Source organism: Kitasatospora sp. NPDC048298 (genome assembly GCF_043201465.1).
Classification (GTDB): Bacteria; Actinomycetota; Actinomycetes; order Streptomycetales; family Streptomycetaceae; genus Kitasatospora.
This window is the reverse complement of the sequence record NZ_JBICYZ010000007.1, coordinates 169376-225838: the sequence shown is the minus strand read 5'-3', so window position 1 is coordinate 225838 and position 56463 is coordinate 169376. Positions and strand designations below refer to the sequence as shown.

General features: G+C 72.7%; 52 protein-coding genes and 1 pseudogene (2 of these 53 only partly in view). 29 read left to right on the top strand and 24 right to left on the bottom strand.

Going from position 1 to position 56463, the window contains the following annotated elements; all coding sequences use genetic code 11:
* Positions 1 to 679, bottom strand: partial view of a histidine ammonia-lyase gene (gene hutH, locus ACGF0D_RS09155; protein WP_392867035.1) — the start only. 899 nt of this gene lie to the left of the window's left edge; the window shows 679 of its 1578 coding nt (coding positions 1–679); the start codon lies at positions 677 to 679; its stop codon lies off the left edge, out of view.
* Positions 680 to 793: 114 nt separating this feature from the next.
* Positions 794 to 1960 carry a macrolide family glycosyltransferase gene (locus ACGF0D_RS09150; protein ID WP_392914446.1) on the bottom strand — a complete coding sequence of 389 codons (1167 nt, stop codon included), beginning with the start codon at positions 1958 to 1960 and terminating at the stop codon, positions 794 to 796.
* A gap of 122 nt (positions 1961 to 2082) precedes the next feature.
* Here ACGF0D_RS09150 and ACGF0D_RS09145 point away from each other — a divergent pair, with 122 nt between their 5' ends.
* On the top strand, positions 2083 to 2703 hold the full coding sequence (locus ACGF0D_RS09145; protein ID WP_392914434.1) for a TetR/AcrR family transcriptional regulator: 621 nt from the start codon (positions 2083 to 2085) through the stop codon (positions 2701 to 2703).
* Here ACGF0D_RS09145 and ACGF0D_RS09140 read toward each other — a convergent pair.
* From ACGF0D_RS09140 to ACGF0D_RS09125, 4 genes and pseudogenes are all read right to left on the bottom strand, one after another.
* Complete coding sequence (locus ACGF0D_RS09140; protein ID WP_392914433.1) at positions 2666 to 3016, bottom strand: hypothetical protein; 351 nt, start codon at positions 3014 to 3016, stop codon at positions 2666 to 2668. The genes ACGF0D_RS09145 and ACGF0D_RS09140 overlap by 38 nt on opposite strands.
* Positions 3017 to 3778: 762 nt before the next feature.
* Positions 3779 to 4936, bottom strand: a pseudogene (locus ACGF0D_RS09135) (diguanylate cyclase domain-containing protein); the annotation flags it as partial.
* A 383-nt stretch (positions 4937 to 5319) separates the two neighbouring features.
* The gene (locus tag ACGF0D_RS09130; RefSeq protein ID WP_392914432.1) at positions 5320 to 6444 is read right to left on the bottom strand and encodes an adenylate/guanylate cyclase domain-containing protein; all 1125 of its coding nucleotides are present in this window, start codon (positions 6442 to 6444) and stop codon (positions 5320 to 5322) included.
* Positions 6445 to 6617: 173 nt separating this feature from the next.
* Complete coding sequence (locus tag ACGF0D_RS09125) at positions 6618 to 7511, bottom strand: biotin--[acetyl-CoA-carboxylase] ligase (RefSeq protein ID WP_392914431.1); 894 nt, start codon at positions 7509 to 7511, stop codon at positions 6618 to 6620.
* Between the two features lie 288 nt (positions 7512 to 7799).
* On the opposite strand from ACGF0D_RS09125, the gene ACGF0D_RS09120 reads away from it, so the two are divergent.
* From ACGF0D_RS09120 to ACGF0D_RS09095, 6 genes are all read left to right on the top strand, one after another.
* Positions 7800 to 9389 (top strand): acyl-CoA carboxylase subunit beta, encoded by a 1590-nt coding sequence (locus ACGF0D_RS09120; RefSeq protein WP_392867050.1) that lies wholly within the window; start codon positions 7800 to 7802, stop codon positions 9387 to 9389.
* A 29-nt stretch (positions 9390 to 9418) separates the two neighbouring features.
* Positions 9419 to 9640 (top strand): acyl-CoA carboxylase subunit epsilon, encoded by a 222-nt coding sequence (locus tag ACGF0D_RS09115; protein ID WP_392867052.1) that lies wholly within the window; start codon positions 9419 to 9421, stop codon positions 9638 to 9640.
* A 126-nt stretch (positions 9641 to 9766) separates the two neighbouring features.
* Positions 9767 to 9907, top strand: a complete 141-nt coding sequence (gene mmpB, locus ACGF0D_RS09110) for a morphogenic membrane protein MmpB (RefSeq protein ID WP_392867055.1) — start codon at positions 9767 to 9769, stop codon at positions 9905 to 9907.
* A gap of 47 nt (positions 9908 to 9954) precedes the next feature.
* Positions 9955 to 10566 carry a nucleoside triphosphate pyrophosphatase gene (locus ACGF0D_RS09105; RefSeq protein WP_392914430.1) on the top strand — a complete coding sequence of 204 codons (612 nt, stop codon included), beginning with the start codon at positions 9955 to 9957 and terminating at the stop codon, positions 10564 to 10566.
* Between the two features lie 117 nt (positions 10567 to 10683).
* The gene (locus tag ACGF0D_RS09100) at positions 10684 to 11418 is read left to right on the top strand and encodes a hypothetical protein (RefSeq protein WP_392867060.1); all 735 of its coding nucleotides are present in this window, start codon (positions 10684 to 10686) and stop codon (positions 11416 to 11418) included.
* 235 nt (positions 11419 to 11653) lie between these two features.
* Positions 11654 to 13429, top strand: coding sequence for an acetyl/propionyl/methylcrotonyl-CoA carboxylase subunit alpha (locus ACGF0D_RS09095; RefSeq protein ID WP_392867063.1), 1776 nt, complete (start codon positions 11654 to 11656; stop codon positions 13427 to 13429).
* A 94-nt stretch (positions 13430 to 13523) separates the two neighbouring features.
* On the opposite strand, the gene ACGF0D_RS09090 is transcribed toward ACGF0D_RS09095, so the two are convergent.
* Both ACGF0D_RS09090 and ACGF0D_RS09085 read right to left on the bottom strand, forming a co-directional pair.
* Complete coding sequence (locus ACGF0D_RS09090; protein WP_392868737.1) at positions 13524 to 14480, bottom strand: DeoR/GlpR family DNA-binding transcription regulator; 957 nt, start codon at positions 14478 to 14480, stop codon at positions 13524 to 13526.
* A gap of 237 nt (positions 14481 to 14717) precedes the next feature.
* A complete protein-coding gene (locus ACGF0D_RS09085; protein WP_392867066.1) occupies positions 14718 to 16172 on the bottom strand; it encodes an NAD(P)H-quinone dehydrogenase in 1455 nt (484 codons plus the stop codon).
* Between the two features lie 99 nt (positions 16173 to 16271).
* On the opposite strand from ACGF0D_RS09085, the gene ACGF0D_RS09080 reads away from it, so the two are divergent.
* The 3 genes from ACGF0D_RS09080 to ACGF0D_RS09070 all read left to right on the top strand — a co-directional run bounded on the left by ACGF0D_RS09080 (position 16272) and on the right by ACGF0D_RS09070 (position 19566).
* Positions 16272 to 16709 carry a gamma-glutamylcyclotransferase gene (locus ACGF0D_RS09080; protein ID WP_224284955.1) on the top strand — a complete coding sequence of 146 codons (438 nt, stop codon included), beginning with the start codon at positions 16272 to 16274 and terminating at the stop codon, positions 16707 to 16709.
* A 166-nt stretch (positions 16710 to 16875) separates the two neighbouring features.
* Positions 16876 to 17697, top strand: a complete 822-nt coding sequence (locus ACGF0D_RS09075) for a purine-nucleoside phosphorylase (protein WP_392867069.1) — start codon at positions 16876 to 16878, stop codon at positions 17695 to 17697.
* 144 nt (positions 17698 to 17841) lie between these two features.
* Positions 17842 to 19566, top strand: coding sequence for a phospho-sugar mutase (locus tag ACGF0D_RS09070; protein WP_392914429.1), 1725 nt, complete (start codon positions 17842 to 17844; stop codon positions 19564 to 19566).
* Positions 19567 to 19630: 64 nt separating this feature from the next.
* Here ACGF0D_RS09070 and ACGF0D_RS09065 read toward each other — a convergent pair whose 3' ends face one another.
* Positions 19631 to 20311: a PH domain-containing protein gene (locus ACGF0D_RS09065; protein WP_392867075.1), complete on the bottom strand. Its 681-nt coding sequence runs from the start codon at positions 20309 to 20311 to the stop codon at positions 19631 to 19633.
* Positions 20312 to 20417: 106 nt separating this feature from the next.
* Here ACGF0D_RS09065 and deoC point away from each other — a divergent pair, with 106 nt between their 5' ends.
* The 4 genes from deoC (at position 20418) to ACGF0D_RS09045 (ending at position 24623) form a co-directional block, all read left to right on the top strand.
* The gene (gene deoC / locus ACGF0D_RS09060; protein ID WP_392914428.1) at positions 20418 to 21404 is read left to right on the top strand and encodes a deoxyribose-phosphate aldolase; all 987 of its coding nucleotides are present in this window, start codon (positions 20418 to 20420) and stop codon (positions 21402 to 21404) included.
* A gap of 5 nt (positions 21405 to 21409) precedes the next feature.
* Positions 21410 to 22891, top strand: a complete 1482-nt coding sequence (locus tag ACGF0D_RS09055; RefSeq protein ID WP_392914427.1) for an aldehyde dehydrogenase family protein — start codon at positions 21410 to 21412, stop codon at positions 22889 to 22891.
* The gene (locus ACGF0D_RS09050) at positions 22884 to 23786 is read left to right on the top strand and encodes an aldehyde dehydrogenase family protein (RefSeq protein ID WP_392867084.1); all 903 of its coding nucleotides are present in this window, start codon (positions 22884 to 22886) and stop codon (positions 23784 to 23786) included. Before ACGF0D_RS09055 ends, ACGF0D_RS09050 begins: the two co-directional genes overlap by 8 nt.
* Positions 23787 to 23984: 198 nt before the next feature.
* Positions 23985 to 24623, top strand: coding sequence for an ATP-binding protein (locus ACGF0D_RS09045; protein ID WP_392867087.1), 639 nt, complete (start codon positions 23985 to 23987; stop codon positions 24621 to 24623).
* 168 nt (positions 24624 to 24791) lie between these two features.
* On the opposite strand, the gene ACGF0D_RS09040 is transcribed toward ACGF0D_RS09045, so the two are convergent.
* Positions 24792 to 25766, bottom strand: a complete 975-nt coding sequence (locus tag ACGF0D_RS09040) for a SigE family RNA polymerase sigma factor (protein ID WP_392914426.1) — start codon at positions 25764 to 25766, stop codon at positions 24792 to 24794.
* A 278-nt stretch (positions 25767 to 26044) separates the two neighbouring features.
* Here ACGF0D_RS09040 and ACGF0D_RS09035 point away from each other — a divergent pair, with 278 nt between their 5' ends.
* From ACGF0D_RS09035 to ACGF0D_RS09020, 4 genes are all read left to right on the top strand, one after another.
* Complete coding sequence (locus ACGF0D_RS09035) at positions 26045 to 26722, top strand: response regulator transcription factor (RefSeq protein WP_030257458.1); 678 nt, start codon at positions 26045 to 26047, stop codon at positions 26720 to 26722.
* A gap of 62 nt (positions 26723 to 26784) precedes the next feature.
* Entirely contained in the window at positions 26785 to 28329 is a 1545-nt protein-coding gene (locus tag ACGF0D_RS09030; protein WP_392914425.1) for an ATP-binding protein, read from the top strand.
* Positions 28326 to 28658: a hypothetical protein gene (locus ACGF0D_RS09025; protein WP_392867096.1), complete on the top strand. Its 333-nt coding sequence runs from the start codon at positions 28326 to 28328 to the stop codon at positions 28656 to 28658. Before ACGF0D_RS09030 ends, ACGF0D_RS09025 begins: the two co-directional genes overlap by 4 nt.
* A 108-nt stretch (positions 28659 to 28766) precedes the next feature.
* Positions 28767 to 29390: a VanZ family protein gene (locus ACGF0D_RS09020; protein WP_392867099.1), complete on the top strand. Its 624-nt coding sequence runs from the start codon at positions 28767 to 28769 to the stop codon at positions 29388 to 29390.
* Here ACGF0D_RS09020 and ACGF0D_RS09015 read toward each other — a convergent pair.
* A complete protein-coding gene (locus ACGF0D_RS09015; protein ID WP_392867102.1) occupies positions 29360 to 30040 on the bottom strand; it encodes a PhzF family phenazine biosynthesis protein in 681 nt (226 codons plus the stop codon). The genes ACGF0D_RS09020 and ACGF0D_RS09015 overlap by 31 nt on opposite strands.
* A gap of 148 nt (positions 30041 to 30188) precedes the next feature.
* Here ACGF0D_RS09015 and ACGF0D_RS09010 point away from each other — a divergent pair, with 148 nt between their 5' ends.
* Positions 30189 to 30788: a hypothetical protein gene (locus ACGF0D_RS09010; protein ID WP_392867105.1), complete on the top strand. Its 600-nt coding sequence runs from the start codon at positions 30189 to 30191 to the stop codon at positions 30786 to 30788.
* Positions 30789 to 30875: 87 nt separating this feature from the next.
* Here the strand turns inward: ACGF0D_RS09010 and ACGF0D_RS09005 are convergent, their stop codons facing one another.
* On the bottom strand, positions 30876 to 32252 hold the full coding sequence (locus ACGF0D_RS09005) for a hypothetical protein (protein ID WP_392914424.1): 1377 nt from the start codon (positions 32250 to 32252) through the stop codon (positions 30876 to 30878).
* 353 nt (positions 32253 to 32605) lie between these two features.
* Between ACGF0D_RS09005 and ACGF0D_RS09000 the strand changes: the two genes are divergently transcribed.
* Positions 32606 to 32791 carry a PspC domain-containing protein gene (locus ACGF0D_RS09000; protein ID WP_350735952.1) on the top strand — a complete coding sequence of 62 codons (186 nt, stop codon included), beginning with the start codon at positions 32606 to 32608 and terminating at the stop codon, positions 32789 to 32791.
* Between the two features lie 79 nt (positions 32792 to 32870).
* On the opposite strand, the gene ACGF0D_RS08995 is transcribed toward ACGF0D_RS09000, so the two are convergent.
* The 3 genes from ACGF0D_RS08995 to ACGF0D_RS08985 all read right to left on the bottom strand — a co-directional run bounded on the left by ACGF0D_RS08995 (position 32871) and on the right by ACGF0D_RS08985 (position 35728).
* The gene (locus ACGF0D_RS08995) at positions 32871 to 33242 is read right to left on the bottom strand and encodes a hypothetical protein (RefSeq protein ID WP_392867110.1); all 372 of its coding nucleotides are present in this window, start codon (positions 33240 to 33242) and stop codon (positions 32871 to 32873) included.
* A gap of 229 nt (positions 33243 to 33471) precedes the next feature.
* A complete protein-coding gene (locus ACGF0D_RS08990) occupies positions 33472 to 34629 on the bottom strand; it encodes an adenosine deaminase (RefSeq protein WP_392867113.1) in 1158 nt (385 codons plus the stop codon).
* Positions 34630 to 34759: 130 nt separating this feature from the next.
* Positions 34760 to 35728, bottom strand: coding sequence for a LysR family transcriptional regulator (locus ACGF0D_RS08985; protein WP_392867116.1), 969 nt, complete (start codon positions 35726 to 35728; stop codon positions 34760 to 34762).
* 92 nt (positions 35729 to 35820) lie between these two features.
* On the opposite strand from ACGF0D_RS08985, the gene ACGF0D_RS08980 reads away from it, so the two are divergent.
* Together ACGF0D_RS08980 and ACGF0D_RS08975 are read left to right on the top strand one after the other, a co-directional pair.
* Positions 35821 to 37107: an MFS transporter gene (locus ACGF0D_RS08980; RefSeq protein WP_392914423.1), complete on the top strand. Its 1287-nt coding sequence runs from the start codon at positions 35821 to 35823 to the stop codon at positions 37105 to 37107.
* A gap of 26 nt (positions 37108 to 37133) precedes the next feature.
* On the top strand, positions 37134 to 37688 hold the full coding sequence (locus ACGF0D_RS08975) for a Uma2 family endonuclease (RefSeq protein ID WP_392914422.1): 555 nt from the start codon (positions 37134 to 37136) through the stop codon (positions 37686 to 37688).
* A 30-nt stretch (positions 37689 to 37718) separates the two neighbouring features.
* Here ACGF0D_RS08975 and ACGF0D_RS08970 read toward each other — a convergent pair whose 3' ends face one another.
* The 8 genes from ACGF0D_RS08970 to ACGF0D_RS08935 all read right to left on the bottom strand — a co-directional run bounded on the left by ACGF0D_RS08970 (position 37719) and on the right by ACGF0D_RS08935 (position 48174).
* Positions 37719 to 38996 (bottom strand): thymidine phosphorylase, encoded by a 1278-nt coding sequence (locus ACGF0D_RS08970; protein ID WP_392914421.1) that lies wholly within the window; start codon positions 38994 to 38996, stop codon positions 37719 to 37721.
* Between the two features lie 96 nt (positions 38997 to 39092).
* Positions 39093 to 39503, bottom strand: a complete 411-nt coding sequence (locus tag ACGF0D_RS08965) for a cytidine deaminase (protein WP_392914420.1) — start codon at positions 39501 to 39503, stop codon at positions 39093 to 39095.
* Positions 39500 to 40765: an ABC transporter permease gene (locus ACGF0D_RS08960; RefSeq protein WP_392867130.1), complete on the bottom strand. Its 1266-nt coding sequence runs from the start codon at positions 40763 to 40765 to the stop codon at positions 39500 to 39502. Before ACGF0D_RS08960 ends, ACGF0D_RS08965 begins: the two co-directional genes overlap by 4 nt.
* Positions 40762 to 41922, bottom strand: a complete 1161-nt coding sequence (locus ACGF0D_RS08955; RefSeq protein ID WP_392867132.1) for an ABC transporter permease — start codon at positions 41920 to 41922, stop codon at positions 40762 to 40764. Before ACGF0D_RS08955 ends, ACGF0D_RS08960 begins: the two co-directional genes overlap by 4 nt.
* 3 nt (positions 41923 to 41925) lie before the next feature.
* Positions 41926 to 43452: an ABC transporter ATP-binding protein gene (locus ACGF0D_RS08950; protein ID WP_392868739.1), complete on the bottom strand. Its 1527-nt coding sequence runs from the start codon at positions 43450 to 43452 to the stop codon at positions 41926 to 41928.
* 346 nt (positions 43453 to 43798) lie between these two features.
* On the bottom strand, positions 43799 to 44860 hold the full coding sequence (locus ACGF0D_RS08945; RefSeq protein ID WP_392914419.1) for a BMP family protein: 1062 nt from the start codon (positions 44858 to 44860) through the stop codon (positions 43799 to 43801).
* A gap of 258 nt (positions 44861 to 45118) precedes the next feature.
* Positions 45119 to 46372: an amidohydrolase gene (locus ACGF0D_RS08940; RefSeq protein WP_392867138.1), complete on the bottom strand. Its 1254-nt coding sequence runs from the start codon at positions 46370 to 46372 to the stop codon at positions 45119 to 45121.
* 212 nt (positions 46373 to 46584) lie between these two features.
* Complete coding sequence (locus ACGF0D_RS08935) at positions 46585 to 48174, bottom strand: methylmalonyl-CoA mutase (RefSeq protein ID WP_392914418.1); 1590 nt, start codon at positions 48172 to 48174, stop codon at positions 46585 to 46587.
* A gap of 134 nt (positions 48175 to 48308) precedes the next feature.
* Here ACGF0D_RS08935 and ACGF0D_RS08930 point away from each other — a divergent pair, with 134 nt between their 5' ends.
* From ACGF0D_RS08930 to ACGF0D_RS08900, 7 genes are all read left to right on the top strand, one after another.
* Positions 48309 to 49064, top strand: coding sequence for an SDR family oxidoreductase (locus ACGF0D_RS08930; protein WP_392867144.1), 756 nt, complete (start codon positions 48309 to 48311; stop codon positions 49062 to 49064).
* 74 nt (positions 49065 to 49138) lie between these two features.
* Positions 49139 to 50788, top strand: coding sequence for an alpha/beta hydrolase (locus ACGF0D_RS08925; RefSeq protein WP_392914417.1), 1650 nt, complete (start codon positions 49139 to 49141; stop codon positions 50786 to 50788).
* Positions 50789 to 51068: 280 nt separating this feature from the next.
* Positions 51069 to 51554 (top strand): 2-oxo-4-hydroxy-4-carboxy-5-ureidoimidazoline decarboxylase, encoded by a 486-nt coding sequence (locus ACGF0D_RS08920; protein ID WP_392914416.1) that lies wholly within the window; start codon positions 51069 to 51071, stop codon positions 51552 to 51554.
* 295 nt (positions 51555 to 51849) lie between these two features.
* Entirely contained in the window at positions 51850 to 52230 is a 381-nt protein-coding gene (gene sdhC / locus ACGF0D_RS08915; protein WP_316523755.1) for a succinate dehydrogenase, cytochrome b556 subunit, read from the top strand.
* A gap of 8 nt (positions 52231 to 52238) precedes the next feature.
* The gene (gene sdhD / locus ACGF0D_RS08910) at positions 52239 to 52730 is read left to right on the top strand and encodes a succinate dehydrogenase, hydrophobic membrane anchor protein (protein WP_392914415.1); all 492 of its coding nucleotides are present in this window, start codon (positions 52239 to 52241) and stop codon (positions 52728 to 52730) included.
* Between the two features lie 38 nt (positions 52731 to 52768).
* Positions 52769 to 54511, top strand: a complete 1743-nt coding sequence (gene sdhA, locus ACGF0D_RS08905; protein WP_392914414.1) for a succinate dehydrogenase flavoprotein subunit — start codon at positions 52769 to 52771, stop codon at positions 54509 to 54511.
* Entirely contained in the window at positions 54511 to 55284 is a 774-nt protein-coding gene (locus ACGF0D_RS08900; protein WP_224277932.1) for a succinate dehydrogenase iron-sulfur subunit, read from the top strand. The genes sdhA and ACGF0D_RS08900 overlap by 1 nt, the downstream gene beginning before the upstream one ends.
* A gap of 64 nt (positions 55285 to 55348) precedes the next feature.
* Here ACGF0D_RS08900 and ACGF0D_RS08895 read toward each other — a convergent pair whose 3' ends face one another.
* Positions 55349 to 56463 carry the 3' portion of a hypothetical protein gene (locus tag ACGF0D_RS08895; protein WP_392914413.1) on the bottom strand. It continues 499 nt past the right edge of the window, so only the last 1115 of its 1614 coding nucleotides appear in the window; its start codon lies off the right edge, out of view; it ends in the stop codon at positions 55349 to 55351.

Sequence of the window (56463 nt, the reverse complement as noted above, 5' to 3'; positions counted from 1 at the left end):
TGGTGAACAGCCGCTGGAGGTCGGCGATGGCCATCACCAGCATGCCGAGCATGCCGTCGGTGCCGTTGATGAGGGCGAGGCCCTCCTTCTCCAGCAGCTCGACCGGCGCTATCCCGGCGGCGGCGAGCAGTTCGGCGGCGGGCTTCTCCACGCCGTCCGGGCCGGTGGCGGTGCCTTCGCCCATCAGGACCAGTGCGCAGTGCGAGAGCGGCGCGAGGTCGCCGGAGCAGCCGAGCGAGCCGAACTCCCGCACCACCGGGGTGATGCCCGCGTTGAGCAGGGCGGCCATGGTCTGCGCGACCAGCGGCCGGACGCCGGTGCGGCCGGAGGCCAGCGTCTTCATCCGCAGGAACATCAGCGCGCGGACCACCTCGCGCTCGACCGCGGGCCCCATGCCGGCGGCGTGCGAGCGCACCAGCGACCGCTGCAGCTGGGCGCGCAGTTCGGGGCTGATGTGGCGCACGGCGAGCGCGCCGAAGCCGGTCGACACGCCGTAGACGGGACGCGGCTCGGCCGCGAGGGCGTCGATCCGCGCGCGGGCGGCCGCCATCTCGGCCTGCGCGTCGGGGCCGATCTCGACCCGGGCGTCGCCCCGGGCGACGGACAGGACGTCCTCGGCGCTGACGTCGGCCTTGCCGACCAGGACCAGCGGAGCGTCGGGGGCCACAGCACTGTGCATATCCATATACACCATCACATCAGGTGAATGAAGATATGACAACAGGTGCTCGCCATCCGGATTCTCCGCCCTCCGGATCGACATCGCACGCCGTGGCCCCCGTCGGCCCCGCACTCACTTCACGAGTTCCGCCTCGATCAGGTCGACCGCCCGGACGGTGCCGCCCTCGGCCCGCCCGGCGGCGGACAGCCCCCGCAGCCGCTCGGCCACCGCCGGGTCGCCGACCAGCTCCAGCAGCGCCGCGCGCAGCGCCTCCGGGGTGGCCTGCTCGGTGTCCAGCCGGCGGGCGACACCGAGGCCCACCAGAGCGTCCGCGTTGGCGAACTGGTCGACGGCCTGCGGCACCGCGATCATCGGCACCGCGTGGAACAGCCCCTCGCTGGATCCGCCCATGCCCGCGTGGGTGACGAAGGCGTCCGCCTGGGAGAGCACGGACAGCTGCGGCACCCACCGGTGCACCTCGACGGTGTCCGGCACCTCGCCGAGCTCGGCCGGGTCCGTGTGCGCGCCGATCTGCAGCACCGTGTGCCAGCCCGGCAGGTCGCCGAAGGCCTGGACGCAGGCGCGGTAGAACGCCGGGTGGTGGGTGAACGCCGAACCCAGCGAGACCAGCAGCACCTTCTCCGCGCCGGCCGGCCGCTGCCACCGCCCCTGGTGGGCGCGGTCGCCGAAGCAGGGCCCGACGAAGCTGATCCGCTGTTCGTCGACCCGGTCGGCGTTGGGCTGCAGGGCGCGCGGGACGAGCGCGATCGCCCGCTCCGGACGGCCCTTGAAGGCCTCCACGTCGCGCTGCACCGCGCCGGCCTCAACCAGCCAGTCGGCGAACCGGCGGTGGTGCTCGGGGCCGCCGGGGCCGGTGCGGATCGCCTCGAAGACCTCGGCCATGTCCTCCTCGACGCCCTCCCAGCCGACGAAGGTGGACGACAGCTGCACCACCGGCACCCCCAGCCGCTCGCCGAGCGCCCGGCCGGCGAAGCCCGCGATGTCGTAGAGCACCAGGTCGGGGCGGTCGTCCTCGAAAGCCTCCAGCAGGACGGACCACGCTGCCAGCGTGTCGTCCAGGAAGGCGTCCTGGATCGCCACCGGGTCCACCGGCCAGCCGCCGGGGTCGTCGGTGAGCGGCAGCTTCGTCGGGTACGGGACGAGGGCGGCTCCGGTGGACTCGACGGTCTCGCGGAAGGAGGGGTCGTTGAGGTAGCTGACCCGGTGGCCCCGGGCGACCAGCTCGGCGATCACGGCGAGGCTCGGGTTGACGTGCCCGTGGGCCGGTACGGAGACCATCAGGATGTGTGCGGGGCGGTTCACGGGCACCTCCGGGATAGCGAATGAGACGAGACGTTCCGTCTCGCATGTCTTGAGAAGACAATACGTCTCGTCTCGTCATTCCGCATAGACTTTTCCCCATGGCTTCCAGAACCGCCCCCGACCCCGCCCGCCGCAGCGAGCGCGCCCGCGCCGCCGTCCTCGCCGCCGCCACCGAACTCGTCGCCGAAGTCGGCTACGGCAAGCTGACCATCGAGGCGATCGCCGCCCGGGCCGGCGTCGGCAAGCAGACCATCTACCGGTGGTGGCCCTCGAAGGGCGCCGTCGTCTTCGACGCCTTCCTCGCCGTCGGCGAGCACGACGGCGGCCTCGCCCTCCCCGACACCGGCGACCTCGCCGCCGACCTCCGCGCCGTCCTGCGCCCCACCAGCGACGAGCTCCGCGACCCGGGCACCGACCGCACCTACCGGGCGATCGTCGCCGAGATCCTCAACGACCCGGCGCTGCACACCGAGTACCGCACCCGCCTGCTGGACCCCCTGCTGGCGGTCACCCGCGACCGCCTGCGCAGCGCCCGCGAGGCCGGCCAGATCGCCGCCGACGCCGACCTCGACCTGGCCGTCGAACTGGTCTACGGCCCGATCTACTACCGCTGGCAGTACCGGCTCGGCCCGCTCACCCACGAGCACGCCGACCGCCTGGTCGACGCCGCCCTACGGGCCCTCAACCCGCCTGTGAACGGAGCCGGCTCCGACGCCTGAACCAGAACACCGCCAGCACCACGGCCAACACGCAGAGCAGCAGGACGACGCCGAACCAGGTGAACAGCCCGCCGAACCCGCCGTGGGAGCCGTGCCGCACCGTGCGCTTCCTCGACTTCGACACGGACAGCGTGGACTCCGTGATCCGGTGCGCCGCCTCGGAGGCCCGCGGCTGAGGCGCCCGCTCGGGCGCCGTCCGCACCGCCCCGGCCGTCCGCGCCGCCGGCACCGCCGACGCCGGGGCGGCCCCCGCCACCGCGCCCCCGAGCACCAGCACCCCGGCCACCGCCGCACCCGCCCACCGTCCACCCACGGCCGAACCCCCCGTTCCCCGGAAAACCGTCGCCCCACCTTCCACCACCCCGCCCGCCCCTGGCATCCCCCGGGCGCCGACCGCGACCCGCCCGGGACACCCCCGTCACCGAATCCGCACACGGCGGCGGCCGGACCCGGAGCCGGACCCGGACCGGGGCCACCGGCCGGCGGGCCTCAGGGCGAGCCGCCCGCCTCACACCACCGGCGGCGAGGCCGGCCCCGACAGGGCGACCGAGACCAGGGCGCGCATGGCGCAGGCGGCCTGGCCCAGCGGCAGGGTGGCGTCGTCGGCGAAGAGCTCCACCAGCCAGCCGCCCGCCGGGTTCTGGCCGCCGGCGGCGACCATGCCCCGGTAGCCGGAGACGACCAGCATCGCCTCCTCCGCCGGGTCGTTGCCGGCCGCGCCCGCCCGCAGGGCGAAGGCGCCGCCGCGGACGGCCCGGCGGGTCATCGGGTAGTGCCGGAGGTCGAAGACCGCGTCGGGGGCCTCGATCTGGGCCCGCTGGGTCTCGGCGCGGACGCTGCTGGGGCCGCTGGTCATCCGGTAGACGGCGTGCTGGGAGGTGCGCATCAGGTGGGAGCCGGGCGGGACGTACGAGACCCACCAGCCGACGGCGTCCAGCAGCCGGGCGGAGGCCTCGGCGACCACGACCAGCTTGCCGAGGGTGTCCGCCGGGTGGACGGCCCGGGTCAGGGCGGCCTGGTCGAGGGAGGCGAGCACCGCGGTGAGCAGCTGCCCCGGGTCGGCGCTGCGGGCGGCGCCCCGGAACCGCCGCCGGTCGCCCGCGCCGGCCCGGCCGCCCGGCGCGCGCCGCCCGTCCGCCCGGTGGTGCGGGTCGGCGGCGTCGGCGAGCAGCACCGTGGGGTCGGGCGAGAAGCCGGGGCCGTGGCTGCGCCCGGCGACCACGGGGTGGGCGGCCCGGGCGGCCTTGGCCCGGTACTGGGCGGCGTCGGCGAGCCGGAACAGCCGGTCGGGGGTGGTGACGGGCCCGATCGAGTCCCCGGTGGAGGCGACCCCGCAGGCCACGCCCTCGCCCTCGGAGAGCGCGAGCGCCCGGGCGCACAGCTCCTCGGCGACGGCGACCACCTCGTCGGCCTTCTGACCCTCCACCAGCAGGCAGAACTCGTCGCCGCCGAGCCGCGCGGCGAGGCTGCCGGGGAGCTTGGCGGCGGCCAGCGAGAGCTGGTGGGCGAACCGTTCCAGCAGCCGGTCGCCCATCTCGTGGCCGAGCTGGTCGTTGACCCGCTTCAGTCCGTTGACGTCGCAGACCACCAGCGAGACCACGGTGCCGTCCCGGTTGTGCGCCTCCAGCGCGCTCTCCAGCCGGGCGTCGACGGCCCGCCGGTTGGCCAGGCCGGTGAGCGGGTCGGAGAAGGCGAGCCGGCGCAGGTCGGCGAGGCGCTCGGTCTGCGCCAGCCCGGCCGAGACCTGGGCGGCGAGCAGCGTCGCGTAGTCGGCGTCGGCCTCGGTGAACTCGGGCATCCCGGCGGACCGGGCGAGGTACAGCTCGCCCCAGGCCTGGCCGTGCAGCACGATCGGCGCGACCACGCAGCAGGCCCGCCCGCGCCGGCGCAGCGCCGCGGCGCGCTCCTGGCAGTACGCGCCGGCGGTCGGGTGCGCGTGCCCGGCGTGCGGCTCGCTGTTCTCGGCGCTCTGCAGCCAGGCGCGCGGCAGCCGCCCGGTGGTCCAGCGCTCCTCCAGGTACGTGACGATCTCGGGGAAGTCGGCGACCGGGTACGACTCGTCCTCGGGCAGTTCCTCCTCGCCCGGGGCGAGCTCGCCGTGGTTGACCAGGACCCGCAGCCGGCCGGACTCGCGGTCCCAGACCGAGACGGCGGCCATGGTGGCGCCGAGCGCCTCGGTGGCACGGGCGGCGGCGGCCCGGACGGCCTCCAGCGGGGTGAGTGCGGCGGCCATGTCCTGGGCCAGCTCGACCACGGACTGCAGCCTCAGGTCGGGCAGCGGCTCGGGGTGCCGCGGCCCGCCGCGGTCGCAGTCGCAGCCGCGGTCCGTCATGATCGCCTCACTGCTCACCGGCTCGCCTCGCTCCCTGTGCTCGGTCCTGCCAGACCCCCGTCGGCCGGCCGCACCCGACCGGCCGCTTGCACCAAGACTATGGCGGTTTCGTTCGGTTATGCCCTGTTTGCCCGGACGGACCGCGGCGCCGTCGGAACGCCCGCCGCCCGGGCCCCACCCGTACGGCGCCCGGAGGACCGAACCCACCACGGGGAGGCGCACCCGCGAACGACCGCACCGCGGACGGCTTCCTCCACCCGCACGCCTTCCCCGCCGGCGGGCCGCTATTCGGCCTTCAGCCGCCGGGTGAGCAGCCACGGCTCGACCAGCCCGAGCCCCCGCACCGGCCGCCGCCACATCGGCTGCAGGTGGAAGCGGGCCCCGGTGTCCGGGGCCGGCATCGGCAGTCCGGAGGCGGGCATCCCGGCCGCGGCCGACAGCGCCTCGGCCAGGCCGGGCCCCTCCGAGTCGGCCGGGGCGACGCTGCCGTTCTGCTCCAGCGCGGCGGCGAACTCGCCGTCGATCAGCACGGCGTCCTTGGGCGCGATCGAGGTGAGCCGGCTGGCCAGGTTGACGGTGGTGCCGAAGACGTCGCCCATCCGCGAGGTGACCGTGCCGAAGGCCATGCCGACCCGCAGCGGCGGGATGGTCTCGTCCCCGGCCAGCGCCTCGATCAGGCTCAGCGCGATCTCGGCGGCGGTCGCCGGGTCCTCGGAGACGTAGAGGATCTCGTCGCCGAGGGTCTTGATCACCCGGCCGCCCTGGCCGGCGATCAGGTCCGAACAGGTGTTCTCGAAGGTCTCGACCAGCTCGCCGAGCTCCTCCTCCTCCAGCCGCCGGGACAACCGGGTGAAGCCGACCAGGTCGGCGAAGCCGACGGCGAGCCGCCCGCTGGTGATCTCGTTGTCCTCGGCGGCCTGCACCACCCGGCCGGTGACCGCCGCCAGCTGGCGCCGCCAGACGTACACCAGGAACTGCTCCAGCTCCGGCAGCAGCAGCTCGACCAGCGGGTACGCGACGTCGGCGCGGGTCAGCCCGGGCTCGACGGACTGGGTGAGGTTCTCCAGGAAGGTGTCCATCTGCCAGCCGGCCAGCCGGGCCGTGGTCTGGCCGGTGGACCGGGCCACCTGGATCGCCATCGACTCGCTGAGCAGCCCGGACTCCACCAGGCCGGCCAGGCGCCGCAGCGCGATCACGTCGCCGTCGGTGAGCGCCCTGGACTGGCCGATGTCGGGGAAGCCCATGGCGCGCCAGAACCGGGTGGCCAGCTCCATCGGGACGTCGGCGGCACGCGCCGCCTGGTACGGGGTGTAGCGGCGCGGCGCGTCCAGGATCAGGCGTTCCAGTTCGAGCGCGACCGTGGGGTCGTTGCTGCCCGCCGTCGCGCCGCTGCTGCCGTCCTCTGCCACCGGTCCGTCCCCGTGCGCTCGCCGCACTCGCCTCGTGTCCTACGTGTCCGGGCGCGCCGTCCGCCACCCGGGCGGACAGTGGCGCGCCTCACACCGCTGCCAGGTGGAATGTTCGCACGGAATCGTCGGATCCGGGGCATCAGCCCGGGTCAAGGGGAGGTGAAGACTGCCGTTCAGCGGGGCTCGGGGCGCACGTGGACCACGTCGCCCGCGCCGACCGCCCGGCGTACGCCGTCGGGAGTACGGACCACCAGTCGCCCGTCGCCGTCCACCGCCACCGCCTCGCCGACCAGCTCGCGGTCGCCCGGCAGGTGCACCTTCACCTGGCGGCCCAGCGTGCTGCAGCGGTCCACGTAGGCGCGCAGCAGGTCACTGGCGTGCGGGTCGCCCGCGGCGGCCGTCCAGTCCCGGTAGAGCTCGGCGAACTCGCGCAGCAGGGCGCGCAGCAGGGTGCCCCGGTCGGTGGTCGAGGCGCCGGCCAGCGCGAGCGAGGCGGCGGTGGGGACGGGCAGCTCCGGCTCGCGCAGCGAGACGTTGAGGCCCATGCCGACCACCACCGCGCCGCCGGCCAGCTCGGTGAGGATGCCGCCGAGCTTGCGCTCCGCGCCGTCGATCTCCACCTGGAGGTCGTTGGGCCACTTCAGCCCGACCTCGACCCCGGCGACCCGGCCCAGCGTGCTCGCCGCGGCCACCCCGACCAGGATCGGCAGCCAGCCGTACCGCTCGACCGGCACCTCCTCGGGGCGCAGCAGCACGGACAGGAACAGCCCGGAGCGGGGCGGGGCCGTCCACCGCCGGTCCAGCCGGCCGCGGGCGGCGCTCTGCGCCTCGGCCACCAGCACCGCGCCCTGTCCGGTGCCCGCCGCGGCCCGGGCGGCGAGGTCACTGTTGGTGGAGCCGGTCTCGGAGACGACGTCCAGGGAGGTCCACAGGCCGCCCGGGACGAGCAGGTCGTGGCGCAGCGCCTCCTCGTCCAGCGGCGGACGGTCCAGGTCGGTCCAGGGCGACGGTCCGGCGTGGCCGAAGCCGCGCAGCCCGCTACGGCGGGGGGTCTCGCGATCGGTCATGGGGAAACCCTAGATCGGGTACGGGACGCAGGCCGCCCCATCGTCCCGGCCGGTCATGGGGAAACTCCTGATCGGGCACGGGACGCAGGCCGCCCCATCGTCCCGCAGAACGGGCGGGGACACACTGTGTTGATGGCCATAACGCCAGGACATGACGTATCGCCCTCCGCGCTGGCTACGCTACCCAGCGGTAGTTCGTAGCGCCGCCCTGCCCTCATGCGCGGGCCCACCACCCGGCCCCGCGCGCACTCGAACAGGTCGCGGCCATGGATCAGGGAGAGCCACCGGATGACCGAGGCGCCGTACGACCCCCACACCACCGCCGGCAAGCTCGCAGACCTGCGGCGCAGGCTGGACGAGGCGGTGCACTCCGGCTCCGCGAAGGCCGTGGAGAAGCAGCACGCCAAGGGCAAGCTGACCGCCCGTGAGCGGGTCGTGGAACTGCTGGACGAGGACTCCTTCGTGGAGTTCGACGAGTTCGCCCGGCACCGCTCGACCAACTTCGGCCAGGAGAAGAACCGGCCGTACGGCGACGGCGTGGTGACCGGCTACGGCACCGTGGACGGCCGCCAGGTCGCCGTGTTCGCCCAGGACTTCACCGTCTTCGGCGGCTCGCTCGGCGAGGTCTTCGGCGAGAAGATCGTCAAGGTGATGGACTTCGCGCTGAAGACCGGCTGCCCGGTCATCGGCATCAACGACTCCGGCGGCGCCCGGATCCAGGAGGGCGTGGTCTCGCTCGGCCTGTACGGCGAGATCTTCCGCCGCAACGTGCACGCCTCCGGCGTCATCCCGCAGATCTCGCTGATCATGGGCCCCTGCGCGGGCGGCGCGGTGTACTCCCCCGCGATCACCGACTTCGTGGTGATGGCCGACCGGACCTCGCACATGTTCATCACCGGCCCCGACGTGATCAAGACCGTCACCGGCGAGGACGTCGCGATGGAGGAGCTGGGCGGCGCGCGCACCCACAACACCAAGTCGGGCAACGCCCACTACCTGGCCGCGGACGAGAAGGAGGCGATCGAGTACGTCAAGAGCCTGCTCTCGTACCTGCCCTCCAACAACCTCAGCGACCCGCCGTCCTACCCCGAGCAGGCCGACCTCACGGTCACCGAGGAGGACCTCGAACTCGACACCATCGTGCCGGACTCGGCGAACCAGCCGTACGACATGCGCAAGGTGATCGAGCACATCGTCGACGACGGCGAGTTCCTGGAGACCCAGCCGCTGTACGCGGGCAACATCATCACCGGCTTCGGCCGGGTCGAGGGCCAGTCCGTCGGCATCGTCGGCAGCCAGCCGATGGACCTGGCCGGTTGCCTGGACATCAACGCCAGCGAGAAGGCCGCCCGCTTCATCCGCACCTGCGACTCCTTCAACGTCCCCGTGCTGACCTTCGTGGACGTGCCCGGCTTCCTGCCCGGCACCGAGCAGGAGTGGGACGGCATCATCCGGCGCGGCGCCAAGCTGATCTACGCCTACGCCGAGGCCACCGTCCCGCTGATCACCGTGATCACCCGCAAGGCCTTCGGCGGCGCGTACGACGTCATGGGCTCCAAGCACCTGGGCGCCGACCTCAACCTGGCCTGGCCGACCGCGCAGATCGCCGTGATGGGCGCGCAGGGCGCGGTCAACATCCTGCACCGCCGGGAGATCGCCGAGGCCGAGGCGGCCGGCACCGTCGAGGAGAAGCGGGCCGAGCTGATCGCCTCGTACGAGGACACTCTGCTGAACCCCTACCTGGCGGCCGAACGCGGCTACGTGGACGCGGTGATCGCGCCGAGCGAGACCCGCCGGCACATCGTCCGCGGCCTGCGGGCGCTGCGCGGCAAGCGCGAGGTGCTGCCGCCGAAGAAGCACGGCAACATCCCCCTGTAGGCCCCGTCCCTGTCGGGAGAGAACCAGCCATGTCCCCGATCCACGTACTGCACGGGCAGCCGACCCCCGAGGAGCTGGCCACCGTCCTGGCGGTGGTCCAGGCCCGGGCCGCCGCCGCGCAGGCCGCCGCCGAGGCGGCGCGCCTGGCCGGTGTCGGCCCGGCCTCCCCCTGGAGCGACCGCGCCCGCCTGCTGCGCCCCGCCGTCCGCCCGGGCGTGAACGCCTGGCGGACCTCGGGCTGGGCGCACTGACGTCCGCCGCGCGGGGCGGGAAGCCGGTCGGCTTCCCGCCCCGCGCGCTGTCCGGCGCCCGCTTTGCCCGGAACCTGAGTACGGATACTCAGGCGCCCGCACCCCTGTGCGACGCACCCTGGACGGGTGCTCTGGTCAGATCCCCGTGACGAGCCCTCGCCCGAGGCCCGTCGGATGCAGGAGCGGATGCAACGGGCCGGCAAGGTGCTCGCCGCGCTGGTGCTCGTCGGCGCCGTGCTGATGATGCTCTCCCGCCCGTTCAGCTGAGCCGTTCACCCGAACGGCGGATAGTTGGACCCCCTACCCTGGTGGGCATGACCGACCAGCGCGCCCTCGTCCTCGCCTCCGCCTCCCCCGCCCGCCTCGGGCTGCTGCGCCAGGCGGGCCTCGACCCGCGCGTGGTGGTCAGCGGCGTCGACGAGGACGCGATCACCGCCGCCACCCCCGCCGAGCTCGCGCTCGTCCTGGCCGAGGCCAAGGCGAAGGCCGTCGCCGCCGAGCTCGCCGACGGCGAGCTGGTGATCGGCTGCGACTCCGTCCTGGAGCTGGACGGCCTGGCCCTCGGCAAGCCCGCCGACGCCGCCGAGGCGCTGGCCCGCTGGCAGTCGATGCGCGGACGCGCCGGGGTGCTGCGCACCGGCCACTGCGTGATCGACACCGCGACCGGCCGGCAGTCCTCGGCCACCGCCTCCACCACCGTCCGTTTCGGCACCCCGAACGACGCCGAGATCGCCGCGTACGTGGCCTCCGGCGAACCGCTGCACGTGGCCGGGGCGTTCACCCTGGACGGTCGCTCGGCGCCGTTCGTCGACGGCATCGACGGCGACCCGGGCAACGTCATCGGCCTCTCCCTGCCGCTGCTGCGCCGGCTGCTCGCCGACCTCGACGTCCGCATCACGGACCTCTGGACCCGTACCGGAAGCTGACCGGACGGTCCGGATCCGACAAAAACCGCGCGGCAGACCTGGGTCAACCGACCGACGACAGCCGCATCCCTCCCTCCATAAGCTGGCCGAGGTCTCGGACGGGGAAGGAGGACGGCGGTGACCGACAGCGTGCTCAACGTGGTGCTCGGCCTGGTGGCCAGCGCGATCAGCGCCGGCCTCGGCTGGCTGGCCCAGGTGCTGCGGCGGCGCCGCAGGACCGAGCGGGTTCGGGAGTTCTTCGGACTGCCGGGCGGCAGCGAGTGCCTGATCGTGGTGCCGCGCAGCATCGGGACGGGCTCGCACGAGCACACCGTCACCCGGCGCGACGCCTACGCGCTGATGTGGCTGGCCGGGCTGGTCGAGGAGTGCGGGGCGCGGCCAGAACTGGTCGCCCACGACGCCGCGCACCGCGGTCTGGGCGCCAAGACCGAGCTGTGTCTGGGCGGTCCGGTCAGCAACGAGCGGATGGCCGCGCACGTGGCCTGGGGTCTGCCCGGTGTGCTGATCACCTCCGGTCCCGAGCGGGGCAGCAACGTGATCGTGGTCGGCGAACGGGACTTCACCGCCGACCGCGACCAGACCCACACCCTGCTCGCCCGGCTCGCCACCCCGGACGGCGGCCGCCCGGTGTTCCTGGTCTCCGGCCAGACCGGCACCGCCAACCAGGCGGGGGTGCGCTACCTGGTCGCCCACCACCGCGAACTCGCCCGGAAGTACGGGCAGGACGGCACTTTCGCGCTCGTCCTACGGGTGGTCAACCCGGAGGCGTACGGGCCGGACATGGTCGAGGTGGCGGCGGACGTGACGGCCGAGGCGCTGCGGCGGCCGGCCGCCCGTTCCGGCGCCGCTTGAGCGGCCCGCGCGAGACTGTGTCCCATGCCACTTCCCGCCACGCCGCCGCCCGGTCACCCGCCGTGGCCCCCACCGCTCCGGCCGGACCGGCGCCGACCTGCGGCGTCGTCCGCGGGGCCGCCCGCCGGGCCTCGGTAGCCATCACCGAGCGTGTGGGATAGTTCACAACCTGGGGCTACTCGCCGGTACTGCCCAGGAATCCATAAACTCAACGAGGTTCAAGAAGGGAGCCACAGTGCGCAAGGTGCTCATCGCCAACCGCGGGGAAATCGCCGTCCGCGTCGCCAGGGCCTGCTCGGACGCCGGTATCGCCAGCGTCGCCGTCTACGCCGAGCCGGACCGGGATGCGCTGCACGTCCGCGCGGCCGACGAGGCTTACGCGCTGGGCGGTGACACCCCCGCTACCAGCTACCTGGACATCGCCAAGGTCCTGAAGGCGGCCGCCGACTCCGGCGCCGACGCCGTCCACCCCGGCTACGGGTTCCTGTCGGAGAACGCCGACTTCGCCCAGGCCGTCATCGACGCGGGTCTGATCTGGATCGGCCCGCCGCCGCAGGCCATCCGCGACCTCGGCGACAAGGTGACCGCCCGGCACGTCGCCCAGCGCGCCGGCGCCCCGCTGGTCGCCGGCACGCCGGACCCGGTCTCGGGCGCCGACGAGGTCGTCGTCTTCGCGCAGGAGCACGGCCTGCCGGTCGCCATCAAGGCGGCCTTCGGCGGCGGCGGCCGCGGCCTCAAGGTCGCCCGCACGCTCGAGGAGATCCCCGAGCTGTACGAGTCCGCGGTGCGCGAGGCCGTCGCCGCGTTCGGCCGCGGCGAGTGCTTCGTCGAGCGCTACCTCGACAACCCGCGGCACGTGGAGACCCAGTGCCTGGCCGACAAGCACGGCAACGTGGTCGTCGTCTCCACCCGTGACTGCTCGCTGCAGCGCCGCCACCAGAAGCTGGTCGAGGAGGCGCCCGCGCCGTTCCTGACCGCCGAGCAGAACGCCGAGCTGTACCGCGCGTCCAAGGCCATCCTCAAGGAGGCCGGCTACCAGGGCGCCGGCACCTGCGAGTTCCTGGTCGCCGTCGACGGCACGATCTCCTTCCTGGAGGTCAACACCCGTCTGCAGGTGGAGCACCCGGTCACCGAGGAGGTCACCGGCCTCGACCTGGTCCGCGAGATGTTCCGCATCGCCGACGGCGAGGAGCTGGGCTACGACGACCCCGAGGTGCGCGGCCACTCCTTCGAGTTCCGCATCAACGGCGAGGACCCGGGCCGCAACTTCCTGCCCGCCCCCGGCACCGTGACGCTGTTCGCCCCGCCGTCCGGCCCGGGCGTGCGCCTGGACTCCGGTGTGGAGTCGGGTTCGGTCATCGGCCCGGCCTGGGACTCCCTGCTGGCCAAGCTGATCGTCTCCGGCCGCGACCGCAAGCAGGCCCTGGAGCGGGCCCGCCGCGCGCTGAGCGAGTTCAAGGTGGAGGGCATGGCCACCGCCATCCCGTTCCACCAGGCCGTCGTCACCGACCCGGCGTTCGCGCCCGAGGTCCACGGCAGCGACGAGCCGTTCTCGGTCTTCACCCGGTGGATCGAGACCGAGTTCGACAACACCATCCCGCCCTTCGCCGGCACGGCCGGTGACGGTGAGGAGGCCGAGACCCGGGAGACCGTGGTCGTCGAGGTCGGCGGCAAGCGCATCGAGGTCTCCCTGCCGTCCTCGCTCGGCGTCGCGGCCGCCCCGGCCGCCGGTGCGGCGGGTGCCACCAAGGCCAAGCGCCGGGTCGGTGCCAAGAAGGCCGGCTCGGCCGTCAGCGGTGACACCCTGGCCTCGCCGATGCAGGGCACCATCGTCAAGGTCGCCGTGGAGGAGGGCCAGGTCGTCGCCGAGGGCGAGCTGATCGTGGTCCTGGAGGCGATGAAGATGGAGCAGCCGCTGAACGCCCACAAGGCCGGCACCGTCTCCGGCCTCAAGGCCGAGGTCGGCGCGAGCGTCAGCAGCGGCGCCGCGCTCTGCGAGATCAAGGACTGACGCCAGCCCTGGCCCTCGGACCGGTCCGTACGCCCTTCGGGGGTGTGCGGACCGGTTCGCGTTTCCGAGGCCGTCCTGCGAGGACCGTACGGGCTCAGCGCCCGCGCGGCAGGCCCATCTCGGCCAGCCGGGCCGGCATGCCGCCCGGGCCGGCCGGACCGCCGTGCGCGCCGGGGCGGCGCTGGCCGGGCAGCGGGGCGCCGCCGGGGGGCGGGCCGCCGCGGCGGGCCATCGGGCCCGGCTGGGTCTGGTGCACCGGGCCGCTGCCGGTGCCGTGCACCGGGGCGTCGCCGCTCGGGCCCGCGCCCAGCGGGGCCAGGTCGACCTGCACCCCGCAGTCGGCGAGCGCGTCCAGTTCGCGGACGGTGCCGTCGTCCGCGGTGGCCTGCTCGTCGGTGACCAGCCGGGTGATGGTCTCGGTGGCGACGGTCTGGAACATGCCGGCCGCGCCGAGCTTGGTGTGGTCGGCGAGGACGATCACCTCGGCGGCCGCCAGCACCATTGCCCGGTCCACGCTCGCGGACAGCATGTTCGCCGTCGACAGCCCTCGTTCGGCCGTCAGCCCGCTGCCGGAGATGAAGGCCTTGGTGACCCTCAGCCCCTGCAGCGACTGCTCCGCGCCGCTGCCCACCAACGCGTAGTTGGAGCCGCGCAGGGTGCCTCCGGTCATCACCACCTCGACCCGGTTGGCGTGCGCCAGCGCCTGGGCGACGAGCAGCGAGTTGGTGACCACCGTCAGCCCGGGCACGCGGGCCAGTCGGCGGGCCAGCTCCTGGGTGGTGGTGCCGGCGCCCACCACCACGGCGTCGCCCTCCTCCACCAGGCCGGCGGCGAAGTCCGCGATGGCGCTCTTCTCCGCCGCGGACAGATGGGTCTTCTGCGGGTATCCGGGTTCGCGGCTGAAGCCGCCGGGGAGCACCGCGCCGCCGTGCCGGCGGTCGAGGAGCCCTTCTGCCTCCAGCGCCCGCACGTCACGGCGCACGGTCACTTCGGAGGTCTGGACGACGCGGGCCAACTCCCGGAGCGAGACGGCTCCGTTGGCGCGCACCATTTCGAGGATCAACTGGCGACGTTCTGCAGCAAACACAGAACCGACGGTAACCTGCGTGACCGTCTGCTTTCAGGCGTTTGCAGCTGGTAGCGGGAATTGCTCACGCACGAGCGGCGCGTGACCGTACAATACGCGCCGTCGGCGCCCCCGGAACTGCGCCCGCCGTCCGGGTGACGGCCGTGCCCACGCGAAGGGCGGCCGCCGATCGGCAGCCGCCCTCAACTGTGCGCCGAACGCTCAGGATTCGCCGTCGGCCCGCTTGCGGACGTGCAGTTGCCGGGCGGCCTCGGCGGTCGAGCCGGAGACGGACGGGTAGACGGTGAAGGCGCTGGCCACCTGTTCGACCGTCAGATTGGCGTCCACCGCGAGCGCGATCGGGTGGATCAGCTCGCTGGCCCGCGGGGCGACGACGACGCCGCCGACCACGATGCCGGTGCCCGGGCGGCAGAACAGCTTCACGAAGCCGTCGCGGATGCCCTGCATCTTCGCCCGCGGGTTGCCGCGCAGCGGGAGCTTGACCACGACGGCGTCCATCTTGCCGCACTCCACGTCGGCCGCCGTGTAGCCGACGGTGGCGATCTCCGGGTCGGTGAAGACGTTGGAGGCCACGGTCTTGAGGTTCAGCGGCTGCACCGCGTCGCCGAGCGCGTGGTACATCGCGATCCGGCCCTGCATGGCCGCCACCGAGGCGAGCATGAAGACGCCGGTGCAGTCGCCCGCCGCGTACACGCCGGGGGCGGTGGTGCGGGAGACCCGGTCGACCTGGATCTGGCCCCAGTCGTTGAGCTTGACCCCGGCCTCCTCCAGACCCATGTCGGAGGTGTTGGGGATCGAGCCGACCGCCATCAGGCAGTGGGTGCCCTCGATCACCTTGCCGTCGGCCAGCATGACCTCGACCCGGTCGCCGATCCGCTTGACGCTCTCGGCGCGCGAGCGGCCCATCACGTTCATGCCGCGGCGGCGGAAGACGTCCTCCAGCACCTCGGCGGCGTCCGGGTCCTCGCCCGGCAGCACCCGGTCGCGGCTGGACACCAGGGTCACCTTGGAGCCGAGCGCCTGGTAGGCGCCGGCGAACTCGGCGCCGGTCACACCGGAGCCGACCACGATCAGCTCGCGGGGCAGCTCCTCCAGGTCGTACACCTGGGTCCAGGTGAGGATCCGCTCGCCGTCCGGCTGGGCGTCCGGCAGCTCGCGCGGGTGGGCGCCGGTGGCGATCAGCACCGCGTCGGCGCGCAGCGACTGCACGGTGCCGTCGGGGGCGTCCACCAGCACCTCGCGGGAGCCGTCCACGGCCTGCCCGCCGCCGCCGAGCCGGCCGCGGCCGCGCAGCACGGTGACGCCGGCCCGGGTGACGGACTGGGTGATGTCGTGGGACTGGGCGATGGCCAGCCGCTTCACCCGTCGGTTGACCTTGCCCAGGTCCACGCCGATCACCCGGGCGGCCTGCTCGACGGGCGGGGTGTCGTCCGCGACCAGGATGCCCAGTTCCTCGTACGAGCTGTCGAAGGTGGTCATCACCTCCGCGGTCGCGATCAGGGTCTTCGACGGAACGCAGTCCGTGAGCACCGCCGATCCGCCCAGACCGTCGGTGTCGACGACGGTCACCTCCGCGCCGAGCTGTGCGGCGACCAGGGCCGCCTCGTAGCCGCCGGGTCCGCCACCGATGATCACGATCCGAGTCACGTTCCCCATTGTCCCGCACGCCGGGACCGCCGCCACGCCGGGGTCCGGGCTTCCGTACCTTCGTCCAGTAGCCGCGGCCCGCCCGCCGCCCGGGCTACGCTGGCCCCCATGCCCCTTTACGCCGCGTATGCCACCAACCTCGATGCCCGGCAGATGACCCGCCGAGCCCCGCACTCCCCGCTGCGCGGCACGGGGTGGCTAGCCGGCTGGCGGCTCACCTTCGGTGGCGAGCAGCTCGGTTGGGAGGGCTCGCTGGCCACCGTCGTCGAGGACGAGAAGGACCAGGTCTTCGTCTCGCTGTACGACGTCGCGCCGATGGACGAGGAGGGCCTGGACCGCTGGGAGGGCGTCCAGCTCGGCATCTACCGCAAGATCAAGCTGCGCGCGCAGACCCTGGACGGGGACATCCCGGTCTGGACGTACGTGCTCAACGACTACGAGGGCGGCCTGCCCGCGGCCCGCTACCTCGGCCTGATCGCCGATGCCGCGGAGAGCGCCGGCGCCCCGCACGACTACGTGATGGACCTGCGCCGCCGCCCCTGCTGAAGGGGTGCGGGTACGGAGGGTGCGTAACACCGTCCGTGGGGAAACCGAAGGACCGGTAGGCCCGGAACCACCGCCGAGCTGTGTTTTCGGGCCAACCGGGTAACGATCCGGCATGCCGCGGCCGAATTTCTACGCGCGTAGCCGATTCCCGTCTATCCTCGGACCCGTGAACGCTTCTCCTCAGTCGGTCGTCTCCGCCGACCCCTACGCCGCCGCCCAGGCCGCCGCCGAGCGCCTGCGCGAGCTGACCGGTGCCGAGCGGCACGACGTCGCCCTGGTGATGGGCTCCGGCTGGGTGCCGGCCGCCGACGCCCTGGGCGAGACCGTGGCCGAGTTCCCGGTCACCGAGCTCCCGGGCTTCCCCGCCCCCGCCGTCGCCGGCCACGCCGGCACGATCCGCTCGGTGAAGATCGGCGACAAGCGCGCCCTGATCTTCCTCGGCCGCAACCACTACTACGAGGGCCACGGCGTGGCCACCGTCGTCCACGGCGTGCGCACCGCCGCCGCGGCCGGCTGCGGCATCATCGTGCTGACCAACGGCTGCGGCGGCCTGCGCCACGGCTGGACCCCGGGTCAGCCGGTCCTGATCAGCGACCACATCAACCTGACCGCCGACTCCCCGATCGTCGGCGCCAACTTCGTCGACCTCACCGACCTGTACTCCAAGCGCCTGCGCGCGCTGTGCCGCGAGGTCGACCCGTCGCTGGACGAGGCCGTCTACGTCCAGTTCCGCGGCCCGCACTACGAGACCCCGGCCGAGGTCAACATGGCCCGGGTGCTCGGCGGCGAGCTGGTCGGCATGTCCACCACCCTGGAGGCCATCGCCGCCCGCGAGGCCGGCGCCGAGGTGCTCGGCATCTCCCTGGTCACCAACCTGGCCGCCGGCATGACCGGCGAGCCGCTCAACCACGCCGAGGTGCTGGAGGCCGGCAAGGCCTCCGCCGAGCGCATGGGCGAGCTGCTGGCGAAGGTCCTTGAGCGGATCTGACGCCCGCGAGGCGCAGAATCATGGCTGACGGGGCCCACGGGCGGCGTGATCCGCTGATCACGCCCTCCCGTGGGCCCCGTCCGCATGTGCGCCCCCTTCCGTACGGAACCCTCCGGTCACAGCTGAAACCCCGATGGAGCTGGCATGACGCAGGCACTCAACCCCGACCTCCTCGCCCGGGCCCGGACCTGGCTGGCCGAGGACCCCGACCCGCAGACCCGCGAGGAGCTCACCGCCCTGCTGGCCCGGGCCGAGGGCCCGGAGGCCGAGACCGACAGCAAGCTCGCCTGGGCGGAGATCGCCGAGCGCTTCTCCGACCGCCTCCAGTTCGGCACCGCCGGCCTGCGCGGTGAACTCGGCGCCGGCCCGATGCGGATGAACCGCGCCGTGGTGATCCGGGCAGCCGCCGGCCTGGTCGCGTACGTCAGGCAGCAGGGCCTGGGCGACCTGGTCGTCATCGGCTACGACGCCCGCCACAAGTCGTACGACTTCGCCCGCGACACCGCCGCCGTGGTGGTCGGCGCCGGCCTGCGCGCCGCGCTGCTGCCGCGCCCGCTGCCGACCCCGGTGCTCGCCTTCGCCGTCCGCCACCTGGGCGCGGCCGCCGGCGTCACCGTGACCGCCAGCCACAACCCGCCGCAGGACAACGGCTACAAGGTCTACCTGGGCGACGGCTCGCAGATCGTCCCGCCGGCCGACGCCGGGATCGCCGCCGAGATCGACGCGATCGGCTCGCTGGACGAGGTCCCGCGCGCCGAGGAGGGCTGGGAGGTGCTCGGCGAGGACGTCGTCGAGGCGTACCTGGCCCGGGCCGTCTCCATCGTGGACCCGCACAGCCCGCGCGACCTGGACGTCGTCTACACCCCGATGCACGGCGTCGGCCGCGACACCCTGGTCGCCGCCTTCCGCCGGGCCGGCTTCCCCGCGCCCACCGTGGTCGCCGAACAGGCCGAGCCCGACCCGGACTTCCCGACCGTGGCCTTCCCCAACCCGGAGGAGCCGGGGGCGATGGACCTCGCCTTCCGCACCGCCGCCGCCGTCGGCCCCGACATCGTGATCGCCAACGATCCGGACGCCGACCGCTGCGCGGTGGCCGTCCCCACCAACGGCAACGCGGCCGGCGGCGGCCAGGGCGCGGCCGGCTGGCGGATGCTGCGCGGCGACGAGGTCGGCGCGCTGCTCGGCTCGGCCCTGGTCGCGAAGAAGGCCGAGGGCACCTTCGCCACCACCATCGTCTCCGCCACCCTGCTCGGCCGGATCGCCGAGGCCGCGGGCCTGGACTACGCCGAGACGCTGACCGGCTTCAAGTGGCTCTCCCGCGCCGAGGGCCTGCGCTACGGCTACGAGGAGGCGCTCGGCTACTGCGTCGACCCGCAGGGCGTCCGGGACAAGGACGGCATCACCGCCGCCCTGCTGGTCGCCGAACTCGCCGCCACCCTCAAGAAGTCCGGCCGCACCCTGTCCGACCTGCTGGACGACCTGGCGCTGGAGCACGGCCTGCACGCCACCGACCAGCTCTCCGTGCGGGTCCAGGACCTCTCGCTGATCGCCGACGCCATGCGCCGCCTGCGCGAGCGGCCGCCGACCGTCCTGGCCGGTCTGCAGGTCACCCGCGCCGACGACCTGTCGGCCGGCTCCGCCGAGCTGCCGCCCACCGACGGCCTGCGCTACTACCTGGCCGGCGAGGGCGTCCGCTCCGCCCGCATCGTGGTCCGCCCCTCCGGCACCGAGCCCAAGCTCAAGTGCTACCTGGAGGTGGTCCTCCCGGTCGCCTCGGCCGCCGACCTCGCCGCCACCCGCGAGCGCGCCGCCGAGCTCCTCGCCACCGTCAAGCGGGACCTCGCCGAGGCCGCCGGCATCACCGCCTAGGGGGCGTGTACCCGAAGGGCCCGCCGGTCACGACCGGCGGGCCCTTGGCGTACGTGCCGCGGTGTCAGACCGCGATGACGGTGACCAGCGCGACCAGGCCGAGCAGGGTGGGGGCGATGACCCACCAGCACCAGCGGACCTCGACCGGGCCGGCCGCCGTGGGGCGGGCGGCGTTGCGCTCGGCCGCCTCCTGGAGCACGGCGGCGACCTGGTCGGACCAGGCGCGGGTGGGGTCGGGCGAACCCTGGACGACCGGGTTGGTCCGCTTGGCCATGCCCAGCCCCAGACCGGTCCTGGCGGCGTGCTCGGCGGCACCCGAGCGCTGCGCCCGGGTGGCCCGCTTGCGCTGGCGCAGCGACACCGGCACCGCCCAGACCTGGTACTTCTTCCCGCCGGCGAGCAGTTCGACCGAGTACCCCGCGCGCAGCGCGTCCACCGAGGCCCACGGCGCCACGACGGTCCGCCACGGGTTGCGCACGACCAGCCTGTCGCGGCCGGCCGTCACGACCGGGCGCAGCGTGTACGCGATCACCGGGAAGGCGAACACCGGCACCGCCGCGAGCGCGACGTACGGGGTCTTCCCCGTCCCGCTCACCACCGCGTCGCCGATCAGCCAGGCCGCGACGAGCAGCAGCAGCACTCCGGAGATCACACCGGGGACAGAGCGGTACACGCGGTCCGTGTACGCGGGCTCCCCGTCGGGGGCGGCCGGGCCCTGGTGGGGCTTGCCGTCGGAATCGGTCATGGCGTCGATTCTGCCCCATGCCCCTCGCGCCGAGGTCTCGGTCCGGCCACGAATGGCAGGCGCTCTGGCGGCCCACTACGCGCGTAGATATGCTGGTCTGGTGACTATGTCCACTGTTGCAGCCAATGCCCTCGGCGTTGCGGGCAGCGGCCTTCAGGACGTTGCGGCGTCCGAGGCCTCGCTCCGCCGGTTCCTGCACGGCCTGCCCGGCGTCGACCAGGTCGGCCTGGAGGCGCGTGCCGCCGCTCTCGGTACCCGCTCGATCAAGACCACGGCGAAGGCGTACGCCATCGACCTGGCGATCTCGATGATCGACCTGACCACGCTGGAGGGCGCGGACACGGTCGGCAAGGTGCGCGCGCTGTGCGCCAAGGGCAGGACCCCCGACCCGACCGATCCGACCACCCCCCGCGTCGCCGCCATCTGCGTCTACCCGGACATGGTCGCCACCGCGAAGGCCGCCCTGAAGGGCACCGACATCCAGGTCGCCTCGGTGGCCACCGCCTTCCCGGCGGGCCGCGCCGCCCTCCCGGTCAAGCTGGCCGACACCGCCGACGCGGTGGCCGCGGGCGCCGACGAGATCGACATGGTGATCGACCGAGGCGCCTTCCTCTCCGGCCGCTACCTCGACGTCTACAACGAGATCGTGGCCGTCAAGGAGGCGTGCAAGCGCCCGGACGGCACCTCCGCCCACCTCAAGGTGATCTTCGAGACCGGCGAGCTGCAGACCTACGACAACGTCCGCCGGGTCTCCTGGCTGGCGATGCTGGCCGGCGCCGACTTCATCAAGACCTCCACCGGCAAGGTCGCCGTCAACGCGACCCCCCCGGTCACCCTGCTGATGCTGGAGGCGGTCCGCGACTTCCGCGCCGCCACCGGCGTCCAGGTCGGCGTCAAGCCCGCCGGCGGCATCCGCACCACCAAGGACGCCATGAAGTACCTGGTGATGGTCAACGAGACCCTCGGGGACGACTGGCTGACCCCGCACTGGTTCCGCTTCGGCGCCTCCAGCCTGCTCAACGACCTGCTGATGCAGCGCCAGAAGCTGGCCACCGGCCGCTACTCCGGCCCCGACTACGTGACGGTGGACTGATCACCATGGCCAAGAAGAAGAACACCGAGGAGCCCGTGGCCAAGCCCGCCGGCGGCCTCTTCGCCTACGCCCCGGCCCCGGAGTCCCCGGCCGCCGCCGGCGACATCGCCACCTCCTACGGCCACTTCATCGGCGGCGAGTTCGTCGACTCCTCCGGCAACGAGGCCCTGAAGACGGTCAACCCGGCCACCGAGCAGGTGCTCGCCGAGTTCGCCCAGGGCACCGAGGAGGACGTGGACCGCGCGGTCGCCGCCGCCCGCAAGGCCTTCGCCGACTGGTCGGCGCTGCCCGGCAGCGAGCGCGCCAAGTACCTGTTCCGGATCGCCCGGATCATCCAGGAGCGCAGCCGCGAGCTGGCCGTGCTGGAGTCGATCGACAACGGCAAGCCGATCCGCGAGACCCGCGACGTCGACCTGCCGCTGGTCGCCGCGCACTTCTTCTACTACGCGGGCTGGGCCGACAAGCTGGACTACGCCGGCTTCGGCGCCAACCCGAAGCCGCTGGGCGTGGCCGGCCAGGTCATCCCGTGGAACTTCCCGCTGCTGATGCTGGCGTGGAAGATCGCGCCCGCGCTGGCGACCGGCAACACGGTCGTGCTGAAGCCGGCCGAGACCACCCCGCTGACCGCGCTGCGCTTCGCCGAGATCTGCCGCCAGGCCGGTCTGCCGAAGGGCGTCGTCAACATCGTCACCGGTGACGGCCGCACCGGCGCCGCGCTGACCTCCCACCCGGACGTCAACAAGGTCGCGTTCACCGGCTCCACCCCGGTCGGCCGCGCCATCGCCAAGCAGCTGGCCGGCACCCGCAAGAAGCTCTCGCTGGAGCTGGGCGGCAAGGCCGCGAACATCGTCTTCGACGACGCGCCGATCGACCAGGCGGTCGAGGGCATCGTCAACGGCATCTTCTTCAACCAGGGCCACGTCTGCTGCGCGGGCTCGCGCCTGCTGGTCCAGGAGTCGGTCCAGGACGAGCTGCTGGACGCCCTCAAGCGCCGGATGGCCACCCTGCGGGTCGGCGACCCGCTGGACAAGAACACCGACATCGGCGCCATCAACTCGGCCGAGCAGCTGGCCCGGATCACCGCGCTGACCGAGGCCGGCGAGGCCGAGGGCGCCGAGCGCTGGTCGCCGGCCTGCGAACTCCCGGGCACCGGCTTCTGGTTCAAGCCGACCCTGTTCACCGGCGTGAGCCAGGCCCACCGGATCGCCCAGGAGGAGATCTTCGGCCCGGTCCTGTCGGTGCTGACCTTCCGCACCCCCGCCGAGGCGGTCGAGAAGGCCAACAACACCCCGTACGGCCTCTCCGCCGGCATCTGGACGGAGAAGGGCTCGCGCATCCTGTGGATGGCGAACCGGCTCCGGGCCGGCGTGGTCTGGGCCAACACCTTCAACAAGTTCGACCCGACCTCGCCGTTCGGCGGCTACAAGGAGTCGGGCTACGGCCGCGAGGGTGGCCGCCACGGTCTGGAGGCCTACCTCGATGTCTGATGTCGCAACGCGTCTTGACGTCCTCAAGACCTACAAGCTGTACGTCGGCGGGAAGTTCCCGCGCTCCGAGAGCGGGCGGGTGTACGAGGTGACCGACGCAAAGGGCGAGTGGCTCGCCAACGTCCCGCTGGGCACCCGCAAGGACGCCCGCGACGCCGTCGTGGCCGCCCGCAAGGCGGTCAAGGGCTGGTCCGGCACCACCGCGTACAACCGCGGCCAGGTGCTGTACCGGGTGGCCGAGATGCTCCAGGGCCGGCGCGAGCAGTTCGCCGCCGAGGTGTCCGTCTCCGAGGGCATCGGCCCGAAGAAGGCCGCCGCGCTGGTGGACGCCGCGATCGACCGCTGGGTCTGGTACGCGGGCTGGACCGACAAGGTCGCCCAGATCGCGGGCGGCGCCAACCCGGTCGCCGGGCCGTACTTCAACCTCTCCACCCCGGAGCCGACCGGCGTGGTCGGGATCGTCGCCCCGCAGGCCGGGTACGGGCACTCGCTGCTCGGCCTGGTCTCGGTGATCGCCCCGGCGATCGCCACCGGGAACACGGTCGTGGTCGCGGCCGCCGCGGACGCCCCGCTGCCCGCGCTGTCGCTGGGCGAGGTGCTGGCCACCTCGGACGTCCCGGGCGGCGTGGTCAACATCATCTCGGGCCGGACCGCGGACATCGCCCCCACCCTGGCCTCGCACCAGGACGTCAACGCGGTGGACCTCACCGGAGCCATCGCCGTCGACGGTCCCGGCGCGGCGCAGGCGCTGGAAGCCGCCGCCGCGGATACCCTGAAGCGGGTGGTCCGTCCGGTACTGGACCCGTTCGCCCAGGACTGGACCAATGCACCCGGTACCGACCGGCTACTCTCGTTCCTGGAGACGAAGACGGTCTGGCACCCGATGGGGATCTGACCTCCCCGCTCCGAGTAACAACTCCACAGACTGGCCGTCCCCAGTGCCCTCACCCCCCCAGGGCCCGGACGGTCACAGGACGGACCCGCGCCTCTCCCCCCCTGGCGCGGGTCCGTCGGCGTTCCGGCGGTTCCCGCCGCGGGAGTTGCGGACCGACCGGTTTCGGCAACCGGCCGGGATGCGTCAGACTGGTGTCCCGTGAGTGACTCCCCCATGAACCCCGCACCGACCGGGCATGCCCGGGTGATCCTGCTCTCCGGGCCCTCCGGGTCGGGGAAGTCCTCGCTCGCCGAGCGCAGCGGCCTGCCGGTGCTCCAGCTCGACGACTTCTACAAGGACGGGGACGACCCGACCCTGCCGCGGCTGCCGGACGGCGCCGTCGACTGGGACTCCCCGCTGGCCTGGCACCGCGACCAGGCGCTCGCCGCGATCCGCGCCCTGCACGAGCGGGGCCGCGCGGACGTCCCGGTGTACTCGATCCCGGACAACGGCCGCACCGGCACCCGCGGCCTGGAGCTGGGCGGGGCGGCCGCGTTCATCGCGGAGGGCATATTCGCCGCCGAGATCACCGCCGACTGCGCCGACCAGGGCCTGCTCGGCGACGCCCTGTGCCTGCGCAACGGCGCGCTGACCACGGCCTGGCGCCGACTGCGCCGGGACGTCCGGGAGGGCCGCAAGTCGCTGCCGGTGCTGCTGCGCCGGGGCCTGAGGCTGATGCGGGCCGAACGGTCCATCGTCAGCCGGCAGGTCGCCCTCGGCTCGTACGCGTGCGCCGGCCCCGAGGCCGAACGGCGGATCCGCGCCGCGGCCAGGACGACGGAGCTCTCCGCCGCCTGACCCCCGGTACGACCCGGCCCCGGACACGACGCGGGGCCCGGTGCGTCTCCCCCGCACCGGGCCCGCGCCTTCCCCGAACGATCCTCGGCTCCCCCACGGGCGTGCTCCCCCGAGCTGCTGCCCCCGGACCGTGACCGTCCGCTTCCCGTCCCCCGACGGGAGTCCTCGTTACGCGACCAGCTCGCCGAACGCCCGGACGGTGTCGCCCGACTTGTTCAGGTGCTCGTCCTCGCGCAGCCGGCGCAGGGCGCGCCAGATGCTGCTCTTGACCGTGCCGACGCTGATCCCCAGCACGTCGGCGATCTCCGGGTCGGTCTTGCCCTCGTAGTACCGCAGTACCAGCATGGTGCGCTGGTTCTCCGGCAGCTTCGCCAGCGCCTGCCAGAGCACGGTGCGCAGCTCGGTGCCGCCCATCGCGTCGGTGTCGCCGGCCGTCTCCGGCAGCTCCTCGGTCGGGTACTCGTTGACCTTGCGGCGCCGCCAGGCGGAGATGTGCAGGTTGGTCATGGTGCGGCGAAGGTACCCGCCGACCGCGGCCTTGTCGGTGATCCGGCCCCAGGCCCGGTAGGTGCTGAAGAGCGCGCTCTGCAGCAGGTCCTCGGCCTCGTAGCGGTCACCGGTCAGGTGGTACGCCGTGGCGTACAGGGAGGCGCGGCGCTCGCGCACGTACGCGGTGAACTCCTTGATGTGGTCCTCCGCGACGGCCGGGTGCTCCCCCTGCGCGCCTCCCTGCCCGGCCTCGGTGGTGCGGGCCGCGGCGGGGTTCAACCGCAGCAGCGTCGCACCGGCGGCCTCGCGACCGGTCGGCTCCCCCGAACCGACCGTCCGCAGACCGTTCCCCCCGGTACCCCGGTTGTTTCCCGGGATGTCCTTGCCCTCGACGCGGACGGGGAGGATGCCCCGCAGCGTGAGGGTGTTGGAGGAGTCGGCCGAACTCCCCAGACGGCCGATCCCGTACAGCTCCCCCGTCCTGCCGCCGCCGCTCACCCGACGGGCGCCAGGGTTTCCACCGGTGCTGTGCGCGCACCCCCGCACGGTCACGGCACCGGAGTTCTCGTCGGTCCTGACCTCGTACCGGGTCCGGTGGGACGTGGCTGACGAACGCGCGGTGCGGACAGCCGGGTTGGTCCGGGTCTGAAGCATGGCGTTCATCGTGCGCCCCCTGGGTCGGTACGAGCGGTTCCGGTAGCCGCCCTTCAGCCGGCCTTGCGGCCCGCTGTCCTGCGGCGACATGGAAAATCCTGCCCGCCGGTTGTGATGGCGCTGTCCGCCGACTGTCACAGGGGTGTCACAGGAGCGGGCCGAATGTCCCGGTCCGCCTCCCTCCGTACCGGACGCCGGTGGCGCGCGTTCCGGTTCCCGAGGGGACGGCAGGCCCTCCGGGGGGTGATTCGGGGCTGCCGGTGGGCCAAAATGGGGCCGTGCCTTTCCTCCTACTGATCGAGGACGACGACGCCATCCGCACCGGCCTCGAACTCGCCCTCACCCGCCAGGGCCACCGCGTGGCCACCGCCGCCTCCGGCGAGGACGGCCTGAGGCTCTTCAAGGAGCAGCGGCCCGACCTGATCGTGCTGGACGTGATGCTGCCCGGGATCGACGGCTTCGAGGTGTGCCGGCGGATCCGCCGCACCGACCAGCTGCCGATCATCCTGCTGACCGCCCGCTCGGACGACATCGACGTGGTGGTGGGCCTGGAGTCCGGCGCGGACGACTACGTGGTGAAGCCGGTGCAGCCCCGCGTGCTGGACGCGCGGATCCGGGCCGTGCTGCGGCGCGGCGAGCGGGAGAGCTCGGACTCCTCGGCCTACGGCAGCGTGGTGATCGACCGCGCGGCGATGACCGTCACCAAGGACGGGCAGGACCTCCAGCTCACCCCGACCGAGCTGCGGCTGCTGCTGGAGCTCAGCCGCCGCCCCGGCCAGGCGCTCTCCCGCCAGCAGCTGCTGCGGCTGGTCTGGGAGCACGACTACCTCGGCGACTCCCGCCTGGTGGACGCGTGCGTGCAGCGGCTGCGGGCCAAGGTCGAGGACGTGCCGTCCGCGCCGACGCTGATCCGCACCGTCCGCGGGGTGGGCTACCGGCTGGACCCGCCGGCCTGACCGGGGGCGCCCTCGCCCCGCCCCTCCCCGACCTCTGAACTCCCGTACCACGACAGGCTCTTGTGACTGACCATCAGACGACTGCCCGGCGGTTCTCGACGGGCCGGTGGCGTCGGCTGCGCTCCCTGCGGGTGCGGCTGATCGCGGTGTTCGCGGCCGTCGCGCTGCTCGCCGCCGTCTCGGCCTCCGGCATCGCGTACTGGCTGAACCGCGACGCGGTGCTCAAGCGCGCCCAGGACACCGCGCTGAACGACTTCAGGGTCTCGCTCACCCGCAACGTCTCCGAGCTGCCGCTGAACGCGAGCTGCCCGGAGCTGGCGACGCTGGCGTCCAACGTGGCCAGCTCGGGGCTGACGTACGACGTGGTGGTCGTCGACCCGGCGCACCCGGAGTGCCCGGCCTCCTCCGACCCGGCGAACTTCACGCTGGCGGACGTCCCGGCCGCGCTGCAGTCCACCGTCGCCAAGCCGCGCGAGATCACCGAGAACAACCCGTACCCGTACCACCTGTACTGGCAGCGGCAGAACCTGGACGGCCGGCCGTTCGTGATCGGCGGCACCAAGGTGGTGCCGAACGGCCCGACGGCGTACATGTTCAAGTCGCTGGAGAACGAGCGGGCCGACCTCAACACCCTGGGCTGGTCGCTGGCCATCGCAACGCTGCTCGCGCTGATCGGCTCGGCGCTGCTCGCCCAGGCCGCCTCGGCGACGGTGCTGCGGCCGGTCAAGCGGCTCGGGGACGCCGCCCGGCGGCTCGGCCAGGGGCACCTGGACACCCGGCTGGAGGTCGAGGGCTCGGACGAACTCGCCGACCTGGCGCGGACCTTCAACCGGGCCGCGGAGTCGCTGCACGAGCAGGTCGAGGAGCTGAGCGCGCGCGAGGCGCAGAGCCGGCGGTTCGTCGCCGACATGTCGCACGAGCTGCGCACCCCGCTGACCGCGATGACCGCCGTGACGGACATCCTGGAGGACGAGGCCGAGTCGCTGGACCCGATGATCGAGCCGGCCGTCCGACTCGTGGTCAGCGAGACCCGCCGGCTGTCCGACCTGGTGGAAAACCTGATGGAGGTGACCCGCTTCGACGCCGGCACCGCCAAGCTGGTCGCCGACGAGGTGGACATCGCCGACCTGATCATGTCCTGCATCGACGGGCGGGCCTGGTACGACGCGGTCGAGGTGGACGCCCCGCGCGGCATCCTGGCCGTGGTCGACCCGCGCCGGCTCGACGTGGTCTTCGCCAACCTGATCGGCAACGCGCTGAAGCACGGCGGCTCGCCGGTGCGGGTGAAGGTCCGCCAGGACGGGGAGTCGGTCGTGGTCGAGGTCTCCGACAGCGGCCCGGGCATCCCGGAGGACGTGCTGCCGCACGTCTTCGACCGCTTCTACAAGGCGGACCGGGGGCGGGCGCGCTCGGAGGGCAGCGGCCTCGGGCTGTCGATCGCGATGGCCAACGCACAGATACACGGGGGAACGATCACGGCGGCGAACGGGGAGGTCGGCGCGGTGTTCACCCTGACCCTGCCGTCGGCCCCGCCGCCTCCGCCGTCCGCGGACGAGGCCGAGGGCGGCCCCGCCGGCGACGCCGCCCAGGACAAGGACGCCACGTGACCACCCCCACCGACACCGCTGCCCCCCGCACCGTCCTGCGCCGCGGCGCCGGCGTGCTGCTGCTGATCGCCCTGGCCTCCGGCTGCGGCATCCGGCCGACCGCCGTACCGGTCGACGCCGGCGCGCCCGCCAGCCGGACGGCCTGCCCGACCACCCCGCACATACCGGCGGCGCTGGCCACCCCGCCGGGACCGGCCCCGACCATGACCCCGGCCCGCGGCGCCAAGGCGTCCGCGAGCCCGAGCCCGTCGCCCACCCCGGTGACGCCGGGCAGCCCGCCGCCGGACAACGTGTTCGGCGCGGTGCCGACGGCCTCGCCCTGCAAGTAGGCCGCCGGGAAGGGCGCGGAGAGGGGCGTGGAGCGGTTCGGGGGCGTGTTTGGGAATGTTCACGCCGGGTGTGGAACCGACGTGGCGTCGGACCACGTCCTTCCCCCCGTGCAGCGAGATGGCACCAGGACACGCGACGAGCGTTCCGGCGCGGGGAACGAGAAGAGCCCGGCGGCGGCCGTCCACCGTCCCCTCCGGTGGGCCGGACTGGCGGGTCTCACCGGCCATCTGGCGCTGGTCCTCTGGCTGGTGCTGAGACCGCTGCCGGTGGCCTGGGTGTACGACGCCAACCTGACGCCGCTCGCCTCGCTCCGCTCCTCCAGCGGCTGGCAGGTGGTCGGCGAGCTCCTGCTGCTGGCCCCGCTCGGGGTCCTGCTGCCGCTGGCCGGCGGCCGGCTCCGGGCCCCCTGGCTGCCGTCCTTCCTGCGCACCACCGGCGTCTCCGCGCTGCTGGCGACCGCGCTGGAGTTCCTCTCCTCCTGGGCGCCCGGGCACGTCCTCAACGTGGACCACATCCTGCTCGCCGTGGCCGGCGTGGCCGCCGTCCACCTCGCGCTCGTCCCCGGCCTGCGGCACCTGCTGCGGGACCGGCGGCCGCGGGCGCCCCGGCTGACGGTGCTCTCCGTGCCGCCGGTGGCCGCCGCGTCGGCCGTGGCCGTGGCCCCGCTCGCGGCCGTCGCACCCGCCGCCCGCCGACGCGCCTACGCGGAGCCGACCCCGCCGGTCGGCTGAGCCGGGCGCGGGGTGCGGACCACCCGGCCGCCGACCTCGACCAGCCCGCCCGGACGCGGTCCGGCCAGCAACTGCGAGCCCCGCCCCTGGGTGACGGTCAGCGCCCGGCCGAGGCGCGCGGCCAGCAGCAGGGCGGCCGCACCCGTCGCCTCGTCCTCGTCGATCCCGTCCCCCCGCCCGGGGAAGGCCCGGGCCCGCACGGTACCGGCCGCCTCGTCCTGCCAGGCCCAGGCGTAGACCCACTCCCCCGGCGGCGGCACCTCCAGGGCCTCCACCTCGGCCGCCGAGCCGTACTGCCGCAGCGTGCGCGGCGGGGCCCACTCCGGGCGGGCCTCGATCCGGGTCAGCCCGCCCTCGCGCCGCACCGCCACCTCGCCGGCCGCCGTGACCAGCCGGTCCACCCCGAGCAGCCAGGCGGCGCCCACGCACGGGTGGCCGGCGAACGGCAGCCGCACCGACGGGGCGTAGATGTCGATCTCCCCGCGCTCCGGGTCGTCGACGAACACCGTCTCGCTGAAGCCGAGTTCGTGTGCGATCCGCTGCCGGTCCGCGCGCTCCGGCACGGCGGCGCCGTCGCGCACCACTCCGAGCGCGTTCCCGTGGCTCCCGTCCGGCCCGCAAAAGACCCGCAGCACCTCAAACTCCGTCATTTCCCACCTCGTCCACTCCCGTTCCGGCACAGCGCAATGACACCGTGACGCAAAGGCGGAGGCGAATGTCGGCCGCCTCCAGTACTGTGCGCTCTCGTCCCCGAACGGTGCCCACCGTTTTCCGTCTTCCCCTCCCCAGGAAACCCCCTTGAACAATCTCGACTTCAGCGGCCAGCCGCTCTTCTCCTGGTACGTCGTGCTGCTGGCGCTCAGCGGCGTCATCATGGTGGCCCTCGGGGCCGTCTCCGGCGGACTGAAGGCCGGCCTGCGCGTCCTCAACGTGGTCATCGGCCTCGGGCTCCTGGGGTACGCCTACTACCTGCTGTTCGTCTTCGAGGGCGGCACGTACACCATCTTCTTCAAGGTGTTCATCCTGCCGATCGGCATGATCGTCGCCTCGGTGAAGGCGATCGTCGAGCGCAGCAACGCCAAGCAGCAGCCCGCCCAGGCGGCGGCCCCGTTCGACCCCAACGCGCCGCAGGGGGCGTTCAACCCGGGCGCGCCGTTCAACCCCAACGCCCCGCAGGCGCCGTTCAACCCGGGCGCCCAGCAGGCCCCGTTCAACCCCAACGCCCCGCAGACGCCGTACGCCCAGCAGCCGGGTGCGCCCGTCCCGCCGGTCGCGCCGCAGGCCGCCCCGCCCGCGACGCCGCAGGCCGCCTCGCCGTACCAGCCGGGCGTCCCGCCGCAGCCGGTGGCCGACAACCCGTACGCCCAGCCGCAGCCGCCGCAGAACCCGGTCGGCTGACGCGCCGCACCCTCCGTACGGACGCCGGAAGGCCCGTCCGTCACCCGCTGCCGAGCGGTGACGGACGGGCCTTCCGGCGTCCTCGGGTCAGTTCCCGGTGCCGCGCCGCACGCGGTTGCGGCGCCACGCCACCACCAGGATGCCGAGGCCGAGGGCGATCGCGGTCGCACCGGTGATCGCCATCGGCTCCGTCGAGCCACCGCCGGTGGAGGCCAGCCGGGGGTCCGCGGCCGGGGCCGCGGCGGCGACCACCGGCGCGCCGACCGCCGCCGGGCTCGGCGCCGCGGCGGTGGCCTGGGCGACCGGGAGGACCGGGGCGCCCGCGGTCTCGGACTCGGTCGACACCGGGGCGACCGGGGCCGCGGAGGTGGGCCCCGGCGTCTGGGTGGCACTGGGAGCCGCCGCGGTCACGATCGTGAAGTCGGCCTTCTGGCTGGACACCACGGTCGCGCTCTCGCCGGGGCCGGGCAGGCTGCCCGCCATGGCCACCAGCGACTCGAGACGAGCCGACGCGTCCTTGGTGAAGGACAGCCGGACGTTGATCGTGTGGGTACCGCCCTTCGGCAGGGCGAACTCGTCCGAGCCCGTGTCGCCCGGCCGGAGGTTCATGTAGAGCCAGGTCGGGTGCTCCGAGTTGCCGCCGGGACCGCCCGGCAGCCAGGCCCCGTCCGGCCCCTGGTACTCGAACCGGACCGTCTCGAAGGGGAGTTCGGTCACCCCCTGGAAGACGACCGTGGGCATGACCCGGAGGTCCTTGCCGCTGGTGTTGGTGAAGACCAGCTTGAACGGCTTCGCCTCGCCGCCCGCCGTGAAGGTGGTGGGCACCCCGACGAGCCTGACGTCGGCCGCGGCGGCGGGTGTGGGCGCCGGCGTGGTCGGCGTGACCGCCGGAGCGATCACCGTGTTCGTCCGCTCGCTCTGGGCGAAGCCGCTCCGCTGCTCCCGCGGCAGGGTGGGGTCATCGACGTTGGCGTTGAAGCCCAGACTCACCCGGCCGGCCGGGGCCTCGGCGGCGACGGTGAGCCGCAGCCGGTAGACCGCCTCGACGCCCGCCGCCAGGTGCAGCGTGGCCGACCGGTCGATCTCCCAGAAGGCGCCGACGCTCGCGGCGTTCACCGTGGCGTCCTGCCACTGCGCGCCGCCGGGCGACCGGTACTCCAGCTTGAAGTGGCTCTGCCTGGTGCCGGCGCCGGTGTCCCCGACGACGAAGGCGGAGGACAGCACGTCCACCTGGTGGTCGGCGGTGTTCCTGAGCCTCGCGGTGAACTCCACCGGCGCGCCACCCGCCTTGACGGTGGCGGGCGCGCCGCCGAGCACGACCGTGACCGGCGAGGGCTGGATCTGGGTGCCCCGCACGAGCGCGACGGCCTCCGAGGCGGCGAAGACGGCCGGGGCCTCGACGGCGGCCAGGCCGGAGGCCAGCGAGACGGCGGCGGCCGCGGCCAGGAATCTGCGATGCCGCATGCGAAATCCAACCTCACGAGAGAATTCGGACAGAACCCAACAGGACGTGAAATCGCTTGCAGGAGAGGTTTTTCCACAACAAAGTCGGGCTTTTCGTCCGCCCCCCGGCCGACCGCGATCGGCAGCATCCTACCGAGCCCCGTCCGGGGGTCCGGACGGGCCCGGCCGGATATTCGGCCCGCCCCTCGGGGTGACCCTGAGGACGACCCCGACTTCCGACTACGACTCCCCGGTGACCCTTCGGGGTGGGGAATCACCTGCCGGGCGGAGGATCGGGGGCCGCCGGCGGCGGAGTATGGAAACAGCCCGCCGGACCGGCCGGACCGGGCCGCCACCGCCGCAGGGAGAGAACCATGAGTGCCCGCCTCGCCCGTCCCCGCCACAACCGTGTCATCGCCGGCGTCTGCGCCGGGATCGCCGAACGCTTCGGCCTGACCCCGTGGACCGTCCGGCTGATCTTCCTGCTCTCCTGCCTGCTGCCCGGCCCCCAGTTCCTGCTCTACCTGGCCCTCTGGGTGCTGCTCCCCCAGGAACCGTGAGCCTGGCGGCCCAGCACGCGGCGACGGGCCGCCCGCCCCGGAGATCCCCGGGGTGGGCGGCCCGTCGCCGTGCGGTGGCTCAGCCGGTCAGGCCGGGGAGGGCCGGGAGGGTGCCGGCCAGCCCACCGAGCGGGGTCTTGTCCAGACCCGGGACGGTCGGGAGGGCGCCGCGCTGCTGGGTGACGCCGGCCACCGCGGTGTCGCCGGCCGGGACGGCCTGGCCGACGCTCGGGGCGAGGGTGCCCAGCGTCTCGGTCACCTTGCCGGTGGCGGGCAGCTTGGCGGCGGTGTCGGCGACCGCACTGCTCACGGCCGGGTTCGTCAACACGCCGGTGGGCAGCCCGAGGCCGCCGGCCGCCTGGCCGTCGACCGCGGAGGCGGTACCGGCGCCGACCGCCGCGATGGCGATGCCGAGCGCCGCGGTGCCCGCGGCCTTGAGAGCCTGCTTCATGGTTGGTCCCCTTTGGGTCCTCGTCGGTGGCCGACTGCACGCTCGGAACCGGCGAACGGGCGACCGCCGCCGTGACGTGTCGGCAATGACGGGCACACCGTAGTGAGCAGGTCGCGTGGGAACCAAAGGGCGTTCACTCACTCGAGTGAGTAGTCGGATGAACGCCAACTCCCTTGGGGGAGCGGGTCGTTCATCCGACCGACCGCGCCGGGAACGTCGCCCCGACGGCTCAGTTGCCGCCGGTGCCCGCGCTGAACAGCCACTCCGCCTTCAGCTCGGCGTAGCCCGGCTTGATCACGTCGTTGATCATCGCCAGCCGCTCGTCGAAGGGCAGGAACGCGGACTTCATCGCGTTCACCGTGAACCACTCCAGGTCGCCCAGGGTGTAGCCGAAGGCCTCCACCACGTGGCCGAACTCCCGGCTCATGCTGGTACCGCTCATCAGCCGGTTGTCGGTGTTCACGGTGACCCGGAACTTCAGCCGGCTGAGCAGCCCGATCGGGTGCTCGGTGTACGAAGTGGCGGCACCGGTCTGGATGTTGGAGGTCGGGCACATCTCCAGCGGGATGCGCTTGTCGCGCACGTACGCGGCCAGCCGGCCGAGCTCGACCGCGCCGTCCTCGCCCACCGTGATGTCGTCGACGATCCGCACGCCGTGGCCGAGCCGGTCGGCGCCGCAGCACTGCAGGGCCTCCCAGATCGACGGCAGGCCGAAGGCCTCGCCCGCGTGGATGGTGAAGTGGTTGTTCTCGCCCTTGAGGTAGTCGAAGGCGGCCTGGTGGCGGGTGGGCGGGTAGCCGGCCTCGGCACCGGCGATGTCGAAGCCGACCACGCCCCCGTCCCGGTGACGGTTGGCCAGCTCGGCGATCTCGGTGGAGCGCGCGGCGTGCCGCATCGCGGTCAGCAGGGTGCCGACGCGGATCCGGTGGCCGGCCTCACGGGCGTTGGCCTCGCCGAGGCGGAAGCCCTCCTGGACGGCCTCGACGACCTCGTCCAGGCTCAGTCCGGCCTCCAGGTGCTGTTCCGGGGCGTAGCGGACCTCGGCGTACACGACGCCGTCGGCGGCCAGGTCCTCGGCGCAGTCCGCGGCGACCTTGACCAGCGCCTCACGGGTCTGCATCACGGCGCAGGTGTGCGCGAAGGTCTCCAGGTAGCGGACCAGCGAGCCGGAGTCGGCGGCCTCGCGGAACCACTCGCCGAGCTCCTTGGGGTCGGTGGTGGGCAGGCCCTGGTAGCCGCAGGCGGCGGCCAGTTCGACCACCGTCTCCGGGCGCAGCCCGCCGTCCAGGTGGTCGTGCAGGAGGACCTTCGGCGCGCGGCGGATCTGGTCGGCGGTGGGGATGCGCGGGCCGGTGCCCGCGGTGGTGACGGGGATCTGCTGTTCCATTGCGGAAATATAGCCCCTACGCGCGTAGACCGACCACCGCGAACACCGCCGGATGGTCCAAACTCCATCCGGAATTCCACCGACCGGTCCATACGATCCACCAAAGCGCCGCACCACCGCGGCGACGGCGTCAGTCGTGCTGCAGCAACCGCCCGCGCCGGGACAGCACGAAGTCCCGGAACGCCCGGGCCGGCGGGGTCAGCGGCCGCCCCGCCGCCCAGGCCAGCCCGACCGCCCGCCGGGGACGCGGCGCCGTCACCTCCAGCTCCACCACCCCCGGCCGCGGCACCAGGGCCGGCGGCAGCAGCGCCACCCCCAAGCCGGCCGCCACCAGCCCGCGCAGCGTCTCCGCCTCCTCCCCCTCGAAGGCCAGCCGGGGGACGAACCCGGCCTGCGCGCAGAAGCCGTCCGTGATCACGCGCAGCCCGTAGCCCTGCTCCAGCCCGACGAACGGCTCCTCGGCCACCTCCGCCAGCCGGATCCGCCGCCGCCCGGCCAGCCGGTGGTCCGCCGGGACGACCAGGTGCAGCAACTGCTCGTCCAGCGGGCGGGCGGTGAACGCCGGGTCGTCCGGCAGCGGCGCCACCAGACAGAGGTCCAACTCCCCGGCCCGCAGCCGCTCCAGCATCGCCGCGCCGTAGTCCTGCACCAGCTGGAACCGCACCCGCGGGTGCGCCGCGCGGAAGCCGCGCAGCAGCGCCGGCACCGCGTCCGGCCCCATCGTGTGCAGGAAGCCGAAGGCCACCAGGCCCACCTCCGGGTCCGCCTCCGCCCGGGCCGCCGCCGCACCCCGCTCGACCTCGGCCAGCGCCCGCTCCACCGAGGCCAGCAGCAGCCGACCCGCCCTGGTCAGCCGGACGGTACGGCCCTGACGGGCCAGCAGATCCACCCCCAGCTCCTCCTCCAGCCGGGCCACCGCGCGCGACAGCGTCGGCTGCGGCACCCCGAGCAGCGCGGCCGCCTGGGTCACGTGCTCCAACCGGGCCACCGCCGCGAACTGCGCCAGCCGGGGCGCCAGCAGCACGGCCGGCTCCTCCGGCCCCAACTCGGCCACCCGGTACCGCTGCTCGCCGCCGTCCACCGCTTCCGGACCGGACATCCCGCCACCACCTCGACTCATGCACCAGTGCATCGATCATCCACGCTTCATGCATTGGACGCATCAACGACGGCAGGCCTACGGTCGACGTCATGCAGCCCTCCGATACCAGGGCGTCCGTGACCTCCCCGGACGCCCCCGCCACCGCCCCCTCCCCCGCCGCCACCGCGGACGACCGCCACCGCCCCGGCCAGCGCGCCTTCCGCCGCGCCAACCTCGCCCTGTTCGCCGCCGGGGTCGCGACCTTCGTCCTGCTCTACTCCACCCAGGGCCTGCTGCCGGTCCTCTCGGCCGACCTCGACCTCACCCCCGGCCAGGCCAGCTGGACCGCCTCCGCGGCCACCCTCGGCCTCGCCCTCGGGCTGCTCCCGGCCAGCGCGCTCTCCGACCGCCACGGCCGCACCGCCGTGATGACGGCCTCCACCCTCGCCGCCTCCGCGCTCGCCCTCGCCCTGCCCTTCGCACCGGACCTCACCACCCTCGTCACCCTGCGGGTCCTCCAGGGCGTCGTCCTCGCCGGGCTCCCGGCCACCGCCATGGCCTACCTCGCCGAGGAGGTCCACCCCAGCGCGCTGCCCTCCGCGATGGGCCTGTACGTGGCCGGCAACAGCATCGGCGGGATGGGCGGCCGGCTGCTCTCCGGCTGGACCGCCGCCGGGCTCGGCTGGCGCTGGGGCCTCGCCGCCTCCGCCGTCCTCGCCCTGCTCGCCACCCTCGCCTTCCGGCTGCTGATCCCCGCCGCCCGGCACTTCACCCCGGCCCCGGTGGACGCCCGCGCGCTCGCCCGGACCGTCGGACGGCACCTGCGCAACCCGCTGCTGGTGCGGTTGTACGCGCTCGGGATGCTGTTCATGGCGGTGTTCGGCGCGGTCTACAACACCGTCGGCTACCGGCTGATCGCCGCGCCGTTCCACCTGCCGGAGTCGATCGCCGCCTCGATCTTCGTGGTCTACCTGGTCGGCACCGGCACCTCCGCCGCGGCCGGACGGCTCTCCGGTCGGCTCGGCCGGCGCGGCGCCCTCTACGTCTCCATCGGCGTCACCGCGGCCGGCCTGCTGCTCTCCCTCGCCGGGTCCCTGCTCTGCGCGCTGCTCGGCCTGGTCCTGATCACCGCCGGCTTCTTCGCCGGCCACGCCACCGCCTCCTCCGCGGTCGGCCGCACCGCCACCGAGGGCCGCGCCCAGGCCTCCGCCCTCTACCTGATCGCCTACTACCTCGGCAACAGCCTCGGCGGCACCCTCGGAGCCGACGCCTACCACGCCACCGGCTGGCCCGGCGCCGCCACCGTCGGCCTCGCCGCCATGGCCCTGGCCACCGCCGTCACCCTCCACGCCACCCGCCGGGCCCACACGGCCCGACAGGCGGTCGCGAACGCTTGACAGCAGCCGCGGATACACTCCGGAACATGAGCATCGATCCTGCTGCGTACGCCCGGCTGCTCGAGATCGCGGATCAGCTGCCGAAGGTGCCGGGGATAGGGAAGATCGAGATCGCCGACGGCCAGATCGTCATGATGATGTCGCCCGTGAAGCGCCACGAACTCGCCGTGCTGCGCCTCTCCCGACAGCTCAACGCCCAGTTGCCCGTCACTCACCCCGGCCACATCGCCTACCACGGTGCGGATCTCCAGGATGCGGGGCTCGGCCAACTGCGCGACCCGGACCTGATGGTGTTCCCCGAGGCGACCTTGGAGGGCGAGCAGCGGGCCGTCCTCCCGCACGAGGTTCTGCTGGTCGTGGAAATCGTCTCCAAGTCCAACCCGGAGAACGACTACCACGACAAGGTCCGCGACTACGCGGCCATGGGGATTCCGTTCTACCTGCTCGTCGATCCCCGTACGGGCACGGGCATCGTGCACTCGGAACCCGGTTACGAGGCCCGGGAGAAGTTCGCCTTCGGCGACCGGATCGCCGTCGGTCCCTGGACGCTCGACACCAGCGGTCTGCTCACGTACGCCTGATCCGGCGTACGTGAGCAGACCTCACCACCCTCAGGCGATGCGGTCGAGGACGATCGGGTTCGGCGTGAACGCCGTGCCCGCCGGGGCGACCACGACGGCGCCGGCCAGCGCCTCGACGGCGTAGTCGAAGCGCTCCGGGGTGTCGGTGTGCAGGGTCAGCAGGGGCTGGCCGGCCACCACGGTGTCGCCGGGCTTGGCGTGCATCTCGACGCCGGCGCCGGCCTGGACCGGGTCCTCCTTGCGGGCCCGGCCGGCGCCCAGGCGCCAGGCGCAGACGCCGACGGCGTAGGCGTCCAGCGTGGTGAGCACGCCGGAGGCGGGCGCCGGGATGACGTGCTGCTCGCGGGCGACCGGGAGCGGGGCGTCGACGTCGCCGCCCTGGGCGGCGATCATGCGGCGCCAGTGGTCCATCGCGGAGCCGTCCCGCAGCGCGTCCGCCGGGTCCTTGCCCTGCACGCCGGCCGCGGCGAGCATCTCGCGGGCGAGCGCGAGGGTCAGCTCGACGACGTCGGCCGGGCCGCCGCCGGCGAGCACCTCCAGGGACTCCCGGACCTCCAGCGCGTTGCCCGCGGTGAGGCCGAGCGGGGTGGACATGTCGGTGAGCAGGGCGACGGTGTTGACCCCGGCGGTGGTGCCCAGGCCGACCATGGTGCGGGCGAGTTCGCGGGCGTCGTCCAGGTTCTTCATGAACGCCCCGGAGCCGACCTTGACGTCCAGGACCAGCGCGCCGGTGCCCTCGGCGATCTTCTTCGACATGATCGAGGAGGCGATCAGCGGGATGGCCTCGACGGTGCCGGTGACGTCGCGCAGCGCGTACAGCTTCTTGTCGGCCGGCGCGAGGCCGTCGCCCGCCGCGCAGATCACCGCGCCGGCGTCGCGCAGCACGTCCATCATCTCGTCGTTGGAGAGCAGGGCACGCCAGCCGGGGATGGACTCCAGCTTGTCCAGGGTGCCGCCGGTGTGGCCGAGGCCGCGCCCGGAGAGCTGCGGGACGGCGGCGCCGCAGGCGGCGACCAGCGGGGCGAGCGGCAGGGTGATCTTGTCGCCGACGCCGCCGGTGGAGTGCTTGTCGCTGGTGGGCAGCGGCAGCGAGGAGAAGTCCATCCGGACGCCGGAGCGGATCATGGCGTCGGTCCAGCGGCTGATCTCGCGCGGCCGCATCCCGTTCAGCAGGATCGCCATCGCCAGCGCGGACATCTGCTCGTCGGCGACCTCACCACGGGTGTAGGCGTCGATGACCCAGTCGATCTGAGCGTCGCTCAGCTCTCCGCGATCGCGCTTGGTCCTGATGACGGAGATGGCGTCCATGCGTGCTCCAAGAGGGGTTTCAAAAGCGAAGAGTGTCGCGAGATGACCGGGTTCCGGCCCACTCGCGACACTCTACGCGCGTAACAGAAAGGGAAGCTAGAGCCGCTCCGGCCCGAACGCGTCGGGCAGGACCTCGCTCATCGGCTTGATGCCCGAGGGCAGTTCGACCAGCAGCCCGGGACCGCCGTGCTCGTACAGCAGCTGGCGGCAGCGCCCGCACGGCATCAGCAGCTCGCCGGCGCCGTCCACGCAGGTGAAGGCGACCAGCCGGCCACCGCCGGAGGAGTGCAGCGCGGACACCAGCCCGCACTCGGCGCACAGCGCGAGCCCGTACGAGGCGTTCTCCACGTTGCAGCCGGTGACCACCCGGCCGTCGTCCACCAGCGCGGCCGCGCCGACCGGGAACCCGCTGTACGGCGCGTACGCGTGGCCCATGGCCTCGCGCGCCGCCGAGCGCAGCAGCTCCCAGTCGATCGCGGACGGCGCCGCGGCCGCGGAGGCGGTCACTTGCCCTGGCCCTTGCGGTAGATCTGGCCGTCCGCCTTCGGCATCCGCAGTCGCTGCGAGGCCAGCGAGAGCACCACCAGGGTGATCACGTACGGCGTGGCGACGATCAGCGGGCGCTGCACCTCGTCGGTGAGCGAGTACCAGGCGATCAGGCCGCCGGCCACCACGAAGGAGATCACCGTCGCGGTGTACTTGCGGCGGTACAGCTGCCACAGCGCGAGCAGGATCATCGCGATGCCCACGGTCAGGATCAGCACGTGCACCGACTCCGGGTCGCGCAGCTGGAGGCTGTCGGTGAAGCCGAACAGGCCGGCGCCCATGGCGAGGCCGCCGGGCATCCAGTTGCCGAAGATCATCGCCGCGAGGCCGATGAAGCCGCGGCCGAGGGTCTGGCCGTCCTTGTAGAAGTGCGCCGCGACCAGCGAGAGGTACGCCCCGCCGAGGCCGGCGAAGGCGCCGGAGGCGACGACCGCGAGGTACTTGTACTTGTAGACGTTGACGCCCAGCGACTCGGCGGCGGTCGGGTTCTCACCGCAGGAGCGCAGCCGCAGGCCGAACACCGTGCGCCAGAGCGCGAAGTAGCTGACCACGATCAGCGCGCCGGCCAGCAGCACGACCACCGAGATGTTGGTGACCAGGCCGCCGAGCACGCCCGCGATGTCCGAGACGAAGAACCAGTGGTGGCTCTCGATGTCCTTCAGCCAGGAGGACAGGCCCGGGATGGTGATGTACGGCAGCGGGTCCGCCGGCGGGGACTGGTTCTGGCCGGCACCGACCGAGATGTAGTCCTTGTAGTAGATCCGGTTGACGTACGCGCAGATGCCGGGGATCAGCAGGTTGATGCCGACGCCGGAGACGATGTGGTCGACGCCGAAGGTGACGGTGACGACCGCGTGCAGCAGACCGCCGAGCGCCCCGCCCAGCATGCCGGCCAGCAGGCCGACCCACGGGTTGACCAGGTAGCCCGCCCAGGCACCGCAGAAGGTGCCGGCGACCATCATGCCCTCGAGGCCGATGTTGACCACACCGGCCCGCTCGGACCAGAGACCGCCCAGACCGGCCATGCCGATCGGCACGGCGGCGCTGAGCGCGGCGGTGACCTGCCCGGAGGAGGTCAGCGAGTGGTTGCCGGTGGCCATGCCCACGGCGGAGAACAGCACCAGGGCGCCCGCGATCAGCAGGAGCACCACCGGCCAGGACAGCTTGCGCTTCTTCGCGGGTGCGCCCGACGCCTTCGGACGGGCAGCCGTTGCCGTGCTCATGCGGACACCTCCTTCTTCTCGTTGGCCGCGGCAGCCTGGGCGGCGAGCTGGGCGCCGACCTTCTGCTGCTGGCGCTTCAGCCCGTAGCGGCGCACCAGCTCGTACGCGACGACGACGCAGATGACGATGGTGCCCTTCATGACGTCGACGATCTCGAAGGGGAAGCCGCCCTTGAGCGGCAGCTGGGAGCCGGCGGCGTCCAGGAAGGCGAACAGCAGCGCCGCGAAGGCCATGCCGATCGGGCTGTTGCGGCCGAGCAGGGCGATCGAGATGCCCAGGAAGCCCAGGCCGGGCTGGAAGCTCTGGCCGAAGTAGTACGAGTTCTGCATCAGCTCGGGCAGGCCGATCAGACCGGCGATCGCACCGGAGACCGCCATCGAGATGATGACCATCTTCTTGACGTTGACGCCGGAGGCGGTCGCGGCGGACTCCGAGCGGCCGGTGGCGCGCAGGTCGAAGCCGAAGCGGGTGCGGGTCAGCACGACCTGGAAGACCACGCCGACCAGGGCGGCGACGAAGATGAAGCCCCAGAGGGTGCCACCGTTCGTCTCGAACGCGAAGAAGTGGCTGGACTGCGAGATCGGCTCGGTCTGGATCGAGTTGCTGGTGCCGCTGACCTTCGGCGCGAATATGCCGGGGACGAGCAGCAGACCGATGATCGCGACCGCGATCGAGTTCAGCATGATGGTCGAGATGACCTCGCTGACGCCGCGGTAGACCTTCAGCAGACCGGCGATGCTCGCGTACAGGCCGCCGACCAGCATGGCGGTGACCAGCAGCAGCGGGATCTGGAGGAAGGCCGGCAGGTCGAGCTGGGCGCCGACGAAGGCCGCGAACAGCGCCGCGACCTTGTACTGGCCCTCGACGCCGATGTTGAACAGGTTCATCCGGAACCCGAACGCGGCGGCCGCGGCGGCCAGGTAGTACGTGGTGGAGCGGTTGAGGATGTTCACCTGGCCGTCCGCCTTGGTGGCGTACGTGATCATCACGTCCCAGGCGTCGAACGGGTTCTTGCCCGAGGTCGCCAGCAGGACGGAACAGATCACGACGGACAGCAGGACGGCGAGCACCGGCGCCGCCAGTGCGAGCACGATCCGCTCACCGCTGAACCGCTGCGCCAGGCCGGGCTTGGCCGCGGCGGGGTTGGGACTGGTCATGGGTTACTCCCCCGCCTGCGGGTCGTCGGCGGTGTCGGTGGGCTGGTGCCCGGCCTCGGCCTCGGTGCCCTCGGCCGCGATGGCCTGCGCCTCGGCGACGGCCTCCGGCTCGGACTCCAGGTGGCCGCTGGCGGCACCGGTCATCGCGGTGCCGAGGTCCTCGGCGGTGACGGTGGCCGGGTCGGCGTCGGCGACCAGGCGGCCGCGGTAGATCACCCGGATGGTGTCGGACAGGCCGATCAGCTCGTCCAGGTCCGCGGAGATCAGCAGGACGGCCAGGCCGGCCCGCTGGGCGACCCGGATGTGCTCCCAGATCTGCGCCTGCGCGCCGACGTCCACACCGCGGGTGGGGTGGGCGGCGATCAGCAGCTTGGGCTGGTGGCTCATCTCGCGGCCGATGATCAGCTTCTGCTGGTTGCCGCCGGAGAGCGAGGCCGCGGTGACCTCGATGCCGGGGGTGCGGACGTCGTACTGCTCGACGATCCGCCAGGTGTCCGTACGGGCGGCGGCCGGGTCCAGCAGCACGCCCTTGGAGTTGGGCGCCTCGGTGACGTGGCCGAGGATGCGGTTCTCCCAGAGCGGGGCCTCCAGCAGCAGGCCGTGCTTGTGGCGGTCCTCGGGGATGTAGCCGATGCCGGCCTCACGGCGGGCGCGGGTGAGGCTGCCGGAGAGGTCCTTGCCGTCCAGGGTGACGGTGCCGGCGTTCAGCGGCAGCATCCCCATGACGGCCTCGACCAGCTCGGCCTGGCCGTTGCCCTCGACACCGGCGATGCCGAGGATCTCGCCCTTGTGGATGCGCAGCGAGATGTCGTCCAGGACGACGCGCTCGATGCCCTCGGCGTCGGTCTTGGCGATCCGCAGGTCCTCGACGTCGAGCATCACGGTCTCGGTGACGGTCGACTCGCGGCTCTCCGGGGAGGGCAGCTCGGCGCCGACCATCAGCTCGGCGAGCTGGCGGGCGGTGACGGCCTTCGGGTCGGCGTCGCCGACCGTGGTGCCGCGCCGGATGACGCTGATCGCGTCGGCCACCGCCAGCACCTCGTGCAGCTTGTGCGAGATGAAGATGACGGTGACGCCCTCGGACTTGAGGTCGCGCAGGTTGTCGAAGAGCGCGTCGACCTCCTGCGGGACGAGCACGGCCGTGGGCTCGTCGAGGATCAGGATCTTGGCGCCGCGGTACAGCACCTTGAGGATCTCGACGCGCTGGCGGTCGGCGACGCCGAGGTCCTCGACCAGGGCGTCCGGGCGCACGCCCAGGCCGTACTGGTCGGAGATCTCCTTGATCTTCGCCTTCGCCTTGGCGCCGATGCCGTGGAGCTTCTCGCCGCCGAGGACGACGTTCTCCCACACCGTGAGGTTGTCGGCGAGCATGAAGTGCTGGTGCACCATGCCGACGCCGCGGGAGATGGCGTCACCGGGGGTGTTGAACTCGCACAGCTCGCCGTTGATCGCGATGGTGCCCTCGTCCGGCTTCTGCATGCCGTAGAGGATCTTCATCAGCGTCGACTTGCCGGCGCCGTTCTCGCCCATCAGGGCGTGCACGGTGCCGGTGCGGACGGTGAGGTTGATGTCGTGGTTGGCCACGACACCCGGGAAGCGCTTGGTGATGCCGCGCAGTTCGACGGCCGGTGTCGCCGTCCCCGCGCTGGGGGTGCCGTCCTTGCGCAGGGGGACGGGGTCGGATGCGGTGATGGCGATCTCCTGGTGGTCTGGAGGCGCGTCGTTGCGCACGGAGGGCCAAGGGGGAACGTGGAGACGGAACGGGGCCCGGGGGTACGCGTTGAGCGCACCCTTCCGGGCCCCTCCCGTGAACTGTGTGGTTGCACCGCGCTGCCGGGCAGGCGGCAGGCGCTGCGGCGTCCGGGACGCGCGGTCGTTACTGGGCGGCCGGCGCGGTCGGGATCGTGGTGGCGCCGGACTTGATCGCGTCGGCGGCGGCCTTCAGCTTGTCCTGGATGTCGTCGATCTTGCCGCCGGTGGTGGCGAGCGAGACGCCGTCGGCCTTCAGGTCGAACAGCTTGACGCCGGTCGGGCTCTGGCCCTGCTTGACCGACTGGATGTACGAGAACACCGCGGTGTCGACGTTCTTGACCATCGAGGTCAGGATGCTGCCCTTGTACTTCGCCAGGGCCGGCTGGCTGGCCTGGTCGGAGTCGACACCGATGGCCAGGGCGCCCTGCTTGTTGGCGACGGCCTCGATGGCGCCGTTGCCGGAGGAGCCGGCGGCGGTGTAGATGACGTCCGCGCCCTTGTCGAGCTGGCCCTGGGCGGCCTCCTTGCCCTTGTCGGGCGAGGAGAAGCCGGTGAAGTCCGGCGGGGTGGTCAGGTAGGTGGTCTCGACCGCCATGTTCGGGTCGACGGACTTCACACCCGCCTTGAAACCGGCCTCGAACTTCTTGATCAGCTCGGACTGCACACCGCCGATGAAGCCGACGTGCTTGGCCTTCGACTTGTTCGCGGCGGCGACACCGGCCAGGTACGAACCCTCCTGCTCGGCGAAGAGCAGCGAGGTGACGTTGGCCGGCTGGTCCTTGTCGTTCGAGTCGATGATCGCGAACTTGACGTTCGGGTTGTCCTTGGCGACCTTGTTGACCGCCGGCTGGTACACGAAGCCGACCGCGATGATCGTCTTGTAACCCGCGTCGATCAGGTTCTTGAGGCGGGTCTCCTTGTCGGCCTCGGCCTCGCCCTGCTTGGCCTCGGCCTCGGTCACACCGACGCCCAGCTCGGACTTGGCCTTGTCGAGGCCACGGGCGGCGGAGTCGTTGAACGACTGGTCGCCACGGCCACCGATGTCGTAGGCCATGCCGACCTTGAGCGAACCGTCGCCCGAGCCGGAGGAGGAGGTGTCGGTGCTCTTTGCGCCGCAAGCGGCGAGCGAGGCCATGCCCAGGGAACCCGAGAGCACAACCGCGGCGAGCTTCATTGAACGGCGCAAGGGGATATCTCCTTCTACACGCAACCGTTTGGCGTGGTCGGACGCCACCGTAACGCGCGTAGAACACGGTTGTGTTACGGGGTGCCAGAGCATTCGGGTTGTTATCAAACCGTGGTCTGATGTTCTTCCTGAGGCTCTATCCCATGCGCGGACGGTGATCCGGGGGGTCGGTTCGCCCAGTTTACGGAACCGTTCCTGCACCCCCGGATCCGGCCGTTTCCACCCCCCTCGCGGGCCGCGCCGACCCCGGATCCGCCGTCAGCTGCCGTCCGCCTCCAGGGCCAGCGCCGAGAACAGCTCCACGCCGATTCCGATCGCCCGTTCGTCCACGTCGAACCGCCCCTGGTGCAGGTCCCGGACGGTGGGGTCGCCGGGGGCGCGGACGCCGAGCCGGGCCAGCGCGCCCGGGGCGTGCTCCAGGTACCAGGAGAAGTCCTCGCCGCCCAGGCTCTGCTCGGTGCCCTCCACCACCACGGCGCCGTCCCCGCCGAAGCGGTCGTTCATCGCCTCGTCCAGCAGGGCCACCGAGACCGCCTCGTTGACCACCGGCGGCACCCCGCGGTGGTAGTCCAGCGTCCACTTGGCCCGGTAGGTCTCGGCCAGCTTGGCGATCAGCTCGTGCAGCAGGTCCGGCGCCTCGCGCCAGCCGTCCAGCTCCAGGCAGCGGACGGTGCCCTCCAGCTCGGCGTGCTGCGGGATCACGTTGGGCGCGGAGCCGGAGGCGATCCGCCCCCAGACCAGGCTGACGCCCCAGCGCGGGTCCATCCGGCGGGCCAGCGCGCCCGGGAGGTCGGCGGCCGTCTTGGCGACCGCGGTGACCAGGTCGGTGGTCAGGTGCGGACGGGCGGTGTGCCCGCCGGGGCCGTCCAGGTGGAGCACCAGGCGGTCGCAGGCCGAGGTGATCGCCCCGACCCGCAGCGCGATCCGGCCGACCTCCACCTTCGGGTCGCAGTGCACCGCGAAGATCCGCCCGACGCCCGCCATCCCGCCGGCCTTGATCACGTCCAGCGCACCGCCCGGCATGACCTCCTCGGCGGGCTGGAACACCAGCCGGACGGGGCGGCGCAGTTCGCCGGTGCGGACGGCCTCGGCCAGCACCAGTCCGGTGCCGAGCACCACCGAGGTGTGCACGTCGTGGCCGCAGGCGTGGGCCCGGCCGGGGACGGTGGAGCGGTACGGCACGTCGGTCTTGGCGTCGTCGATCGGCAGCGCGTCGATGTCGGCGCGGAAGGCCAGGAACTCCGTCCCCGGGGTGGTGCCGGGCGGCACGATGTCGACGAGCAGACCGGTACCGCCGGGCAGCACCCGGGGTTCGAGGCCGGCGGCCACCAGCCGGTCGCGCAGCAGCCCGGTGGTACGGAACTCCTGGCGGCCCAGCTCCGGGTGCCGGTGCAGATCACGGCGGAAGGCGATCAGCTCGGGCTCCAGCGCCCGGACCCGCTCGCGCAGATCGGCGGCGGGACGTGCGACGGCGAGAGTGGCGCCCGGCTGAGCGGGCTCAGGACGGTTCATCTCCCCAATCGTAGGCCTGTTGGGGGGATTTGGCCCGACTTCCGGAAAATTAGTCCCCGGATGGGCGCATACCGGCCGGACACGTGGGTATGACATCTTGTTTCAGCCGCCTTCCCCGGGTTGCGTGCCCTGTGCAACGACCACCCGCGCCGACGGTCACGGCCACCACCCCCGGGGCGAAACCGGCAGGTTGACGGCCGTTCAGCGGGACGTCAGAAACGCTCCACCGGGGAGTACGTCCCCCACACCCCGCGCAGCGCGTCGCACACCTCGCCGACGGTGGCCCGGGCGGCCAGCGCCTCCTTCATCGGGTACAGCACGTTCCCCGTCCCCTCGGCGGTGCGGCGCAGCCCGTCCAGCGTCCGGGTGACGGCGCCGGCGGAGCGCTCGGCCCGCAGCCGGGCCAGCCGCCGCGCCTGCCGCTCCTCGATCGCCGGGTCCACCCGCAGCGGCCGGTACGGCTCCTCGGTGTCCGACCGGAAGCGGTTGACGCCGACCACGGTCCGCTCCCCGGAGTCGGTCTCCCGCTGGAGCCGGTAGGCGGTGCGCTCGATCTCGCCCTTCTGGTAGCCGCGTTCGATCGCGGCCACCGCGCCGCCCTGCTCCTCGATCCGGTCCATCAGCGCCCGGGCGGCGGCCTCCAGCTCGTCGGTGAGCGACTCGACCGCGTAGGAGCCGGCGAACGGGTCGACGGTGGCGGTCACGTCGGTCTCGTGCGCGAGCACCTGCTGGGTGCGCAGGGCGAGCCGGGCAGCCTTCTCGGTGGGCAGCGCGATCGCCTCGTCGAAGCTGTTGGTGTGCAGCGACTGGGTGCCGCCGAGCACCGCGGCGAGCGCCTGCACGGTGACCCTGGCCAGGTTGACCTCGGGCTGCTGGGCGGTGAGCTGCACCCCCGCGGTCTGGGTGTGGAAGCGCAGCATCTGCGAGCGCGGGTCCCGGGCGCCGAATCCGTCCCGCATGATTCTGGCCCAAATCCTGCGCGCGGCGCGGAACTTGGCCACTTCCTCGAGAAGGGTCGTGCGGGCCACGAAGAAGAACGAGAGCCGCGGGGCGAAGTCGTCCACGGCCATCCCGGCGGCGAGCGCGGTGCGGACGTAGGCGATGCCGTTGGCCAGGGTGAAGGCGACCTCCTGCGCGGGATCGGCCCCGGCCTCGGCCATGTGGTAGCCGGAGATGGAGATGGTGTTCCAGCGCGGGATCTCGGCCCGGCAGTACCGGAACACGTCGGCGACCAGCCGCAGCGAGGGCTGCGGCGGGAAGATGTAGGTGCCGCGGGCGATGTACTCCTTCAACACGTCGTTCTGGACCGTGCCGGTGAGCGCCGCCGGCGCCACCCCCTGGGCCTCGCCGACCAGTTGGTAGAGGAGCAGAAGCAGCGCGGCGGGCGCGTTGATGGTCATCGAGGTGGAAACCCCGCCGAGCGGGATGCCGTCGAACAGCTCGGCCATGTCCTCGACGACGTCCACGGCGACGCCCACCCTGCCCACCTCCCCGGCGGCGAGCGGGGCGTCCGAGTCGTAGCCCATCTGCGTGGGCAGGTCGAAGGCCACCGAGAGGCCGGTGCCGCCGCCCGCGATCAGCTGCCGGTAGCGGGCGTTGGACTCGGCGGCGGTGCCGAAGCCCGCGTACTGGCGCATCGTCCAGGGGCGGCCGGTGTACATCGTCGGGTAGACGCCCCGGGTGTAGGGGTACTCCCCCGGCCGGCCCAGGCGGGCGCCGGCGTCCCAGCCGGCCAGGGACTCGGGGCCGTACAGCGGCTCGATCTCGAAGCCCGACTCGGCGCGGCGCGGTTCGGCTGCCATGGGGGTCCTCCGGAGATGGGGATCGGGTCCTCGCACTATCGGGGTCCCCGCGGCGCGGAGGGCGACCGGCCCGCCGGGGCGGCGGCGCGGTTGAGATGATCGGGTGAACGACCGACGAGCCCCAGGGAGTGGCAATGACCGAGCAGAAGGTGGCCGTGGTCACCGGTGCCAGCAGCGGAATCGGCGCGGCGACCGCCCGCCGGCTGGCCGCCGAGGGCTTCGACGTGGTGCTGACCGCCCGCCGCACCGACCGCGTCGAGGCGCTGGCCAAGGAGATCGCCGACCGGGGCGGGTCCGCCCGGGCGGTCACCCTGGACGTCACCGACCGGGCCGCGGTGGACGCCTTCGCGGCCGCGGTCGGCCGGGTGGACGTCCTGGTGAACAACGCCGGCGGCGCGATCGGCGCGGAGACCGTCGAGCAGGGCGACCCGGCCGACTGGCGGGCGATGTACGAGGTGAACGTGCTCGGCGTGCTGCACGTGACGCAGGCCCTGCTGCCGGCCCTGCGGGCGACCGGCGACGGCACGGTGCTGGTGCTCTCCTCGACCGCCGCGCTGGCCGCGTACGAGGGTGGCGGCGGGTACGTCGCCGCCAAGCACGCCGCGCACACCATCGCGGCCACCCTGCGGCTGGAGCTGTGCGGGGAGCCGATCCGGGTGATCGAGATCGCGCCCGGGATGGTGAAGTCCGAGGGCTTCGCGGTCACCCGGTTCCGCGGCGACGAGGAGAAGGCCGCCGCGGTGTACGCGGGCGTGGCCGAACCGCTCACCTCGGAGGACATCGCGGACACCGTGGCGTGGGCCGTCACCCGGCCGTCGCACGTGAACATCGACCTGCTGGTGGTCCGCCCCCGGGCGCAGGCCGCCAACCACAAGGTGCACCGCGGCTGAGCCGGACCGGGCGGGCGGCCCGGGGCCGGGGGGTCAAGATCGAACACGTCACCCCCCGGTGGTACACACGTGCGATGAGAACCTTCCGGGCCGCCCGCCCACGGGTGCTGCTGACCGCCCTGGCGGCAGGCACCCTGCTCCTCACCTCCGCCTGCGACGACGCCGCCAAGCCAGCCCGGGAGCAGGCCGCCGGCACCACCGCGCCCGCCGCCGCGACCCCCGCGGCCGCCCCCACGCCGACGCCCAAGCCCACCGGCGAGGCCGACCCGGCACTCAAGCCCTTCTACGGCCAGCAGGTCGCCTGGGCCGACTGCCCGGCCGACCCGCAGGCCCAGAAGGCCAAGATCGACATATCCGGGATGCAGTGCGGCAAGCTGCACGTCCCGCTCGACTACGCCAACCCCGCCGTCGACGCGCTCGACATCGCGCTGATCAAGTACCCGGCCGCCAAGCCGGAGCAGCGGATCGGCTCGCTGATGGTCAACCCCGGCGGCCCCGGCGAGTCCGGCGTCGGAATGGTCAAGTTCGGCGCCAAGCAGTTCGCCGGCACCGTGCACGACCGCTTCGACGTGATCGGCTTCGACCCCCGCGGCACCGGCGACAGCTCCCCGGTCGTCTGCTACGACGACAAGCAGCACGACGCCCTCAACCAGACGGACGCCCCGCTCGACCCGGCCACCCGCAGGGCCGAGCACGTCAAGCAGGCCACCGAGCACGCCGCCGCCTGCCAGGCCAAGGCCGGCAAGCTGCTGCCCTTCGTCGGCACCCGCAACACCGCCCGCGACCTGGACGTGCTGCGCGCCGCGGTCGGCGACAAGCAGCTCAACTACCTCGGCATCTCCTACGGGACGTACCTCGGCGCGCTCTACGCCGAGGAGTTCCCGAAGAACACCGGCCGGCTGATCCTGGACGGCGCCGTCGACCCCGGCCAGGACCGGCTCGACCACGGGGTCGACCAGCAGGTCGGCTTCGAGAAGTCCTTCGAGCGCTTCGCCGTCGACTGCGTGGAGAACCACGCCGACACCTGCCCGCTCGGCAAGGACGAGACCAAGGCCGCCAAGAAGGCCGCCGATTTCCTCGACGGGCTGTACGACCACCCGCTGACCACCAAGGACGGCCGCAAGCTCGGCCGCGACCAGGCCTGGACGGGCACCATCTCGCTGCTCTACGGCGACGAGAAGACCTCCTGGGAGTACCTGCGCAACTCCCTCGGCTGGGCGATGATGCGAGGCAAGGGCGACTACCTGCTGGCCTTCGCCGACGACTACAACGGCCGGGACGAGAACGGCCACTACAGCCCGCTGGACGAGGCCAACAGCGCGATCAGCTGCGCCGACTCCGCCCGCCCCGCGCCCACCCCCGAGCACGCCAAGGCCGCCGTGGACCGGCTGCTCGCCGAGGCGCCGCTGATCTCCAAGGGCGTCACGGTGGACGACTACAGCGAGGCCGGCTGCGCCTACTGGCCGTTCAAGACCACGGAGACGCCGCACGCCGTCCGGGCCGAGGGCAGCGCACCGATCCTGGTGGTCGGCACCACCGGCGACCCGGCCACCCCGTACGCCTCCGCCGAGGCGCTGGCCAAGGGCTTCGCCAACGCCACCCTGCTCACCCGGGTCGGCGAGGGCCACGGCGCCTTCGGCCGGGGCAACTCCTGCGTCGACGAGGCCCTGGCGGCCTACCTGACCGCGGGCACGATGCCGGCCCCGGGCACCCGTTGCGGCTGAGCCTGCGCAGGTGGGGGAGGGCGCGCTGACGCAAGAGCGTCAACATCACAACTTGATAGCTCGTCCGGATGAATTCGGCGCGCGCCCTCCCCAACTGATGACGGCTCAACTACCTTTGAGGCGCTGACCGACCGACGCCCGCGCGCCCCTCGCCAGCCCCCATTCCGCCTGTTCACCACCCACTCCACCGGCACCTTCCCGCCCTCACGAGGAGGACCCGCTGGCCAGCGAGATCCCGTCACAGCGGCTCGACGTCAGAACCGAGCCGACACTCCTCGGGTTGCACCGCTTCAACGAAGCCGACGCCGGCGCCGCCGAGGAGGCCCTGCTGGCCTGCTGCGGCAGCCACCGCTGGGCCCTGCGACTCACCGCGCACCGGCCCTACCCCGACATAGAGTCCCTGCTGGCCGCCGCCAGCGAGGCCTCCTACGACCTCCGCCCGGCCGACCTGGCCGAGGCGCTGGCGGACGAGAGCTGGATGCCGCAGCCGCTGGTCGGCATGCGGGCCCCCGGCAGCCAGGCCGCGCACACCGCGCTGCGGGCGGCGCACGCCGCGTACGAGGCCAGGTTCGGCCACGTCTTCGTGGTCTGCCTGGAGGGGGTCGCCCCGGAGGAGATGCTCGACACCGTGCTCTCCTCCATCCGCACCCGCCTCGCCAACGACCCGGACGAGGAGCGGCTGATCTCGGCCGACGAACTCCGCCGGATCGCCCTCAGCCGGCTGGAGCACCTGGTCGCCACCCACACGGCGGCCGCGGCCCACTAGAACTCACCCGTCCGGGTGGCTTCGCCCGCGAATCCGCCCGGACGGGTGAGTCCGGCCCTCCCGCGCCCCGCACCGTCCGGTGCGGGGCGCGAGCATGCCGTCACCCATCGTGATGATCCCGGGCTTGGTTCCCGCCCCGCTAGGCCAGAAGTGCCTGATTGATCACACCTGGGGCCCCCGGAGGCGGTTCGCAACGAGGCGTCGATAGGATGCTGGCGGCCGGTGGACCGTACCCGGCCGGGCTGACCGACACCGAAGCCGGCCGAGCCCCCAATCGCTTCCGGAGGGTTTTTCCGTGCCGGCTGGAACGCTGTACCGCGGCCGGGAAGGCATGTGGAGCTGGGTGGCTCATCGAGTCACCGGCGTCCTCATCTTCTTCTTCCTGTTCGCCCACGTCCTGGACACCGCCCTCGTGCGAGTGTCGCCGGAGTCCTACGACACCGTCATCCAGACGTACAAGACTCCCCTCGTGAACCTGATGGAGTACGGCCTGGTGGCCGCCATCCTGTTCCACGCCCTGAACGGCCTGCGGGTCGTCGCGGTGGACTTCTGGGCCAAGGGCCCGAAGTACCAGAAGCAGATGCTCTGGACCGTCGTCGGAGTCTGGGTCGTCCTGATGGCCGGTTCCTTCTACGGGATCCTCCAGCACACGCTGATCTCCTGGTTCGGGAAGTGAGCCGAGACATGTCCACGGAAATCTCCGACGCCATCGTCGTCCCGTCCAAGCAGGCGCACACCGGCAAGGGACTGGGCACCGGCAACCCGGCCGACGCGTTCGTCATCGAGCCTCCGCGCCAGCGGAGCAAGAAGACCCCGCGCCGCACCCGCACCAACTTCGAGATGCTGGCCTGGCTCTTCATGCGCCTGTCCGGCATCGTCCTGGTCGTGCTGATCCTCGGCCACCTGCTGATCATGCTGGTGCTCGACGGCGGCGTCTCCAAGATCGGCTTCGCCTTCGTGGCCGGCCGCTGGGCCTCGCCGTTCTGGCAGGGCTGGGACCTCCTCATGCTCTGGCTCGCCATGCTGCACGGCGCGAACGGCATGCGTCAGGTCATCAACGACTACGCCGAGAAGGACTCGACCCGGCTCTGGCTGAAGGGCCTCATGGGTACCGCCACGGTCTTCACCGTGCTGCTCGGCACCCTGGTGATCTTCACCTTCGACCCGAACATCTAATCGGAAATCGACAGAGGCCAGAGGCGAGTTAACCCCCCATGCAGATTCACCAGTACGACACCGTCATCGTCGGCGCCGGCGGCGCCGGCATGCGCGCGGCCATCGAGTCGACGCAGCGCAGCCGCACCGCCGTCCTGACCAAGCTCTACCCGACCCGGTCCCACACCGGCGCGGCCCAGGGCGGCATGTGCGCCGCCCTCGCCAACGTCGAGGAGGACAACTGGGAGTGGCACACCTTCGACACGGTCAAGGGTGGTGACTACCTGGTCGACCAGGACGCCGCCGAGATCATGTGCAAGGAGGCCATCGACGCCGTCCTCGACCTGGAGAAGATGGGCCTGCCCTTCTCCCGCACCGAGCAGGGCCGGATCGACCAGCGCCGCTTCGGCGGTCACTCCCGCAACCACGGCGAGGCCCCGGTCCGCCGCTCGTGCTACGCGGCCGACCGCACCGGCCACATGATCCTCCAGACGCTGTTCCAGAACTGCGTCAAGCACGGCGTCGAGTTCTTCAACGAGTTCTACGTCCTCGACCTGCTGATCAACGAGGGCAAGACGGCCGGCGTCGTCGCCTACGAGCTGGCCACCGGCGAGATCCACGTCTTCCAGGCCAAGTCGGTCGTGTTCGCCTCCGGCGGCACCGGCAAGTTCTTCAAGGTCTCCTCCAACGCCCACACCCTCACCGGTGACGGCCAGGCCCTGGTCTACCGCCGCGGCCTGCCGCTGGAGGACATGGAGTTCTTCCAGTTCCACCCGACGGGCATCTGGCGCATGGGCATCCTGCTCACCGAGGGCGCCCGCGGCGAGGGCGGCATCCTGCGCAACAAGGACGGCGAGCGCTTCATGGAGCGCTACGCCCCCGTCATGAAGGACCTCGCGTCCCGTGACGTCTGCTCCCGCGCGATCTACACCGAGATCCGCGAGGGCCGCGGCTGCGGTCCTGAGGGCGACCACGTCTACCTGGACCTCACCCACCTGCCGCCGGAGCAGCTGGACGCCAAGCTGCCGGACATCACCGAGTTCGCGCGCACCTACCTCGGCATCGAGCCCTACACGGACCCGATCCCGATCCAGCCCACCGCGCACTACGCCATGGGCGGCATCCCGACCAACGTCGAGGGTGAGGTCCTGCGCAACAACACGGACATCGTCCCGGGCCTGTACGCGGCCGGCGAGGTCGCCTGCGTGTCCGTGCACGGCGCCAACCGCCTGGGCACCAACTCGCTGCTGGACATCAACGTGTTCGGCCGTCGCGCGGGCATCGCCGCCGCCGACTACGCCAACGGGCACGAGTTCGTCGAGCTGCCCGAGAACCCGGCCGAGAAGGTCCAGGCCCTGGTCGACGGCCTTCGCGAGGGCACCGGCACCGAGTCCGTGGGGCAGATCCGCAAGGAGCTGCAGGAGAGCATGGACGCCAACGCCATGGTCTACCGCACCGGCGCCACCCTGAAGCAGGCGGTCGAGGACATCGCCGCGCTGAAGGAGCGCTACAAGAACGTCTCCATCCAGGACAAGGGCTTCCGGTACAACACGGACCTGCTGGAGGCCGTCGAGCTGGGCAACCTGCTCGACCTGGCCGAGGTGCTGGCCGTCTCCGCGCTGGCCCGCGAGGAGTCCCGCGGCGGCCACTACCGCGAGGACTTCCCGACCCGTGACGACGTGAAGTTCATGCAGCACACCATGGCGTACCAGGAGGTCGCCGCCGACGGCAGCACCTCCATCCGCCTCGACTACAAGCCGGTCGTCACGACCCGCTACCAGCCGATGGAGCGTAAGTACTGATGAGCACTCCGACCGTGGAGAAGCACTCGGCCGCTCTGGACGCGGTCGAAGCCGGTGCCGTCCAGCCGATCACCGTCACCTTCCGGATCCGCCGGTTCAACCCGGAGGAGCACCCGGACCCGGTGTGGGTGGACTACCAGCTGACGATGGACCCGAAGGAGCGCGTCCTGGACGCGCTCAACAAGATCAAGTGGGAGCAGGACGGCACCCTCACCTACCGCCGTTCCTGCGCCCACGGCATCTGCGGCTCCGACGCCATGCGGATCAACGGCCGCAACCGGCTGGCGTGCAAGACCCTGATCAAGGACGTCAACCCGGAGAAGCCGATCACGATCGAGGCCATCAAGGGCCTGACGGTCCTCAAGGACCTGGTCGTGGACATGGACCCGTTCTTCCAGGCGTACAAGGACGTCATGCCGTTCCTCATCACCAAGGGGAACGAGCCGACCCGCGAGCGCCTGCAGTCCGCCGAGGACCGCGAGCGCTTCGACGACACCACCAAGTGCATCCTGTGCGCCGCGTGCACGTCGTCCTGCCCGGTGTTCTGGAACGACGGCCAGTACTTCGGCCCGGCCGCCATCGTCAACGCGCACCGCTTCATCTTCGACTCGCGCGACGAGGGTGCCGAGCAGCGTCTGGAGATCCTCAACGACCGTGAGGGCGTGTGGCGCTGCCGCACCACCTTCAACTGCTCCGAGGCCTGCCCGCGTGGCATCGAGGTCACCAAGGCGATCCAGGAAGTGAAGCGGGCGCTGGTCACCCGCCGCTTCTGATCCCGGCCTGACGACGCGAAGGCCCCCGCCCGATCCTCCGATCGGGCGGGGGCCTTCGCGCGTCTCAGCGCAGGGCGCCGAGGTCGGTCGGCGCGGACCAGCCGCTGTACCGCACCAGGTGCCGGTCGGCCGTCACCGCCCACAGGTCGGGCAGGCCGTCGCCGTCACCGTCGCCCGCGCTGTCGAGCGTCGGGTAGGCGGCGGTGGTGAAACCGGTGGCCACCACGTTCGCCGAGGCGTCGGCGAGGGCGGAGTAGTCGAAGGTGCCGTCGGCCCGCTTGGGGATCGGGTACGCGTGCAGCTCACCGGTGGCCCGGTCACGCGCCCAGAGGGCGAGGTTCCCGGCCGCGTCCGGGCCGGGGGCGACCAGGTCGTAGCCGCCCCAGTTGCCGGAGGTAGTGAGCTTGCGGACCTGCTGGTGGCCGAAGCCGAAGTCCCCGCCGGAGTGCAGCCAGAGGTTGCCGTTCTCGACGGTCACCAGCGCCGGGGCGAAGCCGCCGGCCGCCGGGCCGAACGCGACGATCTGCTCCGCCTTCGACCAGTTGGAGGCGTAGTCCGCGGGGCAGTCCACACTCGTACCCGTCTCGTCCACGCAGTCGGTCGAGCGCGAGGCACCGCCCATGCCTCGGCTGAAGGAGCCGTAGTCGAAGTTCCGGTACAGGTCGAGGTAGCCCGAGCCGGGCTGGTGGATGAACAGGTCGTCCGAGGACGGCGCGTGGTAGTCCGTCCAGCCGCGGTGGGCGATCCGGTACGACGCCCAGCCGTTGTGGCCGGGCGAGGCGACCGCCCGGATCGTCGCGTGCGGTGTGGTGTCGGACGCGTTCGCGCTGATGTACTGCAGGTTGCCCTGCGCGTCCGGCAGCAGGAGGTCCGCGCTGCCGTCCCCGTCGACGTCGCCGAGGGTCTTCGGCGGGTTCGGGTTCGACGGGGCGAAGAAGGTGTAGGACGACGGGGTGACGTTGCCGGCGTTGTCGATCACCTGGACGTTGAGGGAGTTGGTGCCCCAGTCCATGACCTTCGCGCTGACGGTCGCCGTGCCGTCGGCCGCCGGCTTGACCGCGTCGGGCGAGTCGCAGCCGCCGACGCCCAGCATCCGGAAGCCGTATCGGATGCAGGCGACGCCGGAAGCCGTGCCGCCGGTCGGTGCCGGGTCGGCCCCCGCGAGGACGAAGGTGCCGA

Coding starts and splice junctions, on each gene's coding strand:
- ACGF0D_RS09150 (WP_392914446.1), bottom strand. CDS start 1,960: ATGGTCTCCGTACCGGCCCACGGGCACGTCAACCCGAGCCTCGCCGTG.
- ACGF0D_RS09145 (WP_392914434.1), top strand. CDS start 2,083: ATGGCTTCCAGAACCGCCCCCGACCCCGCCCGCCGCAGCGAGCGCGCC.
- ACGF0D_RS09125 (WP_392914431.1), bottom strand. CDS start 7,511: ATGACCGATCGCGAGACCCCCCGCCGTAGCGGGCTGCGCGGCTTCGGC.
- ACGF0D_RS09120 (WP_392867050.1), top strand. CDS start 7,800: ATGACCGAGGCGCCGTACGACCCCCACACCACCGCCGGCAAGCTCGCA.
- ACGF0D_RS09115 (WP_392867052.1), top strand. CDS start 9,419: ATGTCCCCGATCCACGTACTGCACGGGCAGCCGACCCCCGAGGAGCTG.
- ACGF0D_RS09105 (WP_392914430.1), top strand. CDS start 9,955: ATGACCGACCAGCGCGCCCTCGTCCTCGCCTCCGCCTCCCCCGCCCGC.
- ACGF0D_RS09090 (WP_392868737.1), bottom strand. CDS start 14,480: ATGGTGCGCGCCAACGGAGCCGTCTCGCTCCGGGAGTTGGCCCGCGTC.
- ACGF0D_RS09085 (WP_392867066.1), bottom strand. CDS start 16,172: ATGGGGAACGTGACTCGGATCGTGATCATCGGTGGCGGACCCGGCGGC.
- ACGF0D_RS09080 (WP_224284955.1), top strand. CDS start 16,272: ATGCCCCTTTACGCCGCGTATGCCACCAACCTCGATGCCCGGCAGATG.
- ACGF0D_RS09070 (WP_392914429.1), top strand. CDS start 17,842: ATGACGCAGGCACTCAACCCCGACCTCCTCGCCCGGGCCCGGACCTGG.
- ACGF0D_RS09065 (WP_392867075.1), bottom strand. CDS start 20,311: ATGACCGATTCCGACGGCAAGCCCCACCAGGGCCCGGCCGCCCCCGAC.
- deoC (WP_392914428.1), top strand. CDS start 20,418: ATGTCCACTGTTGCAGCCAATGCCCTCGGCGTTGCGGGCAGCGGCCTT.
- ACGF0D_RS09055 (WP_392914427.1), top strand. CDS start 21,410: ATGGCCAAGAAGAAGAACACCGAGGAGCCCGTGGCCAAGCCCGCCGGC.
- ACGF0D_RS09050 (WP_392867084.1), top strand. CDS start 22,884: ATGTCTGATGTCGCAACGCGTCTTGACGTCCTCAAGACCTACAAGCTG.
- ACGF0D_RS09040 (WP_392914426.1), bottom strand. CDS start 25,766: ATGCTTCAGACCCGGACCAACCCGGCTGTCCGCACCGCGCGTTCGTCA.
- ACGF0D_RS09015 (WP_392867102.1), bottom strand. CDS start 30,040: ATGACGGAGTTTGAGGTGCTGCGGGTCTTTTGCGGGCCGGACGGGAGC.
- ACGF0D_RS09005 (WP_392914424.1), bottom strand. CDS start 32,252: ATGCGGCATCGCAGATTCCTGGCCGCGGCCGCCGCCGTCTCGCTGGCC.
- ACGF0D_RS09000 (WP_350735952.1), top strand. CDS start 32,606: ATGAGTGCCCGCCTCGCCCGTCCCCGCCACAACCGTGTCATCGCCGGC.
- ACGF0D_RS08995 (WP_392867110.1), bottom strand. CDS start 33,242: ATGAAGCAGGCTCTCAAGGCCGCGGGCACCGCGGCGCTCGGCATCGCC.
- ACGF0D_RS08990 (WP_392867113.1), bottom strand. CDS start 34,629: ATGGAACAGCAGATCCCCGTCACCACCGCGGGCACCGGCCCGCGCATC.
- ACGF0D_RS08985 (WP_392867116.1), bottom strand. CDS start 35,728: ATGTCCGGTCCGGAAGCGGTGGACGGCGGCGAGCAGCGGTACCGGGTG.
- ACGF0D_RS08980 (WP_392914423.1), top strand. CDS start 35,821: ATGCAGCCCTCCGATACCAGGGCGTCCGTGACCTCCCCGGACGCCCCC.
- ACGF0D_RS08975 (WP_392914422.1), top strand. CDS start 37,134: ATGAGCATCGATCCTGCTGCGTACGCCCGGCTGCTCGAGATCGCGGAT.
- ACGF0D_RS08970 (WP_392914421.1), bottom strand. CDS start 38,996: ATGGACGCCATCTCCGTCATCAGGACCAAGCGCGATCGCGGAGAGCTG.
- ACGF0D_RS08960 (WP_392867130.1), bottom strand. CDS start 40,765: ATGAGCACGGCAACGGCTGCCCGTCCGAAGGCGTCGGGCGCACCCGCG.
- ACGF0D_RS08955 (WP_392867132.1), bottom strand. CDS start 41,922: ATGACCAGTCCCAACCCCGCCGCGGCCAAGCCCGGCCTGGCGCAGCGG.
- ACGF0D_RS08950 (WP_392868739.1), bottom strand. CDS start 43,452: ATGGGCGAGAACGGCGCCGGCAAGTCGACGCTGATGAAGATCCTCTAC.
- ACGF0D_RS08940 (WP_392867138.1), bottom strand. CDS start 46,372: ATGAACCGTCCTGAGCCCGCTCAGCCGGGCGCCACTCTCGCCGTCGCA.
- ACGF0D_RS08935 (WP_392914418.1), bottom strand. CDS start 48,174: ATGGCAGCCGAACCGCGCCGCGCCGAGTCGGGCTTCGAGATCGAGCCG.
- ACGF0D_RS08930 (WP_392867144.1), top strand. CDS start 48,309: ATGACCGAGCAGAAGGTGGCCGTGGTCACCGGTGCCAGCAGCGGAATC.
- ACGF0D_RS08925 (WP_392914417.1), top strand. CDS start 49,139: ATGAGAACCTTCCGGGCCGCCCGCCCACGGGTGCTGCTGACCGCCCTG.
- sdhD (WP_392914415.1), top strand. CDS start 52,239: ATGTCCACGGAAATCTCCGACGCCATCGTCGTCCCGTCCAAGCAGGCG.
- sdhA (WP_392914414.1), top strand. CDS start 52,769: ATGCAGATTCACCAGTACGACACCGTCATCGTCGGCGCCGGCGGCGCC.
- ACGF0D_RS08900 (WP_224277932.1), top strand. CDS start 54,511: ATGAGCACTCCGACCGTGGAGAAGCACTCGGCCGCTCTGGACGCGGTC.